Origin of the sequence: Staphylococcus edaphicus (assembly GCF_002614725.1) — a bacterium.
Lineage (GTDB): Bacteria > Bacillota > Bacilli > Staphylococcales > Staphylococcaceae > Staphylococcus > Staphylococcus edaphicus.
In genome coordinates, this window is sequence record NZ_MRZN01000010.1 from 1 (window position 1) to 57671 (window position 57671).

Annotated in this window: 54 protein-coding genes and 1 pseudogene (1 of these 55 running past the window's edge); 33 read left to right on the plus strand and 22 right to left on the minus strand. The window is 33.0% G+C overall.

All coding sequences use genetic code 11. From position 1 onward, the window contains the following. Positions 1-186 (plus strand): transposase (locus tag BTJ66_RS07290; protein ID WP_193433024.1); only part of this gene is annotated, 186 nt, incomplete at its 5' end. Positions 187-317: 131 nt separating this feature from the next. Here BTJ66_RS07290 and BTJ66_RS07295 read toward each other — a convergent pair. From BTJ66_RS07295 to BTJ66_RS07335, 9 genes are all read right to left on the minus strand, one after another. After that, positions 318-1367: an acyl-CoA dehydrogenase family protein gene (locus tag BTJ66_RS07295; RefSeq protein WP_099090310.1), complete on the minus strand. Its 1050-nt coding sequence runs from the start codon at positions 1365-1367 to the stop codon at positions 318-320. A 13-nt stretch (positions 1368-1380) separates the two neighbouring features. Continuing rightward, positions 1381-2142: an ABC transporter permease gene (locus tag BTJ66_RS07300; RefSeq protein ID WP_099090311.1), complete on the minus strand. Its 762-nt coding sequence runs from the start codon at positions 2140-2142 to the stop codon at positions 1381-1383. A 6-nt stretch (positions 2143-2148) separates the two neighbouring features. Then, positions 2149-3099: an ABC transporter substrate-binding protein gene (locus BTJ66_RS07305; RefSeq protein ID WP_193433025.1), complete on the minus strand. Its 951-nt coding sequence runs from the start codon at positions 3097-3099 to the stop codon at positions 2149-2151. Between the two features lie 12 nt (positions 3100-3111). Next, positions 3112-3852 (minus strand): ABC transporter ATP-binding protein, encoded by a 741-nt coding sequence (locus BTJ66_RS07310; protein WP_099090313.1) that lies wholly within the window; start codon positions 3850-3852, stop codon positions 3112-3114. A gap of 331 nt (positions 3853-4183) precedes the next feature. Continuing rightward, positions 4184-4696: a DUF4242 domain-containing protein gene (locus BTJ66_RS07315; RefSeq protein ID WP_099090314.1), complete on the minus strand. Its 513-nt coding sequence runs from the start codon at positions 4694-4696 to the stop codon at positions 4184-4186. 241 nt (positions 4697-4937) lie between these two features. Further along, a complete protein-coding gene (gene lrgB, locus BTJ66_RS07320) occupies positions 4938-5639 on the minus strand; it encodes an antiholin-like protein LrgB (protein ID WP_099090315.1) in 702 nt (233 codons plus the stop codon). Next, positions 5636-6079, minus strand: coding sequence for an antiholin-like murein hydrolase modulator LrgA (lrgA, locus tag BTJ66_RS07325; protein WP_099090316.1), 444 nt, complete (start codon positions 6077-6079; stop codon positions 5636-5638). Before lrgA ends, lrgB begins: the two co-directional genes overlap by 4 nt. 121 nt (positions 6080-6200) lie before the next feature. Continuing rightward, the gene (locus BTJ66_RS07330; RefSeq protein WP_099090317.1) at positions 6201-6965 is read right to left on the minus strand and encodes a response regulator transcription factor LytR; all 765 of its coding nucleotides are present in this window, start codon (positions 6963-6965) and stop codon (positions 6201-6203) included. Next, a complete protein-coding gene (locus BTJ66_RS07335; protein ID WP_099090318.1) occupies positions 6962-8719 on the minus strand; it encodes a sensor histidine kinase in 1758 nt (585 codons plus the stop codon). The genes BTJ66_RS07330 and BTJ66_RS07335 overlap by 4 nt, the downstream gene beginning before the upstream one ends. A gap of 427 nt (positions 8720-9146) precedes the next feature. Between BTJ66_RS07335 and BTJ66_RS07340 the strand changes: the two genes are divergently transcribed. The 6 genes from BTJ66_RS07340 (at position 9147) to pcp (ending at position 15340) form a co-directional block, all read left to right on the plus strand. Next, positions 9147-10538 carry an MFS transporter gene (locus BTJ66_RS07340; RefSeq protein WP_099090319.1) on the plus strand — a complete coding sequence of 464 codons (1392 nt, stop codon included), beginning with the start codon at positions 9147-9149 and terminating at the stop codon, positions 10536-10538. A gap of 210 nt (positions 10539-10748) precedes the next feature. Beyond that, positions 10749-12347 carry a M20/M25/M40 family metallo-hydrolase gene (locus BTJ66_RS07345; RefSeq protein ID WP_099090320.1) on the plus strand — a complete coding sequence of 533 codons (1599 nt, stop codon included), beginning with the start codon at positions 10749-10751 and terminating at the stop codon, positions 12345-12347. Positions 12348-12439: 92 nt separating this feature from the next. Continuing rightward, a complete protein-coding gene (locus BTJ66_RS07350) occupies positions 12440-12880 on the plus strand; it encodes a DUF805 domain-containing protein (protein ID WP_099090321.1) in 441 nt (146 codons plus the stop codon). Between the two features lie 163 nt (positions 12881-13043). Then, positions 13044-13748 (plus strand): DUF969 domain-containing protein, encoded by a 705-nt coding sequence (locus tag BTJ66_RS07355; protein ID WP_099090322.1) that lies wholly within the window; start codon positions 13044-13046, stop codon positions 13746-13748. Then, positions 13741-14667, plus strand: coding sequence for a DUF979 domain-containing protein (locus tag BTJ66_RS07360; RefSeq protein ID WP_099090323.1), 927 nt, complete (start codon positions 13741-13743; stop codon positions 14665-14667). The genes BTJ66_RS07355 and BTJ66_RS07360 overlap by 8 nt, the downstream gene beginning before the upstream one ends. A gap of 31 nt (positions 14668-14698) precedes the next feature. Continuing rightward, positions 14699-15340 carry a pyroglutamyl-peptidase I gene (pcp, locus tag BTJ66_RS07365; protein ID WP_099090324.1) on the plus strand — a complete coding sequence of 214 codons (642 nt, stop codon included), beginning with the start codon at positions 14699-14701 and terminating at the stop codon, positions 15338-15340. Between the two features lie 394 nt (positions 15341-15734). On the opposite strand, the gene BTJ66_RS07370 is transcribed toward pcp, so the two are convergent. The 3 genes from BTJ66_RS07370 to BTJ66_RS07380 form a co-directional block, all read right to left on the minus strand. After that, the gene (locus BTJ66_RS07370) at positions 15735-16235 is read right to left on the minus strand and encodes a GNAT family N-acetyltransferase (protein WP_099090325.1); all 501 of its coding nucleotides are present in this window, start codon (positions 16233-16235) and stop codon (positions 15735-15737) included. 133 nt (positions 16236-16368) lie between these two features. Beyond that, positions 16369-17184, minus strand: coding sequence for a membrane protein insertase YidC (yidC, locus tag BTJ66_RS07375; RefSeq protein ID WP_099090326.1), 816 nt, complete (start codon positions 17182-17184; stop codon positions 16369-16371). Between the two features lie 176 nt (positions 17185-17360). Next, the gene (locus tag BTJ66_RS07380) at positions 17361-19382 is read right to left on the minus strand and encodes a cation:proton antiporter (protein ID WP_099090327.1); all 2022 of its coding nucleotides are present in this window, start codon (positions 19380-19382) and stop codon (positions 17361-17363) included. A gap of 185 nt (positions 19383-19567) precedes the next feature. On the opposite strand from BTJ66_RS07380, the gene BTJ66_RS07385 reads away from it, so the two are divergent. Beyond that, positions 19568-20377: a metallophosphoesterase gene (locus tag BTJ66_RS07385; protein ID WP_099090328.1), complete on the plus strand. Its 810-nt coding sequence runs from the start codon at positions 19568-19570 to the stop codon at positions 20375-20377. A 122-nt stretch (positions 20378-20499) separates the two neighbouring features. Here BTJ66_RS07385 and BTJ66_RS07390 read toward each other — a convergent pair whose 3' ends face one another. Further along, positions 20500-21108, minus strand: coding sequence for a C39 family peptidase (locus tag BTJ66_RS07390; RefSeq protein WP_099090329.1), 609 nt, complete (start codon positions 21106-21108; stop codon positions 20500-20502). A gap of 181 nt (positions 21109-21289) precedes the next feature. Here BTJ66_RS07390 and BTJ66_RS07395 point away from each other — a divergent pair, with 181 nt between their 5' ends. Further along, the gene (locus BTJ66_RS07395; protein WP_099090330.1) at positions 21290-21754 is read left to right on the plus strand and encodes a GyrI-like domain-containing protein; all 465 of its coding nucleotides are present in this window, start codon (positions 21290-21292) and stop codon (positions 21752-21754) included. A 56-nt stretch (positions 21755-21810) separates the two neighbouring features. Here the strand turns inward: BTJ66_RS07395 and BTJ66_RS07400 are convergent, their stop codons facing one another. Then, a complete protein-coding gene (locus tag BTJ66_RS07400) occupies positions 21811-23013 on the minus strand; it encodes a putative multidrug effflux MFS transporter TcaB (RefSeq protein WP_099090331.1) in 1203 nt (400 codons plus the stop codon). 262 nt (positions 23014-23275) lie between these two features. Here BTJ66_RS07400 and BTJ66_RS07405 point away from each other — a divergent pair, with 262 nt between their 5' ends. Continuing rightward, a complete protein-coding gene (locus BTJ66_RS07405; protein ID WP_099090332.1) occupies positions 23276-23656 on the plus strand; it encodes a GtrA family protein in 381 nt (126 codons plus the stop codon). Positions 23657-23896: 240 nt separating this feature from the next. Beyond that, positions 23897-24766 carry a cation diffusion facilitator family transporter gene (locus tag BTJ66_RS07410; RefSeq protein ID WP_099090333.1) on the plus strand — a complete coding sequence of 290 codons (870 nt, stop codon included), beginning with the start codon at positions 23897-23899 and terminating at the stop codon, positions 24764-24766. Between the two features lie 177 nt (positions 24767-24943). Here the strand turns inward: BTJ66_RS07410 and BTJ66_RS07415 are convergent, their stop codons facing one another. Further along, positions 24944-25312: an aggregation-promoting factor C-terminal-like domain-containing protein gene (locus tag BTJ66_RS07415; RefSeq protein WP_099090334.1), complete on the minus strand. Its 369-nt coding sequence runs from the start codon at positions 25310-25312 to the stop codon at positions 24944-24946. 376 nt (positions 25313-25688) lie between these two features. On the opposite strand from BTJ66_RS07415, the gene BTJ66_RS07420 reads away from it, so the two are divergent. Then, entirely contained in the window at positions 25689-26375 is a 687-nt protein-coding gene (locus tag BTJ66_RS07420) for a 2,3-diphosphoglycerate-dependent phosphoglycerate mutase (RefSeq protein WP_099090335.1), read from the plus strand. Between the two features lie 242 nt (positions 26376-26617). On the opposite strand, the gene BTJ66_RS07425 is transcribed toward BTJ66_RS07420, so the two are convergent. After that, entirely contained in the window at positions 26618-26725 is a 108-nt protein-coding gene (locus BTJ66_RS07425) for a putative metal homeostasis protein (RefSeq protein WP_099090336.1), read from the minus strand. 210 nt (positions 26726-26935) lie between these two features. Between BTJ66_RS07425 and BTJ66_RS07430 the strand changes: the two genes are divergently transcribed. After that, entirely contained in the window at positions 26936-28393 is a 1458-nt protein-coding gene (locus tag BTJ66_RS07430) for an MDR family MFS transporter (protein WP_099090337.1), read from the plus strand. 602 nt (positions 28394-28995) lie between these two features. On the opposite strand, the gene BTJ66_RS07440 is transcribed toward BTJ66_RS07430, so the two are convergent. Then, the gene (locus BTJ66_RS07440; protein WP_099090338.1) at positions 28996-30228 is read right to left on the minus strand and encodes an aminoacyltransferase; all 1233 of its coding nucleotides are present in this window, start codon (positions 30226-30228) and stop codon (positions 28996-28998) included. Positions 30229-30507: 279 nt separating this feature from the next. On the opposite strand from BTJ66_RS07440, the gene BTJ66_RS07445 reads away from it, so the two are divergent. The 4 genes from BTJ66_RS07445 (at position 30508) to BTJ66_RS07460 (ending at position 33925) form a co-directional block, all read left to right on the plus strand. Beyond that, positions 30508-30876: a cystatin-like fold lipoprotein gene (locus BTJ66_RS07445; RefSeq protein WP_099090339.1), complete on the plus strand. Its 369-nt coding sequence runs from the start codon at positions 30508-30510 to the stop codon at positions 30874-30876. Positions 30877-30902: 26 nt separating this feature from the next. Further along, the gene (locus BTJ66_RS07450) at positions 30903-31517 is read left to right on the plus strand and encodes a DsbA family protein (protein ID WP_099090340.1); all 615 of its coding nucleotides are present in this window, start codon (positions 30903-30905) and stop codon (positions 31515-31517) included. Positions 31518-31699: 182 nt separating this feature from the next. Next, positions 31700-33235 (plus strand): zinc ABC transporter substrate-binding lipoprotein AdcA, encoded by a 1536-nt coding sequence (gene adcA / locus BTJ66_RS07455; protein WP_099090341.1) that lies wholly within the window; start codon positions 31700-31702, stop codon positions 33233-33235. Positions 33236-33409: 174 nt separating this feature from the next. After that, positions 33410-33925 (plus strand): YceI family protein, encoded by a 516-nt coding sequence (locus BTJ66_RS07460; protein WP_099090342.1) that lies wholly within the window; start codon positions 33410-33412, stop codon positions 33923-33925. Positions 33926-33972: 47 nt separating this feature from the next. On the opposite strand, the gene BTJ66_RS07465 is transcribed toward BTJ66_RS07460, so the two are convergent. Both BTJ66_RS07465 and BTJ66_RS07470 read right to left on the minus strand, forming a co-directional pair. Then, entirely contained in the window at positions 33973-34743 is a 771-nt protein-coding gene (locus BTJ66_RS07465) for a hypothetical protein (protein ID WP_167380380.1), read from the minus strand. Beyond that, the gene (locus tag BTJ66_RS07470; RefSeq protein WP_099090343.1) at positions 34733-35071 is read right to left on the minus strand and encodes a PadR family transcriptional regulator; all 339 of its coding nucleotides are present in this window, start codon (positions 35069-35071) and stop codon (positions 34733-34735) included. Before BTJ66_RS07470 ends, BTJ66_RS07465 begins: the two co-directional genes overlap by 11 nt. A gap of 140 nt (positions 35072-35211) precedes the next feature. On the opposite strand from BTJ66_RS07470, the gene BTJ66_RS07475 reads away from it, so the two are divergent. The 3 genes from BTJ66_RS07475 (at position 35212) to BTJ66_RS13635 (ending at position 36544) form a co-directional block, all read left to right on the plus strand. After that, positions 35212-35805, plus strand: a complete 594-nt coding sequence (locus BTJ66_RS07475) for a helix-hairpin-helix domain-containing protein (protein ID WP_099090344.1) — start codon at positions 35212-35214, stop codon at positions 35803-35805. After that, entirely contained in the window at positions 35806-36279 is a 474-nt protein-coding gene (locus tag BTJ66_RS07480; RefSeq protein WP_099090345.1) for an SRPBCC family protein, read from the plus strand. It begins immediately after the preceding gene. An 88-nt stretch (positions 36280-36367) separates the two neighbouring features. Next, positions 36368-36544: a hypothetical protein gene (locus tag BTJ66_RS13635; protein ID WP_167380381.1), complete on the plus strand. Its 177-nt coding sequence runs from the start codon at positions 36368-36370 to the stop codon at positions 36542-36544. A 114-nt stretch (positions 36545-36658) separates the two neighbouring features. Here BTJ66_RS13635 and BTJ66_RS07485 read toward each other — a convergent pair whose 3' ends face one another. Further along, positions 36659-38107 (minus strand): 6-phospho-beta-glucosidase, encoded by a 1449-nt coding sequence (locus BTJ66_RS07485; protein ID WP_099090346.1) that lies wholly within the window; start codon positions 38105-38107, stop codon positions 36659-36661. A 23-nt stretch (positions 38108-38130) separates the two neighbouring features. Then, positions 38131-40026: a beta-glucoside-specific PTS transporter subunit IIABC gene (locus tag BTJ66_RS07490; protein WP_099090347.1), complete on the minus strand. Its 1896-nt coding sequence runs from the start codon at positions 40024-40026 to the stop codon at positions 38131-38133. 155 nt (positions 40027-40181) lie between these two features. Here BTJ66_RS07490 and BTJ66_RS07495 point away from each other — a divergent pair, with 155 nt between their 5' ends. Continuing rightward, positions 40182-40883 (plus strand): GntR family transcriptional regulator, encoded by a 702-nt coding sequence (locus BTJ66_RS07495; protein WP_099090348.1) that lies wholly within the window; start codon positions 40182-40184, stop codon positions 40881-40883. Positions 40884-40943: 60 nt separating this feature from the next. Here BTJ66_RS07495 and BTJ66_RS07500 read toward each other — a convergent pair whose 3' ends face one another. Continuing rightward, entirely contained in the window at positions 40944-41345 is a 402-nt protein-coding gene (locus BTJ66_RS07500) for an Rrf2 family transcriptional regulator (RefSeq protein ID WP_099090349.1), read from the minus strand. Between the two features lie 194 nt (positions 41346-41539). On the opposite strand from BTJ66_RS07500, the gene BTJ66_RS07505 reads away from it, so the two are divergent. The 12 genes and pseudogenes from BTJ66_RS07505 to narI form a co-directional block, all read left to right on the plus strand. Beyond that, positions 41540-42364 carry a formate/nitrite transporter family protein gene (locus BTJ66_RS07505; protein WP_099090350.1) on the plus strand — a complete coding sequence of 275 codons (825 nt, stop codon included), beginning with the start codon at positions 41540-41542 and terminating at the stop codon, positions 42362-42364. Between the two features lie 306 nt (positions 42365-42670). Beyond that, positions 42671-43210 (plus strand): GNAT family N-acetyltransferase, encoded by a 540-nt coding sequence (locus BTJ66_RS07510; protein ID WP_099090351.1) that lies wholly within the window; start codon positions 42671-42673, stop codon positions 43208-43210. A gap of 140 nt (positions 43211-43350) precedes the next feature. Beyond that, the gene (locus BTJ66_RS07515) at positions 43351-44091 is read left to right on the plus strand and encodes a sirohydrochlorin chelatase (RefSeq protein WP_099090352.1); all 741 of its coding nucleotides are present in this window, start codon (positions 43351-43353) and stop codon (positions 44089-44091) included. Continuing rightward, positions 44072-44551, plus strand: a complete 480-nt coding sequence (locus tag BTJ66_RS07520) for a precorrin-2 dehydrogenase/sirohydrochlorin ferrochelatase family protein (RefSeq protein ID WP_099090353.1) — start codon at positions 44072-44074, stop codon at positions 44549-44551. The genes BTJ66_RS07515 and BTJ66_RS07520 overlap by 20 nt, the downstream gene beginning before the upstream one ends. After that, positions 44530-46940 (plus strand): annotated as a pseudogene (gene nirB / locus BTJ66_RS07525) (nitrite reductase large subunit NirB). Before BTJ66_RS07520 ends, nirB begins: the two are co-directional and overlap by 22 nt. Next, on the plus strand, positions 46937-47251 hold the full coding sequence (gene nirD / locus BTJ66_RS07530) for a nitrite reductase small subunit NirD (RefSeq protein ID WP_420801880.1): 315 nt from the start codon (positions 46937-46939) through the stop codon (positions 47249-47251). Before nirB ends, nirD begins: the two are co-directional and overlap by 4 nt. Then, complete coding sequence (gene cobA / locus BTJ66_RS07535; protein WP_099090355.1) at positions 47242-48189, plus strand: uroporphyrinogen-III C-methyltransferase; 948 nt, start codon at positions 47242-47244, stop codon at positions 48187-48189. The genes nirD and cobA overlap by 10 nt, the downstream gene beginning before the upstream one ends. Before the next feature lie 505 nt (positions 48190-48694). Further along, complete coding sequence (gene lip / locus BTJ66_RS13965; RefSeq protein WP_099090356.1) at positions 48695-51079, plus strand: YSIRK-targeted triacylglycerol lipase; 2385 nt, start codon at positions 48695-48697, stop codon at positions 51077-51079. A gap of 295 nt (positions 51080-51374) precedes the next feature. Further along, a complete protein-coding gene (locus tag BTJ66_RS07545) occupies positions 51375-55058 on the plus strand; it encodes a nitrate reductase subunit alpha (RefSeq protein WP_099090357.1) in 3684 nt (1227 codons plus the stop codon). Further along, on the plus strand, positions 55048-56616 hold the full coding sequence (gene narH / locus BTJ66_RS07550; RefSeq protein WP_099090358.1) for a nitrate reductase subunit beta: 1569 nt from the start codon (positions 55048-55050) through the stop codon (positions 56614-56616). Before BTJ66_RS07545 ends, narH begins: the two co-directional genes overlap by 11 nt. Continuing rightward, positions 56609-57184, plus strand: a complete 576-nt coding sequence (gene narJ, locus BTJ66_RS07555) for a nitrate reductase molybdenum cofactor assembly chaperone (protein WP_099090359.1) — start codon at positions 56609-56611, stop codon at positions 57182-57184. Before narH ends, narJ begins: the two co-directional genes overlap by 8 nt. Next, positions 57177-57671: the 5' portion of a respiratory nitrate reductase subunit gamma gene (narI, locus tag BTJ66_RS07560; protein WP_099090360.1), read on the plus strand. 183 nt of this gene lie beyond the right edge of the window; the window shows 495 of its 678 coding nt (coding positions 1-495); the start codon lies at positions 57177-57179; its stop codon lies off the right edge, out of view. The genes narJ and narI overlap by 8 nt, the downstream gene beginning before the upstream one ends.

Sequence of the window (57671 nt, forward strand, 5' to 3'; positions counted from 1 at the left end):
AAACAATATAAAATGCGAAGTCAAACAATAGAGAGAAGATTTGGTGATGCAAAAGAGCAGCATGGTATGCGATGGACGAGATATAGAGGACATGACAAAGTTTCCATGGATACCACGCTAATTTGTGCTGCCATGAATCTTAAAAAAATAGCAATGTGGTTAGTAAAAGCTCCGGTAATGGTCTGAAAGACCACTACTTTTTGAAAAATAACTATATAAATAAAAATAAACAAACCTTACGCATTAATTTGCGAAAGGTTTGTCAACGTTCTGAAGCATCCACCATTGAGTGGATGCTTTTTATATGAACATTCAAGTTAATTTACAGTAGGATGAGATGTCTTAAATTCTTCCTCTAATTTACCCAAATGTCTCAATGTAGGCGTAAGAGCCGCAAAGAAAAAGCCTTCTTTCAACTTACGTGCCTGTGGTGCTTTTGGAGAATAGGCTCTTGATCCACCATTTACCATAGACGCTTGATTTACTTCTAAAAGTAGATAGCCAATCTCTTTTTTAAGACGAATAAGTTCTCCGAAGTGATTTTGTAAATCATTTTTAGCTACGAGATTATAAAAATCTTGTTTGATTAGTTTGTATTGTGATTCAAAAGCATTAACATCATATTCTAAGTATTTATTGATACCATTTTGTGCGTCTGAAAATTTATGAATTAAATCTAAAGATGCACGAACAGAGCCTATACCAATAGGAATTTGTAAAGTTACAAATTGAGGTCGAATATCAGAAGCAAATGTTTTTGCATCATGAGTGATGATTTGTTTTTCTGGAATAAGTACATTATCCATAGTTATAGCAAATGTTGCTGAACCATTAACACCCAGGAAGTTTGATTTTTCATCTAGTGTAATACCATCTTGATTCGCGTGTACAATGAACATTACTAATTCATCATCATCTTCAGACTTCGAAATGGCACCAAAGTAGTGCTCTGTTCCAATATTACTAACTGCAGGTAGTCGGCCATTGACATAAAATTGGTTGTCCTGGTAGTGGTGAGATAAGTTAAAAGATTCTAAATCATTAAAGGATTTCATAGGATTTGATAGGCCTGTTGCCCCTAATATATCACCATTTAATAGTGATTTTTGTAAATCATGATTTAAATGAGGTTGACTTGCATTTTCTAAATATGTTGAAAATGCAAGCTGGCACCATAAGCAAAATCCTGTTGTTAAACATGATTTAGAAACTGCTTCAATAACCTCTAAATTATTTTTTAAATCATTCTCTTTAAAATAACCGTCTCTAAATAATGTTTGTATAAAATTTTTAGGATAATGTGTACCTTCGTCTATTTCAATTAGATATGGATCTAATTCATTTTCAATAAGTGCTTGTAAAGTCATAATAACCGCTCCTTTATTCTCCGAATCGTCGAAGTATTAATGTTTCTAAATAACTAATAAACCGATCTATGATAAAACCAAATAAACCAATAAAAAATATTGCTGATAATACGTCTTCCAAGTTCAACATGTTTCTTGCATCTACAATCAAGAACCCAAGCCCTGATTGTGCGCCAATCATTTCTCCAGAAACTAAGAAAATCCAACTTGTACCTACAGCCATGTGAATACCACCCATAATATGTTTGAAGGCACCAGGAAATAAAATATTTTTATAAAGTTGCCAACCTGTTAAGTTGAGATTTGACGCTATTTTTAAATATTGAGGTTCGATGTTTCTAATACCTTTAATTGTGTTGAAAACAATCGGAAAGAAAGCAGCGATAAAAATAATTGCCATCGCGGGCAAACTTCCGATACCGAACCATAAGACAACGAAAGGTGACCAAGCGATTGGAGATATGGGTCTGATTAATTGTAATAGTGGTTCTATTGCATCAAATAACATATTAATACGACCTAATAAAAATCCAATTGGGACACCTATTAAAATGGCAAATCCAAAACCGACGATGAAACGAAATAAACTTATAAATAAATGAGGGAATATTTCCCCGGAAATGATGAACTGCCAAATACTTGAAGCAACAAGCCAAGGACCAGGTAGCAGTATAGGTTGATAATGACCTATCCAAATGACGCATTGCCATATAAATAAGAAAATAATGAAGCTAACAATAGGTAAAGTGAATTTTTTGGTTATAGTCTTTGTCAATGCGCGCTATCCCTCCTTGTATAATGTTGGATCAACGAAGTCTTTATAATCGGGTGTTTTGAATAATTTATGTTCATCTAATAGTTGCGTGATTTTATTGTAGCCATCTTTTTCAAGTGTTAAATCACCATAAGAAGTCCATTCTGCTGATTGTGTTAACACTTTTTTATCTTGTTTAAAATATTTATTCATGACATCGACACTAAGCTTTTTGTTGTTCATTTTATAACCAGCTTGTTTATAATCACTGACGAAAGTTTTTGCTACATGGTGATGTTGATTAATTAAATCTTCTCTAAGTACAAGAGCACAACAATATGCATCAGGTATAACGTCACTACCATGTTTAATCGTATGTCCTTTGCCTAGTTTTTCTCCTAATGCTCCAAATGGTTCCGCTACGGAATATCCTGAGATACGGTGTTCGCTTAAAGCTGCTGGCATTTCTGCTGGAGCCATTTCATGGTAGCTAAAGGTATCGTCATCTAACTTAAGTTGTTTACGCATTTCTTCTAGAAGTAGGTAATGCGTTGAATAACGATGTGGTATAGCAAAACTATACTCTCTATGATTATGAAAGTCGGCAGTTGTTTTATCTTTTTGACCCATAATGACATTACCTTCATGGTGTCCAAGTGCGACAGCTTTAATATTAGAACCCTTTTCTTTTGATTTCATGGCAAGTTCGATTAAGGTAGATGCACCATCTATTTTCCCACTGTTCAAAGCGTCCATAAGATCTGGCCAATTATTAAACTTTACAAGTTCCAATTTATAATTAGAATGTTGGGTTTGCTGTTGTATTTGTTTTGTCATCATCAGATTTGCTGAATGTGTAATCGGTAAATAACCGATTTTTATAGTTTGCTTTTTATCATTTTTTTGCTGATTGTTACTATGTGTGCAAGCAGACAGTAAGATTAGGAATATTAGGGAAAGGATAAAAATTTTTTTCAATATGCGACCTCCTTATAAATAATATTCCGGCTCTGCCATATGATGATTTAAGGCGAATTTTTCCATAATTGTGTTTCTAATACTCAATAAGTGACTATCATTACGATTACGAGGGTGAGATTGCTTAATCTTGTATTGATCTATAATTTTGCAACCATCTCCAAGTAAGACTATATTGTCAGACAGGTATAATGCTTCGTCTATATCATGCGTTACTAAAATGATAGTAGCTGCAGTCTGATTCTTTAATTGAATCAATTGGTCTTGTAATTTATACCGCGTGAATGCATCTAATGCGCCAAGTGGCTCATCCATTAAAATGACATTAGGACGATGAACTTGTGCTCTACAAAGCGCTACACGCTGTTTCATTCCTCCAGATAATGCTTCAGGGAACACTGAACCTTTATTATTTAGGTCGACACTTTTTAAGTGATTGTTAATCTCCTCATTGCTGATACGATGAGTTAAACCAATCCGTATATTATCGTATATATTTTTCCAAGGGAAAAGATTGTGATGTTGGAATATCATTAAGCAATCTGGTGAGGGTACTTGTTTAGTTTGCCCATTGATACTAACAGAACCAGATGAGGGTGTCAGGAAACCACCGATAATATTTAATAAAGTAGACTTGCCGCATCCACTTTTACCGATAAAAGTGACAATCTCACCTTTATCTATATTGAGTTCGAAGTCGTTAATAACTGTATTGTCTCCAAATTGATGCTGAATTCGATTAATATGAATCACTGTACACACCTCAATTATTCCTATCTTTTTAGTATGGATTAAATTTATGTTAAAGGGCTATGCATGCACATAGCCCGTGAAGTTATTGATTATAAACTTTTAAAAAACGAATGAGTAAAGTCAAGACTATAAGGAATACAATAGCTAAAGCTATTGTATTAAGAATAACTAATCTCAATTGCATTGAGAAAGACTATAAGGAATACAATAGCTAAAGCTATTGCATAAGAACTACTAATCTCAATTGCATTGAGAAAGACTATAAGGAATACAATAGCTAGAGCTATTGCATAAGAACTACTAATCTCAATTGCATTGAGAAAGTAGTTCTTTATATTTTTTCGATGTCGTCGATAGGTGTGTCAACAGCTTTACGTGCACGACGTACTGCATCTTCGTCGGGTGCATCGTACATACAAATGCATTTTGTCATATCTTCACAAACGTAAGTGCGTTGGAATTGTACTTCTGGCACTTCTTCATAGTGAACTGAATTTTTCTTTTTACGCGCTAAATATTGATCCATTGTAATACCTTCTGGAATATTCCATGTTACGAGATAGTCTATTTTTGGATCGCCTTTTTTTACTTCTTCCAATTCTTTACCTACTAAACGTACTTCTTTAACTAAATTTATATTAATAGAAGCCTCTTCTAAAAATTGTTTTGCTTCAGTATCACTATTTGCTTCTACAATGAAATAACCATGTGTTAGGTCTTCAGTAGCTTGAACTTCAATTAGTGTAGGAACCTCACCTGTTGTTAGATGGGCAGCTTTATCTTCTAGTTCTTTTTTATTTGAGGCAAAGGCCAAATCGTTTGCTTCTAATAAGTATAATGTCATAAATCTTAACCTCCAATAATTAATAATACGTGTATAATACATTAATCCTTATCAGATTACAAGGATATAATATTAAGTAATTTAAATTTTCTGATAAATTATAAAAATAATATATAGTTCATGCCTATTTCAAAGCAAATGAAGGGGTTAAAAACATAAAATAATTCATGTTTTTAGCTATTCAAAAAACCTACAAGTAATTCAGGATGTGTTAACTGAACTTCTTGTAGGTTGGTTATATTTATAATAAAACAGTCGCTAATATTGGAGCTACGATTACAACAATAACGCCAACAATGACCAGTGAAATAGATGCCATTGAGGCTTCTGTTTCACCGAATTCCTGTGCAGATGAAACACCTAAGGAATGTCCGCTAGTACCAAGTGCCAAACCACGGGCAATAGGATTAGTGATATTGAATAATTTAATTAGTTTAGCACCTAATGCATAGATAATCACACCATTTAGAATAACTGCTAATGATGTTAATTCTTTGATACCACCTATATCAGCTGAAACTGGTAAGGCAATAGCAGTTGTCGCACCCTGTGGTAACATAGATGCAATGATACTATTAGAAAATTGGAATGCTTCTGCGATTAGATAGATACAAACAAGAGCAGCGGTTGTTCCAACAGTGATACCACCTAATATTTGCTTCCAATATTTTTTTAAGACATCACGACGTTTATATAGAGGTATTGCAAAACATATTGTCGCTGGTTCTAAGAAGAAATTAATAATGTCTCCACCGATTTTATAATTTGCATAGTCAATACCTGTAATTTTTAAAAAAGCAATTCCTACGACCATGCTCACAAATAATGGTGTGAATAAGAAAAAGCCATTTGTTTTTTTGAATAAAAAAGTTGCGATGATAAAAGGTATCAGAGATAGAAGAATACCAAAATAAGGTGTGTTAATCGCTAAATGTTCCATCATAATTCATCCTCCGCTAATTGTTTGTGTTTTGATTTTCTCGGAATAAAAGATTTTGTAATAAGCATTTGTGAGAAAAAACCTGTACATAACAACAAGAGTAATGTTGAAATAATAATTAATAATGTAATTAGGATTGGACTTGTACTTAATACACCTAATGAATTTATGACTGAGACACCAGCAGGAACGAATAAGAAACCAATATTGTTCGTTAATGTAGTACCAACAGTTTCTACTTCACCGAGTTTAACAATACCTGTACATAAAGCGACAAATAATAGGACGAGTCCTATAACTGAAGCTGGCATTGGCACTGGCATGAAACTCTCGATGACATTCGAGATAAACATAATAATAGCTATAACCAGTGCTTGATGAAAAAAGTTATATGTTTTAGAGCTTTTATCTTTTGTGCTGTGTTGTTCTTTTTCAACTTTCATTTTTAAGTTGCCTCCCAAATTGATCTTAAGTCAATTATAAAATGAAAGCGATTACGAATGTGCGTTTTTAATGTGACTTACGACACGCTAGAGCTGAAATGCATTATTCGAAATGTGACTATCAATTTAAGCCCATCATTTGTTTAAAAGGCTTCATGTATGAGCGACTAACTTGGAACTTTAATTGATTTGTCATCGTAAGTTGATAAGTATAATTGAACCAATGTTCAATCGTTTGAATATGCAATTTATTAATCAGTGTTGCGCGATGAATACGCATAAAGTTTTGGGTTTCAATTTTCTTTTCATAATGGTTCAAAGGCTCTGTCGTTTCAAATGCGCCAACCGTTGAATTTATAGTGGTTATGCCATTATTAACAGAAATTGCAATGATATCATCTAAATTAATAATATGAATACGTTCATCGACCTCTATGGGGAGTACTTTGCTGTTTTTTTCTTCTTGTCTGTCACGCATACGCATAGAAGAGGTCACATAAATATCGTTATGAAGTTCGTTGGATTGACCAATGGCTAATTCAACCTTATGAACTGCTTGTGCAATACGCTGTTGTTCAAAAGGTTTAAGAATATAATCTATGGCGTCTAGTTCAAACGCTTTGACGGCAAACGTATCGTGTGCTGTTGCAAAAATAATAAAAGGTGCGTGCTTCATTTTCTTTATTTTATTTGCCAAATCTAGTCCACTTTCGTCCATCAAGTTAATATCAAGAAAAATAACATCATAATCGTCGTAAAGTAGCAATTCTAATGTTTCAGAAACATTGGCTGCTTCATCAATTTTTTCAAATTGCCGAATTTGATTTAGCAAATAGTTTAGTTCATTACGTGCTAGGGGTTCATCGTCTACAATGATTGCTTTCAAATTTTTTCCTCCTCTGAATTATGGTAAGGAATAGTACAACTTACTATAGTACCCTGTTGATTAGAATGAATTTGAAGGCTTGCTTCATAGCCAAACAAGCCATCTAAACGACGGTTTAAATTTTCTAGAGCACTTCCTGTACCAGAATCTGAATGTACACTTGTTTTGCCGATTTTATCTAGCTTTTCAATAGGAATGCCGTGACCATTGTCGGTTACGGAGATGACGAGGCCGCTGTGTACTTTGTGTGCGTTTACAATAATTTTGTTATCGTATTTACGATTTTTAAAAGCGTGTTTAATAGCATTCTCAACGAGTATTTGTATTGCAAAAGGTGGCACAAGAGCGCCATAACAAGTATCATCTATATCAAAAGAAACATGGAAACGATCAGGGTATCGTGCTTGTTCTAATGATAAATACGATTCTACTTGCTGTAACTCTTTTTCTAAAGAAATGGTATTATTTCGTGCACCTTGCAAATTTGATCGGAAAAATTGACTAAGTTGTAATAGTAACTCGCGTGCTTTTTCACTATCGATTCTGACTAATGCAGAAATGGTATTAATTGCGTTAAAGAAAAAATGTGGATTAACTTGTGCCTGAAGCGATTTTATTTCAGCATCACGTATTAATGCACTTTGTGTTTCTGCTTGACCCAATTCCAGTTGGCTTGAAAAAATTTCTGCAAGGCCAGTTGCCAGTTGTTTATCAGAAAAATTCACATCATATTTGTCTGTGAAATATAATTTCAAGGTCCCTACAACATCGTTTTTGACACGCAATGGTACAACTATGGCCGCTTCTAGAGGGCATCCAGGATGATTACATCCTATTTCTTCACTGGAATAAGCTTCCTTTAAAGTTCCGGTTTGAATCGCTCTTTTAGATAAATTTGTAATGATTGCTTTTTGCGCAACGTGATGATCGCTTGCTGCGCCGACATGGGTCAAAATATCCTTGCGATTAGTAATTGCAACTGCAGATACACGCATCAAGTCAAGAATAATTTCTGCTGCTTTTTTCGCTGATTGTTCATTTAAACCTGAGCGGAAATAAGGCAACGTTTGATTAGCAAGCTGTAATACATCGTGTGTTTGTATTGCCCGTGTTTCTTCTTCTTGTTTAATTGTGGATAAAATGATAGATAAAAATATAGCCGTACCGATGGAATTTATAGAAATCATTGGAATAGCGATAAGTTTTACCAACGTCCAAGCATGTTCAGTATTATCAGAAAATATAAGTATACAAAGCATTTGAATAATTTCTGTCGTGCCTCCAATTAAAGTACCTTTTACGATTGTAGGATAACGGTTAGCACGCATTGCCTTATAACCAAAATATCCAGAAACAAGTGCTATTACTATTGAAGAAATTAAATAAATATAGGCATCTGCGCCACCAATATAAACACGATAAATACCTGAAATTAAAGCAACTGCTAAAGCTACAAATGGGCCACCGATAAGTCCTGACACACCAATTGTCAAAACACGTGTATTTGCTAAAGAAGCATCAGGATCAAGATGATTGTAAACTGTTCCGTTAATGATTTCATCACCACGGATTTGTATACCAGTAAAGTTTGAAATCATAGAAAAGCAACCAAAGATAATAATTAATTGCCATTGAGAACGACGGCTATCACGCATGTTCATCATTGATTTAAAATGATTGATATTCATTAGAATATAGGCTATAAGAATGATTAAGCCTACTCGTTCAAGTAAAAGTATAAATAAATTTAACATAAAGCACCCTTATTTTAGTTTGTCTGTATATATTATACAGAAATTTTTAAAGTATTGTTATTTTGCAAAATAATAGTCTTCTAAATGTATTTTGGTACGCGATAAAATTATGAAAATTGAGTAATAAAATTACTTCTTATGTTTATAAATACACGTATAACACTGTTTTTTAGCAATATTTATAGCTAAGTGTTATTTTATTTATATTGAGTTTTTAAATATTTTGTGAAAACAAAAGAGTTTATTTGATAATAAATCAATTAAATGTTTGTTAATTTCACAAATAATTATAGCTTAATTTTATTTTAAAAGATTCATTTTGAAATAGATATAGACTTTTTTAGAACATATTGAATTTGAGTTTAAAAAAGTGTATAGCTATTTTGAAGTGATGATGAGGTATTTGAGATATAGGAGGAAAAAGAATATGGCGTCATCGCAATCATTTGAAGGAGATAACAGGCTGCTCTTTGGTATATTTTTAGGGGTGATTACTTTTTGGTTATTTGCACAATCACTTGTAAATATAGTACCAGACTTACAGTCCTCATTTGATACAAATTATGGGACAATAAATGTAGCTGTCAGTTTAACGGCATTATTGTGCGGTCTATTTGTAGTTGGAACTGGGGGATTAGCTGATCGATATGGTAGAGTCAAAATGACTTATATTGGATTGTTGCTAAGTATTGTCGGTTCACTACTTATTATTATTCCAGGATTTATTCCCTTATTAGTAGTTGGCAGAGCCATACAAGGGCTTTCTGCAGCATGTATTATGCCATCAACGCTAGCAATCATTAATGAGTATTATATAGGAAGTAGGCGCCAACGTGCCCTTAGTTATTGGTCAATAGGTTCTTGGGGAGGTACTGGTATTTGTTCATTATTTGGAGGTGTGATGTCCACCTTTATTGGTTGGAGATCTATTTTTATCATTTCTATTATTGTAGCTTTAATAGCTATGTATTTAATGAAACATGTACCAGAAACGAAAGCAGTACAAACTAAAGAAATGAAACGGGCAAAATTTGATGTTTTAGGACTTGTCATTTTGATTATTGCAATGTTGAGTGTGAATTTAATCATTACACAGGCTTCCAATTACGGATTGTTCTCGCCAATTATTTTAACATTAATGCTCGTATTTATTATTGCAATGATTGGATTTTTATATTATGAAATAAAAACGAAAAATCCACTTATTGATTTTAGAATATTTAAAAATAAAGGTTATACCGGTGCGACAGTTTCTAATTTCTTATTAAATGCTGTTGCAGGAACATTAATTGTTGCAAATACGTATTTTCAATCCGGTTTGCATTTTACATCATTTCAATCTGGTGCAATGACGATTACATATCTTGTTGCAGTACTTGTAATGATTAGGGTTGGCGAAAAAATACTTCAAAGCATTGGACCAAAGCGCCCAATGTTAATTGGTGCAGGATTAAATGCTATTGGTATTATTTTCATTTCACTCACATTTTTACCCACACCATTGTATATCGTGATGTGTATACTTGGTTACTTAATCTATGGTGTTGGTTTAGGTATGTATGCAACTCCATCAACAGATACTGCTGTTACAACAGCGCCTGAAGATAAAGTGGGCGTTGCCTCAGGCGTCTATAAAATGGCCTCGTCTTTAGGTAATTCATTTGGTGTTGCCTTATCAGGTACAATTTTTACTGTTATGACAACTACTGCGAATATACATGTAGGCGCAATGTTTGGATTGCTATTCAATGCAGCGCTAGCGATTATTGCGTTTATAGCAGTGTTATGGTTAGTGCCCAAAAGTCAATTTAATAATTAAAATATTTAGTACACCCGCTTTGTGAAATAAAACAAAGTGGGTGCTTTTTTATTTTTAATCATTTTAAGTCAGTTGGTAGTTGTTATTTGTTATTTGTATATCTGATTGCGTTATTTAAATTAATAATACCAACTTTAGTTTATAATTCATTGATTGTAAAATTCAAATCGGTATATAATTTGGTAAACGCTTACATAAGGAGGGGACAATTTGACTAAATCATTATGGCAAACATATGAAGACAGATTGACGTTATTAAAACAGTTAGTAAATCATCAAAGTATAACCAATACTGAAGGTGAATTATCATTTCCTGATTTTTTAAAACAATTATTGTTACAGCTTTCTTATTTTGAAAAAAATAAGTCACACATTATACTTGAGACTACAGAAGATGGTAAAGAAGCAGTCATTGCATTTTATAAGGCGCCAACATCATCTAGTACAATTGTGTTAATCAGTCATTTCGATACCGTGGGCGTAGATGATTACGGTTCACTTAGTGAGGATGCCTTTGACCCTGATGCGTTAAAGCGTCATTTCACACAAAATAGCAGTTATCTAAGTGCAGATGCTAAGGAAGATTTGCAAGATGATACATACCTATTTGGTCGTGGTGTAATGGATATGAAAGCGGGGTTAATGTTACATTTATCATTACTTGAACTAGCGAGTAAAGAAGCGTGGAACATCAACTTAATATTAGTATCAGTACCTGATGAAGAGGTCAATTCTACAGGTATGAGAAAAGCAGTTGAAACCATAGCTACATTAAAAAAAGACTATCAACTAGATATTAAATTGCATTTGAATAGTGAACCTACATTCCAACAGGCAAGTGCGGATGAACAGCATTATATCTATACTGGTTCCATAGGGAAAGTTATGCCTGGTGTTTTGTGTTATGGTCAAGAAACACATGTTGGCAATCCATTGGATGGGCTAAGTGCGAACTTTATGATGAGTTATATTAATAAAGCGATTGAATACAATCATTTATTTAATGAAACTTTTGAAAATGAAACAACGCCTTTACCAGTTTCACTCATGATGAGAGATATCAAACAAACTTATGATGTTCAAACTCCTTTTAGAACTATGGGGTTATATAATATGTTTCTGTTTAAGCAAAAGCCAGCTGATTTATATAGACAATTTATAGACGTTGTTATCAGAGCTATAGAGCATTGTGAAAACGATTGGCTTTCAATATTAGAGAGTGAAGATATTGAGTTTGAAACCAAGATAAATGTACTCACTTTTGAACAGTTAAAGGAATATGCAATCAAACAACATGGAGAACAATTTATTAATAACGAAATACAACAGGTTATTAAATCAACAAGACAGCTTTTTATGCAGAGCATCAACGTTACTGATCGATTAATGCAAATTTGTAGAAATATTACGCCTGCAGTGGTGACATATTTTGCGACACCATATTATCCAGCAGTTAATGTTTCATATAACGATCAAATTGAAGAAACAATTGAATTGGTTACAGAGGCGTTGTACGAACAATTTCAACGTAAGAGTATTCGTGTTCATTATTTTAATGGTATTAGCGATAGTAGTTATTTAAACTTTGCTGGTGATATGTCACAAATGATTACGTATGAAAAGAATGCCCCAAACTTTAATGAAACTTATATAATCCCTTTTGAAGCAATTAAAGAGATTAGTGCACCGACGTTACTGTGTGGTCCTATCGGAAAAGATGCACATAAAGTAAGCGAACGATTGCATAAACAGAGTGCTTTTGAAGAATTACCCTTTGTACTAGAGAAACTAGTTAAATCATATATTTAATTATATATGGGTTGAGTATGATATAGATATTACGATATATTAGAATTATATGTAAATGTAGAACCATATTAAGAAAGTAGAGAGGTAATTCTATGATAGAGGCTTATAAAGATTATTGGAAAAGATATATAGATTTTAAAGGTAAATCAAATCGTTTAGAATTTTGGACGCCAGTATTGGTACATATTATCAGTATCTTTATTATTGCATTGATTGGCGCATTTAGTTTTATTGTTGGCATATTTATCGTGGCTGCAGTCCTATCAGCATTAGTCGGTCTTTTTATAATAGCTAATATCATACCTATGGCTGCAGTAACATTGCGAAGATTTTATGATGCTGGCAGAAAAAGAATGACGGCTATCATATTAGTTGTACTTTCAGTAGTGGTTAATATTGTATTTGATATCATTCAAGTGGATAGCATAGCTATTGTATTAAATGTTATTTCCGTAATCTGTACAATTATATTAATAGTAGAAACATTATTACCATCACAACATGTCGATGATTCACAATTAAAATGGTTATAATATATAAAGGGTAGGCGCTAAAATCAGATTGAGACGTTTTGTTTCTGTACGCGCCTTTTCTTATTCTTAAATAAAAAGAAGGCGTATTTTTTACAATAAATTATCTGAATTTTCATTGTTTTCAAAATGGATCATTCTATAATATAACTAAAGGAGGGATTATATGGAATGGCTAAAATTAATAGGCATTTTAATTATTATTTTAGGTTTTTTATTTAAATTAGATACAATTGCAGTTATTTTGATTGCAGCAGTAGTGACCGGACTTGTATCAGGGCTAGATTTGTATGCAATATTAGATACGTTAGGAAAGGCATTTGTAGATAATCGCTTAGTTACATTATTTATATTAACATTACCTATGGTTGGATTAATTGAAAGGTTTGGGTTGAAAAAACAAGCTTCAAATATGATTGGGAAGGTTAAACAAGTGACAAGTGGCCGATTGATGACGATTTATTTACTAGTAAGAGAAATAGCCGGTGTAGCTTCGATTCGCATAGGCGGTCATCCTCAATTTGTGCGTCCTTTGATTAATCCAATGGTACAAGGTGCGTTGAGAACACGTTATAACTTAAAGGAAAGTGAAGTAGATGCTAAAGATATTGAAAAAATAAAAGCACAAGCATCTGCAATGGAAAATTATGGTAATTTCTTTGGGCAAAATTTATTTGTCGGTGCAGCTGGTATATTGTTAATGGTAGGAACTTTTCAATCATTAGGAATTAAAGTAGATGCTGTGCAACTGGTATTAGCTTCTGTCCCTATATCAATCATCGTATTACTAATTGTATGGGTAAATAATATAAGATTTGATAAGTATTTGGATAAGAAATATGGTACAAAGCAGGTGAATAAGGATGAGTGAAGGAATTTTAAATAACATTTTAGAAATTTTTTACATATTAATAGGACTTCAATTACTTTATACTGCTTTCCGAATACTTAAATCGTCTGACCATCATAAGAAATATGGAACGGCATTATTTTGGATATTACTAGCTACAACCTTTATCGCTGGTCCATACATACCTAATGCACTCAATGGTGCATTCATAATAGCGATGGGCTTACTTACATTGTTTAAGCAAGTTACAATTAAAAACATTGTAGACGTTACGGATAAAGAAGGAAATAGCGGTGCACAAAAATATGGAAATAAGCTATTTGTTCCTGCTGTTATATTAGCCATTGCTGCAATTGCAGTTTCAAATTGGACACCATTGGGAGGTGCAATTGGTCTAGGTGTATCGTCCATTTTAGGATTAATTGCAGCATATATTGTGATAAAACCTAAAATGAGATATGTGTTTTACGATAGCGACCGATTAACGCAACAAATTGGCACAGTAGGAATCTTACCGCAATTCCTTGCAGCACTAGGTGTATTATTTACTGTTAGTGGTGTTGGAGACGTTATATCTAAAGGGATTTCCACGGTACTGCCAGAAGGTAATCATTTAATTGGTGCAGCAGCATACATATTAGGCATGGTACTGTTCACTATGTTAATGGGGAATGCATTTGCAGCGTTTACTGTTATTACTGCTAGTATTGGTATACCGTTTGTCATTGCACAAGGTGGCGATCCAGTTATTGCTGGGGCACTGGCAATGACAGGTGGATTCTGTGGAACATTATTAACGCCAATGGCTGCTAACTTTAATACATTACCTGTAGCTTTATTAGAAATGAAGGAAGAATTTGGTGTGATTAAGGCTCAGGCGCCAGTTGCGATAATCATGATTATAATACATATTGCACTAATGTATGTATGGGCATTTTAGTAAACATCAATTTATAGGAGGAAAAGTAAAAATGCGAATTTTAATAACTGGTTTCGATCCATTTGGTGGAGAACATATTAATCCAGCTTTAGAAGCAGTAAAATTATTGCCAGATAAAATTGCGGAACATACGATAGATAAATTAGAAATTCCCACAGTTTTTCACAAAAGTAAGGATATCCTTGTGTCTAGATTGAAACAATATGACTATGATATTGTTCTTGCAATTGGTCAAGCTGGTGGTAGATATGAATTAACACCGGAACGTGTAGGTATAAATGTAGATGATGCACGGATTGCCGACAATGAAGGCAATCAACCTATTGATGAGCCAATACAACCCAATGGGGAAGCAGCCTATTTTTCAAATTTACCGGTAAAACGTATTACCGAGGCAATTAAAGCACAAGGCGTTCCTTCAAGATTATCTAATACAGCGGGTACTTTTGTTTGTAATCACATTTTATATCAATTAGGTTACTTACACGCAACGCAATTTTCAAACATAAAATTTGGTTTTATTCATGTACCTTTTATTCCTGAACAAGTTACAGATAAACCAGAAAAACCTTCCATGTCATTAGAAACTATTCGAAAAGGATTAAACGCAGCTTTAGAAGCAATTATAGAATCAGGCGATGATATAAAGGTAGCTTTAGGAGAAACGCACTAGTTTATAATGAATTGTAGGCATCTTGTTTAATAACGAGTATGGGATAGAAATCTGATTATGTTAAAAAGATTTTGTCGTTCCACCTCGTCAAGGATGACTAGAATAGAATGTAGTATAAATGGAATACCTGAGCTTTGGCTCATGCATAAGGCCCACTAACTCAATAAATTGAGAAGTGGTATAGAGGAGTACCTGAGCTAAAGCTCATGCATAAGGCCCACTAACTCAATAAATTGGGAAGTGGTTTTAAGGAATACCTGGGCTTTGGCTCATGCATAAGGCCCACTAACTCAATAAATTGAGAAGTGGTATAGAGGAATACCTGAGCTAAAGCTCATGCACAAGGCCCACTAACTCAATAAATTGAGAAGTGGGCCTTGTTGTGTGAGTACATTTAATTATCATGTTCTGTACGTGTAAAGTTCATACGTATTTCATTATATGTTTTACCAAAATAGGTGGGCTTTTTCTCTTCGGTTTTATTAAAGCCAATTTGTTCATAGAAATGGATTGCGTTAGTATTTTCTTCAACTACCCATAAAGTTACATTATCTGGATATGACAATTCTAATGCACGTTGTGTCAATGCGTAGCCAATCATATGACGTTGATAAGCTTCTAAAAGATACAAGGCATAGATTTCACTCCAGTCGTCTGATGTTGACATGGATGCCGTCTTACCATAAGTGATAAAGCCAACAATTTCATTTTTTACTGTTGCAACAAGTGTAGGCAAATTATGCAAAGAGGACTTTTCTATAAATTGTGCTTTATTGAGATTTTCTAGAAAATCGTTTACAGATATATGATTATAAGTGCTCAACCAACTCTCGTAATGGACATTCGCTTTACCATGTCTATCTTCCTCGGTCAACGCTCTAATTGTAAATTCCATGGAATGCCTCCTTCACATACTAAATTGATATTATTATAGCATCATTATTTTTGAAAAAGAAATTTTTCAATTCATGAAAGTATGAAAATAGAAGGAAACAATGTTAATACATAAATCGACACAATAGCATAATCTATTCATGTGTCTGATCCTTTAATTTGGTTTGAAGTTTAACTGCTTCACTGCGCGCAAGTTTTCCGTAATGCGCATGTGCAAAATGCATTTGGATAATTAAAAACAAACCGCCTATAGTCCAATATAATCCTAAAGCTGAAGCCGACTGTAATGAAATATAAGTAATAAATATAGGGGAAAGTATCATTAAGACATAATGCGTTTTTCTTTGATTTTTGGGATAGTGAATTGCATTTACTAAGGGTTGAAAGAAATATATGACTGCTGCAATGATAGAAATCCATAGATTTGGTTCAGTTAAATTAAACCAAAGGAAGTGGGGATGGCTATCGATACCACCACCACTCGGGAATTTTAATGTAATAATTAAGCCATATAAGATTGGAAGTTGAATTAATATAGGTAAACAGCCAATCATGTTTTTTAAAGGGTTAATATCGTATTGTTTATATGTATGCATCAAAGTTTTATTTGCTTCAATTTTTGCTTCTTGCGTGTCAGCGAGTTTGACATTTTCTTTCAAAATATCAAGTTGCGGTTGAACTACTTTTGTTTTTTCTCGCATCATGTGCATATTTTTAACTTGTAATATCATAAAAGGAAGTAAAAACACTCTAATAATTAAAACAATCGTAATAATTGCTAAACCATAATTTTCGCCGTACATATAACCTAAACCGTGTAGTAGCATATCGATGGGTTGTACAAATAGGATGTTAAAGATGCCTGTTTGATGATTTTGGTCCTGTTGCGTACGGCTACACGCAGTTAACAGCAGAGGGATACTAATAATGAATAGCCATCTTAAACGCATTTTTTATTTCCTCCAATTATTTTTTATACAAATGTAACTTTAACACAATTAAATGTTTTATTTAAGTGTTTTTAAAATACCGAAGGATTGGCCATCACTTTTAAATAGGAATAACCTAAAAACATCGTTGTATCTATGCACCAAAAATTGGTGAGACACAACGATGCTTAACAGGTTTATTTAGAGGCCCAAATGATTTCATTATAATTAATATTTTCTCGTACTTGTGCTGCCACTTGTTTATCCACTTTGTTCTTTTGTACGAGTTTGTCTAAAAATGCCCTTTGCATATATAAGCCCTCTAGTTTATGTTCTTCTGTAATTGAAGCGGGAGTTTGATTGTTTTTATTTTGATTTTTTCTAATTCTATGCAATCTATTATAGTACTGATTTAAAACGATATTAACTTCTAATACATTGTCACTTGTTTGCTCAGTCTTTAAACGTAAAGCAACATTGTGATGTACTATGCGCATGACTTTCTTAACTTCTTGGAAATTAGATTCAAATTGTTTTATCTGTGATGTATCCGCATGTTTTTTTGCTCTTAACCTTAAAATGAGCATCTTAATAATCACTTTGAATTTATGAACCGCAGATGATTCTTTATATTGTCTAGAAGTTTCTAATGCAGAACGATAGTTTAAAATCGTTTGACGATCTACTTTGTTTTGAGAAACTAAGCGATCTAATGTATCGGTCTCTTCTTCGTTTGCAATATCTTCAAGACGTTTCATTTCGATAGCGTTATTATCGTCTGGAGACATTTGTAGTAAGAAGAATAATTCTTCAAAATAATCAGATATGACAGTGTTGTAGTTTATAGATTCATTTTCTTTAGATTTCACTTTAAAATGTTTAATTACATTCTGTACAATAAAAACCTTTGCGGCAACATAACTCATTGAATTTGACGTCACCCGTTGTTCAGATGGTGTGATTAATGGGAGTACAATCTGTGCCATGACTAAACTAATAAGAACCATCAATGATGCTATAAATAGTAAGTCATTTTTAAACGCAAAGTTTTGTTGTTGTGCCAATAATGTTGGTAATGTTAATGCCATGGATAGCGAAATCGTACCGTGAATGCCACACATTGTCATTATAAATGCGTAATGAATACGCTTTGGTGGTGCTTCTTGATGGTCATTTAAATAAGATTGAATGTTATTTGGATAGTAAAACTGTTTGAACAAGATAAAGACCCAAATAAAACGAAATGCATAGATAGCTAAGGCGATAAGTAAGGTGGTTAGAATTAAAAATTTAATGTTTTCTGGTTCCTTATTAATTATTTCGGAAACGACTTTTGGAACGATGAAACCTAATACGACGAAAACAAAACCATTGAGCACATAGCTTAAGGTACTCCATATTTGATTATAGTTCATTTGCAATTCTGTTTGTGCACGTATTAATCGATCTCGTTCGAAACCATGAATTAAACCAGCAATTACGACAGCTATAATACCTGAAGCGTGTAGCATTTCAGCAATGAAATATACTGCAAAAGGAGTTAATAGCTGAATGAAAATCATGGTATTACTATCCTTAAGTCCTTTATTCATCGACAAATAAATACGTAAACGTACAATTAACATGCCAAAAACTACGCCTATAACAATACCGATAATAGTAGAAATGATAAATTGTTCAATTGCATCAAACGCAGAAAATGCACCTGTAACTAAAGCAGTTACAGCAATTTTAAATGAAATAATACCGGCGGCGTCATTTAAAAGTGATTCACCTTCAAGAATTGAGAGTGCGCCTTTTGGTAGGATTTTCCCTTTAGTGATAGCTTGAACTGCTACTGCATCGGTTGGGCATAAAATCGCAGCTATAGCAAAGGCAGCTGGCATGGGTAGTTCTGGCCAAAGCCATGCGATAAAATAACCAACACCAATAACGGTAGTAAATACAAGTCCCATTGCCATTAAAATAATTGGTTTGCGATACTCCAATAATTTAGTTCTTGATACATGTGTACCTTCAACAAATAATAACGGCGCAATTACGGCCATCATAAATACTTCAGAATCAAATTCAAAGTGCAAAGGAATGGGTAGTATGTAAAGGCAGACACCTAATGCAATTTGCACGAATGCCATGGGAACTTTAGGGAATTTATTATGAATAATTGAGCTGATAATGACAGCAATGATAAAGATTAAAAAGGCTTCTAATAATAGCATAAGTACTCCTAATTATAATTTGATTAGTATATTTTACCATTATATAAAAATCATAGATAGTCATAAATTGAATGGTAAAAAACTTAAAAAATAATATCAATGGAGCACTTAGGCGCATCGTTTAATGCTGTTGAGCCGTTTATGTCATAATGGTGATGTTAAGATTGTAGAGGAATGTGATAAATATGAAAATAGGTATTATTTCGGATTTGCATATTGATAGACATAAATCATTAAAACCAAAAGATTATGAGCGTGAGCTGATAAAGGTCATGTTTCAAAAACAAATAGAATTATTACTTATAGCTGGAGATATCTCAAATCATTACAAGTTAACCCATGAATTTATTGAATCTATTGAAGCACAATCACAAATAAAAGTGTTATTTATTCCGGGAAATCATGATTTCTGGTCATCTGATACAAATGTAACATCTGCGGAAATTTTAAATTATTACATGGATATGAACGCATGTTTGATTGGTAAACCTTACAGTTTAAATGCGAATTGGGCAATTGTTGGGAATACGGGGTGGTATGATTATACGTATGCAAGTCCTGAATTTTCACTTGAGCGTATTGCGCGTAGAAAATATTATGGTGCAACGTGGCAAGATAAGGTTAAAATCGATTGGCCAATAGAAAATAGAAAATTATCTAGAATTGCAGCACGCCAAGCAACGCAGGATATTGAAAAAGTTAAACATAAAAACATTATTTTAATGACACATATTGTGACGCATCCTAAATTTGCTGTACCGATGCCACATAGAATATTTGATTATTTTAATGCTTTTATTGGCACGTCAGATTTTAATGAAATTTATCAACAATATCCTATTCGTTATAGCATCATGGGACATGTCCACTTTCGAAATGAATTCGAAGAACGCGGGGTCACGTATATTTGTCCATGTTTGGGATATCAACGTGAGTGGCGTTCAGATGATCTAGCAACAGAAATAAAGCATGCGATGTCTACCCTTGATATATGAATGTTAAAGAAAGCAATGTTGAAGTAAATTATCTGAATATGCTCACTTTGTTAACGAGTGATTAAATGATATTTTTTAATATATTTATATTAATACACAGTTCTGTTTTTGTTATTGGTTGTTTAGTATAAATGAAAACTCATACGACCAGGTGCGTCGTAGCTTTGTTCTAGTTTGGTTTTATTAATTTTTATCAGTTGATATTTATTAGGAATTATAGCGGGAATGACAAAGGATTTCCCTAAGTGTGACCATAAAGGATCGATATAATAGTAATGTTGCTCATCATAACCAACGAGCACTGTAACATGTATATTCGCTACTAACTTAGTCGGTTGATCATCTAACTGGTAAGTTCGACGATAAGGTCTTTTACCAAGCACGGTATGATAGATTACTACGGGTTGTCCTTGATCTAGGATATTACATAAATCCGTTAATGATTGGCCGGTGCTATCAACCACGTGATTCGAATAACGCTTTAAATGAGGGACGAGTGCCGTTGGAAATATTGTTTGGTGATGACCCAGTTTTATCCATAAATGGTGGCCAACGTAACCTTTATATGGATTATTTTTATGTTTTGGCCAGTGACGCATAATTTCCGTTGCTGGAATTTTTAATTGATTAAATTGTAATATCATTGCTGCAGATACGCCTTCACACCCCATCACCATAGGTATCGGAAATAATTGGCTGATTGGTTTAACAGATAAAATATTTGAATTCATGATGAAAATCTCCTAGTGAATTTTACTTAACAAAAGATTGAGTCAAGTGAATTGTTATTATTATATATCTATTCACAAAAGTTGCCTATTAAGATGCTTGCACATAGAAGAAATCGTTCATAATAGCTATTCTCGCTCAATTCTGGTTATAATAGCAAAAAAAGAAGGTGGGGGGATTTGGATGAATTATAGAATAGAAACATTACCAACACTATCGGTAATAGGTGAGAAAAAAGTATATGCAACAGGTCAAAAAGCACAAGAAAATATTTTTATGTTCTGGATGGCATTTGATGAAAGCGGAAAAAAAGATCAACTAATACAACTTGCAAATGATCAATTATCAGGACTGCTCGGTGTATGTAAACCCCATGATAATGGAGAAATGCATTATTTGATAGGTGTGACGAGTGAGATTAATGATGACAAGTGGCAACACACCGAGTTGGATGGTGGCAGATACTTAGTATTTGACGCTGAAGGCCCAGTGCCAGAATCTATAAAAAAAGCAATGCAACAGATTAACAAAGATATTTTACCGAATTTGGAATATGAAATAAGACATGCGCCATTCTTTGAATTATATAAAGACGGCCCAATCAGAGAAGATAATTACGTCACAGAAATATGGTTGCCTATAGTTTAATATAAAAGGTGAGACCATGACATCCTTTTCATGGTCTCACTTTTTATGATTTTAAATTAATTATTTTTTTGCAAAATAAATGATTTTAAGGAAATTTCGAGTAATATAATTAATACGGCTGTAATGATAATAATTGTGAGGTACGGCATGACGCTATATTCTCCTTTTAAGCCAACAAGTGGAGACATTACGCCGCCTAATATAAATTGGAATAGGCCAAGTAAACTCGAAGCATTCCCACTACCACCAGTTCTAGATTCCATTGCTAAAGTAAAACTTAATGGTCCAATCCCAGTAACTGGACACACATTTAAGAAAAAGGCGAGTAACAATACCCAAATAGGTAAATGGAATATAAGTGTGAAACAAATTAAGATGACACCAGTAATTTGAATCAGTGTGAGTAATACTAATAGTAAGTACCGGTTAATATATTCTACTAACATTGCTGTTAATTGACTCATAATAATTAATCCGACGCCATTAATTGCAAATAATATACTAAACTGTTGTGGTGTCATGTCATAAATTTTCTGAGTAATAAATGGTGCAGCTGATGAGAAACTAAATAACATCACATATGTTAACCCTTGTAATAGCATGGGTATGATGAAAGTAGGCTTCTTTAATAAATAACCAAAATCTTTAAAGATTGCTGAAAAGTTAAGGTTTGAAAGGTTGGTACTTCTTGTTTCTTCCATTTTAAGAAATGCGAATAGCAAAATAGCAAAACTAACAAAAGTTAATATCAAGAATATTGCTCTCCAATTAGCAATGCTTAGTGCATAACCACCTATTAAAGGGGCAATAATCGTAATGATGCCATTAACAACCAGCAGAGATGCCAATCCTTTAGCTAATGTCTTCCCCTTATGTTGATCACCAATAGAAGCCTTAGCAATAACGATAGCACCGCCACCAGTTAGCCCTTGTATGAGACGGAGAGCAAGTAAGATAGCCATCGAAGTTGTAAACATTGCTATAAGTGAAGCAACGACATAAAATGAAATAATAATTAAAGCAATTTTCTTACGGCCATAAGCATCTGATAGTGGTCCAAAGATAAATTGTCCAATAGCTAGCCCAATCATTGCAAATGAAAGTGTGAGCTGTGCTTGAGAAACGGTAGTTCCAAAATCATGCTGTACGTTTGGAAGTGAGGGAACATACATGTCAATTGTTAAAGGACCAAAAGTGGTCATTATACCTAACATAATAATAACTATAATAGGTAGTCTGCGATTTGTAGTGTTGTCCATGTAAAATACTCCTTAAAAGTTGCTTTTTAGCGTTTAAATTCTTAACTAGATTATTATCCCACAAGTAAATATAAATGCAATGAGAAAATTTTTGGATGAAAGTGTGAAGTATGTTACGTGATGTCAACTTTGTTATATAATACAATTGATTGTATTCAGGTTTAAATATTACATATATTCCAATCAAGCACGAAATGAACCGATTAATATTTAGAGCTAGTTAAACACTTAGTATTTAATTATAACTTAAAGGAGTAAATTGATGAGCTTAAGTAAAACACAATATGAAGTCATTAAATTCATATTAGTAGGTGGCATAAATACGTTAAATTATTATATTGTTTATTTAATCTTATTAAAATTATTAGCTGTAAATTATTTAGTGAGTCATATAAGTGGGTTTATAGTGAGCTTTGTTATTTCTTATTACTTAAATTGTTATTTTGTATATAAAGTAAAACCAACGTGGCGCAAATTTTTTCAATTTCCTTTAACCCAAGTGGTCAATATGGGAATGCAAACATTACTTTTATACATTTTTGTACAATGGTTTCATATATCATCCGTCATTGCACCGTTTGCTGGATTAATTATCACTATTCCAATAACGTTCGTATTATCAAAATATATCTTAAGAGATTAAAGAACTTGTCATTGTAAAATTGTAACGCGCATGAGTGAAATTTCAATTAAAGGAAGCAGGATAGAAATTAATTTCTGTCCAGTTTCCTTTATTTTTATGCGACTTGTTAATAAATTTTAGGAAAGGCTAAATAAATATTTAAAATAATTATATTAAATAATTTTATAATAAAAAATGTTGTAAATATACTTTTGATGAGTCATAATATATAATCCAATATCAATTAAGGTGGAAATAGAAATGACACAAAGTGAGAATTTAAAAATTGCTCAAAAAGGCGCTTATCTTAGCTTGATTGTATATATTATCCTGTCTATAGTTAAGTTTTTTGTAGGTTATGTATATGACTCAGCTGCAGTAAGGGCAGACAGTTTAAATAATATGACGGATATTATTGTATCTTTAGCTGTAATTATAGGATTAAAAATATCTATAAAACCAGCAGATAAAAATCATCCATATGGACATTTGAAGTCAGAAAATATTTCTACATTACTTGTTTCATTCATCATTATGTTTGTGGGTATTCAAGTCGTTATAGAAAATTTTCCTAGAATTTTCTCAGGTGAGCATGCTACGCCCAATGCAATAACCATTTATGTCAGTGTGATCAGTGGTGTTATTATGATGATTGTCTTCTTTATTAATCAAAAGCTGGCGACACGTACAAATAGCAGTTCTTTAAATTCTGCAGCAAAAGATAATTTGTCTGATGCTATGGTCAGTATAGGGACAGCAATTGGTTTGGTATTTACACAAATTGGCTTCCCAATTATTGATATTATTTTAGCAACAATTTTAGGATTGCTTATTATATATACAGGATTTGGCATATTTAAAGAATCTATTTTCACTTTAAGTGATGGTTTCAATGAACAAGAATTAGAAGCATATAAAAATTATGTTTTAGAAATAGAAGATGTGATTGAAGTACAGACCATTAAAGGACGGTACCATGGAAGTAGCATATTTGTTGATGTAACGATTGTTGTAGAATCTGATTTATCATTGGAAGAAGCGCATCATATTTGCGATAAAGTGGAGCAACATATGCATGAAAAAGGTATCTCCTCAGTATATGTACATCCTGAACCGGCATCAATCCAATAAATATGGGATAGAAATATAATTTAGTGAAAAAAGACTTCGTTGTCCTACATCTGCAAGGAAGATTAGTATAATGGAATACTTGAAAGCTGAAGCTCATTCATTCAATTACTGCTACAATAATAAGAGGCTGAGACAATTCATTTGTCCCAGCCTCTTATTATTATTGTGACTTTGTAATTACCACCAGCCGTTAGCTAAACGGAAATCGATTGCTGCATCGATTGAACCATAACGGTCTTCTGCGTATTGAATCATGCCTTTAGTTTGTTCTTCAACGGATCCTGTTCCCCAAGCTTCTTTAGTTTGCCCTAAACCTCTATAGCCTAATTCATTTACTGCGTCAGGATTACCACTTGATTCAGGCATTACAATGTTATCCCATAATGCTTTTGTGCCACCAGCCTCGATAAATTGACTATACACATCGCTAGTTGATTGAGTTGATTGTTGTACCGGTGTTTCTGCAGCATCAGCTGTTGAAGTTACACCATATCCAGTAGCTGCAATTGTAATCGATGCAAAAGATGCTAATAATAATTTTTTCATAATTAATAAATCCTCCTAATTAATATGCCTGTTTATTTTAAAAAATGTACAGGTTTGAGTCTCTTATCTAAAGTGCTATTTTTATTTGATTTACATACCTTATTTGCTTTGCTTTATTCAACGATTACAACTATAACACCTAAAGTTATAACGTAGGTTACAGCAAAATAAAAAGAAAGTATCTTTTGTGAATAAAGTAATACAATTATTTCAAAACGAATTGTAAATTGTTATAATTTTAATATGTACAAGAAATAGCATTAGCATAAATGTGCTTATAAAAGGATTTATAGAATATGTTTGAAATAAGTTAGCAGTAACATTGCTGTAAACATTGCAAAAAATTGTAATTTCACTTTATGAAAGAAGGAATATTATGCCAAAATTAATATTATGTAGACATGGTCAAAGTGTGTGGAATGCAGAAAACTTATTTACAGGCTGGGCAGACGTTGATTTATCAGAACAAGGTGAGCATGAAGCTATAACATCTGGAAAAAAATTAAAAACGCAGGGTATTGAAATTGATATTGTGTATACCTCATTACTTGAACGTGCTATTAAAACCACATATCATTTATTAAATGAATCTAACCAATTATTTATCCCTATAATTAAATCTTGGAGATTAAATGAAAGACATTATGGCGGTTTGCAAGGATTAAATAAAGATGATGCTCGAAAACAATTCGGTGATGATCAAGTGCATATTTGGAGACGTTCATACGATGTTGCACCGCCAAAACAAGATGAGGCACAAAGAGAGGGCTATTTAAATGATCGTAAATATGAACATTTGGATAGACGTGTGATGCCTGAATCAGAAAGTTTAAAAGATACCTTAGTAAGAGTCATACCTTATTGGAACGATCAAATTTCGCAACAACTTTTAGATGGTAAAACCGTACTTGTATCTGCACATGGCAATTCACTACGTGCGCTTATTAAGTATTTAGAAGATGTGTCTGATGAAGATATAATAGGTTATGAAATCAAAACAGGTGCTCCTTTAATTTATGAACTTACAGATGATTTGCAGGTTATAGATAAATATTATTTATAAGTAATAAATAGAAATCTAGAAGAGACAGAAATCTAAGTTTTAAAAAGGATTTCGTCGTCCCATTCTGGCAAGGAAGATTAGGCTAAAGGATTACCTGAGCAGAAGCTCATGCATAAGAATCACTAACTTAAAACAATGAGAAAGAAAGCTGAGACAATTCATTTGTCTCAGCTTTTTTATGGAAAATACAGTGAAATATCTGAAAGACAGAATTTAAACAATAAAAACGCCGAGATGCCATATTAATTTTTATTGCGTTTATGTTGTTGAATTATCTTCCGTGCACGTTTTCGTGTTTTTATATTAGGGCTATTTAAGTTTCTGCGTGCTGTTTGCAAGTCTAATTTCATCAATAAAACCTCCTTTATAAATAATAATTATGAAGTATAAAATTAAGTTTGTAAATAGTAATTATTACGATTTGAACAAAGGAGTATAGTATGTTTAAAAAATAACAATCTTTTTGAGTTATTTTAATGTCATGTAAACATTTTATATGTATAATGCATAAATGCGACTACTTACAGTAGTATAGAATAACGAGTAAATAGGAGATAATAATGACTCAAAAAACAAAAATGATAATGATATTAATGATGTTGTTTGGTGGTTTCTTTGGACTATTAAATGAAACACTTTTAACAACAGCTTTACCGAGTATAATGAAAGATTTCAATATTGACTATACGCAAGTACAATGGCTAACAACGGCCTTTTTATTAACGAATGGTGTGGTTGTACCGTTATCAGCAATGATTATACAACGTTTTTCAACAAGACAAGTGTTCTTAACAGCAATTTTTATATTCTTTATAGGTACAATCATTGCAGGATTTAGCCCGAATTTCACAGTGCTATTAAGTGCTAGAATTATTCAAGCAATGGGCTCAGGTATTATGATGCCATTAATGATGACTACAATTTTAGATATATTCGAGCCACATGAACGTGGGAAATATATGGGGACTTTTGGACTAGTCATAGGATTAGCTCCAGCAATCGGACCAACACTTTCTGGTTATTTAGTAGAGTATTTTGATTGGCGCTCATTGTTCCATGTTGTTGCACCAATCGCAGCAGCTACTTTTCTTGTATCAATAAAATTTGTTAAAAATGTTGGTACAAATAGAAAAGCACCAATCGATATACTATCTATTGTCTTATCGGTATTAGGGTTCGGTGGCTTGTTATATGGGACAAGTTCATTATCCAGAGATGGATGGAATGATCCTATCGTATTAACAACGATTATTGGTGGATTAGTTTTAGTCATATTATTTATTTTCCGCCAAACAAAATTAGCAACACCGTTATTAGATTTCTCAGTATTTAAAAACAGTCAATTTGCAGTTGGTATTGTTATCATGGCCTTTACGATGATAGCCATGATTGGTTCAGAAACTGTATTGCCAATGTTTGTACAAAATATTATGAAAGATTCAGCATTACAGTCTGGTTTAATATTATTACCTGGGGCAATAGTGATGGGTATTATGTCTGTTGTATCTGGTTTTTTATATGAAAAATATGGTGCAAAAATACTTGCCTTCATAGGTATGCTGATTGTTGTCGTAACGAGTTCATATTTTATATTTATGGACGAAAACACTTCATCAGCTATGTTAGCAACGATTTATGGAATCCGAATGATTGGTATTGCACTCGGTTTAATGCCGTTAATGACACATACAATGAACCAGTTATCTCGAGATATGAATGCGCATGGTTCTTCTATGACTAATACAGTGCAACAGATATCAGCTTCGATAGGAACAGCAGCGCTCATAACAATCATGAGCCAAGTAGCTAAAGATTTTTCGCCTGATATGAGTGACTATAGTGGCATGGGCAAAAAAGAAATGGCTATGCAAATTCAACATGAAGCATTGTTGAGTGGATATCATGCAGCATTTTGGTTCGCAGTCATCATTTCTATTATTAGTTTAATAAGTGTATTTATGCTTAAAAGTAAGCGACAAATAGAGCAAGAGCAACGCGAACAAGAAGAAGCAAATTAAAAAGATAGTAAAGGAAAACAGTCGACAACTTGTGTATTGTCGACTGTTTTTATATTCGGAAAGAGGTATATAAATATAATGTTTTTGTTGTTATATATTAAAGAAACTGTGTTATTTTTATTTACCCTTATATATAGTAATAATTGAAGACTGACGTGAGTCGTTTTATAGAACATTCGATGAGATTATATGATGAACCATTTCAATTAGTAAATAAAGGTTCGAAAACTGTAGAAATACGATTAAATGATGAAAAAAAGTAAGCAGTTCAACAGGAGGATGTTATAATATTTACTAATTTAAATTCAGGTGAGCAATTGAAGGTGAAAGCGAATCGCCTTGAAGTATTTCATTCATTTCAAGATTTAGTGCAACAATACTCAAATTAAGCGCTTGGATTCGATGATAATATACAGTTATCCAAAGAGTTAGCATCTATTTATCAAATATATTCACAAACCGATGGACTTCATTTGGGTGCACTAGCATATGCATTTAATTGACTAAAAGATGTGATGTTAAATTTTTTAGGCATAAAAAAGGAGCCGACATGCAAGATGTCTTGCTCCTTTTTATAGTTTGTAGTAATGAAGATGTAATCTCTATAATTTTCCAGTTAATTTGCCAAGTCGATAAAGTCCTGGTTTGATAGGCTTAATAAAATCACCTATATATTCTTCAACATTTGCGTTGAAACCTTTTTTGAACTGTTGTACACCATAATCAATTGCATCTTCACTAAAGTCTCCAGTAATACCGTAGAAATTATAACGGTCAATTTGGTGCGCCTTAGCAAATTTAATCATTTCCCATTGTAGTTTATACGCCCCCATATAGGCATTATAAGCTGGATTAGAACCACTAGATAAATAATACACTTCATAGTCATTATAAATATAGATAGCAGCTGCCAAATCTAGGATTGAACCATCAGTGTCAATGGTTTTGTTGGTATCATCAATTTTACGTTGCGTACTTGTAATTTGCTGATTGAGTTGTGTTTGCTTTGTTTTTTGTTTTTTTGAATTGGGACTTTCTTGTAATGATGTTTCAACATCTTTCATTTGACTATTTAATGAATCTAATTTTTGCTGTAGATTACGAACGTATTCAGTTAAATCAATATAGGCTAATTGTATTGACGCATACCCTTGGTAATCTCTCTGTAGTTGTTCAAAGTATGGTTCATCACGGAAACTGAAACCGTGTTTTTCTTCAGCCATTTTAAACAATTTGAAAAAGCGGCTTGTTTCTTCGATAGGTAATTGACGTACTTTGACGCCCATTTCTTCAGTACGCTTAATATTGCGACGCGTTTGATAATCCATCTCTTTAAGTAATTGTTGTTCTGATTTATCTTTTAAATCTAAAACAGATAACCAGCGGATTTGACTTGTTTTGGAATAACCAACGGGATAACCTTGATGTATGTAACCCAATTTTTCTAAAGTGCGAATAAGCATACGATTATCATAAGATTCAATAATTTCACCATCAGCATTACGCAAATTTTCTAATATATATGGATCAAGTAATACATAAAGGCAGTTATGCTGTTTGAGATAGTTTGTTAATGAACTAAAATAAAAATCAACAAGTGCTATATTATTATAATCTAAAATAGGGCCTCGTTGACTATAAAAGTATTTGAAGAATTTTAACGCGCGGGCTTCTGTAAACATACCTGCGGCTATGACTTCTCCATTATCGTCTTTAACACCTAACAAATGTGCATTGTGTTGGGCATCATAATTGACGCGTGTTTGTGTATAGTGTGAAAAATGATTGTGTGTGAATTTTTGGAATTCTTCGGGGGTAAGATTCACGAATAACATATATATTTGCCTCCTTAAATGGCAATGATTATTTTCGAAATATAGTTGGACAACTTATAATCAGTATAACAAAATTACTATTAAATACCATGTTTTATAAAAAAATAAATTGCAATATTAAAAAGATTTTATTATATACTATATGGTATTGATTTTTGGGATGAATTGAAAAATAATATAGTACATTGTAACGATTCAGTGTATGATGTTATTTACGGTTATAATGTATATTAAATGATTTAATAGAGAATAGGAAATGTTTTAGGAGTGAAATGAATTATGAAAAAAATTTTAACATTAATAATAGCAGCTACAGTGATGGTTGTTGGTTGTAGTAGTGGCAAATATGCAGACAAAATAGATAAAGCAGTTCATAAACAACAAAATTACCAAAAACATCTTGCACAAGAGCATAAAGGTGATATTGAACATAAATTCGAAAAAAAAGATGCTAATATATATGTTTATGAAAAAGGTAAATTTGTAATAATTGCTTATAAGCCAATAAAAAATGATGAAGAAGTACATTACTATACTTATAAATTTATTAATGGTAAAGCTAAGTTTATAAAAGATTTTAATCCAAAAGGTTATTCACAGAAACATGAACCAGACTATAAAGAAGAAAACATGGATGTAGATGAGTAACACTCAAATGAATTGAGGTGCAAACAATGAACAAGCCATGGTATTATATTGTGTTTATTTTAACGCTTGTGTTAGCAGTTGGGTGCACAAGGGCAGAAGATACGCATAAAGAAGATGGAAAAACAGCTGATGGTAAAATAAGAATCATTGAGTATGGAGATTTTAAGTGTCCATATTGCAAAAAAGTCGAAGAAAAGATAATGCCAAAATTAAAAAAAGACTATATCGATTCAGGCAAAGTAGATTATCAATTTGTAAATATGGCTTTTTTAGGTGAGGATTCTATTATAGGATCAAGAGCAGGTCATGCTGTACAAAGATTAGCACCTGAACATTATTTAAAATTCCAAGCATTGATGTTTCAGCAACAACCTAATACTGAAAAAGAATGGATTACACAGCGTATAGTGGATCAACAAATCGATCAACTTAAAGTGAGTCCAGAACTTAGAGATAAAATAAAACATGACTATAAAGCAAAACATAGTCAATCTTGGAAAGCGGCTAAAAAGGATCAAGAACAATACAAAGCACATCACATTGATACAGCACCTACTGTATTCGTTCATGGTCAGAAGTTAGACGATCCGTATGATATTGAAAGTTACAGGAAAATATTAGAAAAAGAATCAGATGATTAGTAGTAAGTGAATTTTGAATTTAAGCACAAACAAAGCAAAGCTACGATTTGCTTTGTTTGTGCTTTTTATTTTTAAAAAGTAAATCGTAATAATTACGAAAAAAACGGCGATTGGTATTGCATTAAAGAGGAATAAAGCATATAATAATAAATCGTAACAATTACTATTTAGGAGGATTTAAATTGAAACAATATGCATATATAAGCATTATCGTGTTGGCATTAATCACTATCCTAACAGCTTGTGGAAAAGGTGATTCCGATAATACAGAGTCGAATAAGAAAATAAAAATAAATACTACTGTGTATCCTTTAAAATCATTTGCTGAACAAATAGGAGGAAAGCACGTAGATGTACATTCGATTTATCCGGCCGGGGCAGATTTACATAGCTATGAACCTACGCAAAAAGATATTATTAATGCATCAAAAGGCGATTTATTTGTTTATACAGGGGACCATCTTGACCCAATAGCTAAAAAAGTAGCTGCAACAATTAAAAAAGATGACAACAAATTATCACTTGAAGAAAAAATAGATAAGTCTCAATTGCTGACTGATCAACATAGTCACGAGGGAGAAGGAGAAAATCATAGTCATGAAGCGCATCATCATAATGGGTACGATCCTCATGTATGGATGGATCCTAAATTTAATCAGTCATTTGCTAAAGCAATTAAAGATGAACTAATTAAGAAAGATCCAAAGCATAAAAAAACATATGAAGCTAATTATAAAAAATTAAATAAAGATTTAAAAGATATAGATCATGAAATGAAGCGTGTTACAAAAGATAAACACAAAAATACGATATTTATATCCCATGAATCTATTGGATACCTTGCGGAAAGATATGGTTTTGTGCAAAAAGGTGTACAAAATATGAATGCTGAAGATCCATCGCAACAAGCATTGTCTAAAATAGTGAAAGAAATTAAAGAATCTGGTGCAAAATATATTTTATATGAAGACAATGTATCAAATAAAGTAACAGATACGATACGTCAAGAAACAGATGCTAAGCCTTTAAAATTTTATAACATGGAAACGTTAAATCAAACACAACAAAAAGATCATAAATTGAATTACCAAGCATTGATGAATAAAAATATATCAAATATTGATAAAGCTTTGAGTGATCATATTCAAATTCAAGATGATAAGAATCAAAGTAAGCATGATAAAGCAATTTCTGATGGCTATTTCAAAGATAGCCAAGTTAAAGATAGAGCGTTGTCAGATTATAAAGGTCATTGGCAATCGGTTTATCCATACTTAAAAGATGGTACTTTGGATGAAGTGATGAAACATAAAGCTGAAAATGATAAGTCAATGACTGCTAAAGCGTATAAAACATATTATAACAAAGGTTATAAAACTGATATAAGTAACATCAGTATTACGGAAGATGCCATAACATTTGAAAAAAATGGTGAAAAAGAAACAGGAAAATATATTTATGACGGTAAGGATATATTAAAATATGACAAAGGTAATAGAGGTGTGAGATATACATTTAAGTTAGCAAATGATAATAGCAAATTACCTAAATATGTGCAATTCAGTGATCATAATATTGCACCAAAGAAAACTGAGCACTTTCATATATTTATGGGCAACGATAAAGATAAAGTCTTAAAAGAATTAGATAATTGGCCAACCTATTATCCTGAATCACTTAAGCCTGAAGATATAAAAGAGGAAATGTTAGCGCATTAATAGTAATGTTTTAATAAAACCTTCAAGAGGAATTGAAAGTTTTATGAATAGTTCATTCAGTAAAGGGAATAAATTAAAAGAGTCATAGGTTGAGCTTTTTTGTTTGATATATTTTATATACTTGGTATAATAAATGTATTGAATAACTTATCATATCTTGGAGGTATAAATATAATGACAAAATTTAATTTTGATCCAGCACATTCAGTAGTAGAATTTTCAGTTAGACACTTAATGATTTCAAATATTAAAGGTAGATTTACAGAATTTAATGCTAATCTTGAAGGTAATCTCAATGATTTAAGCACGTTAAAAGGGAGCTTCACTATTGACGCTAACTCAATAGATACACGCATAGGAGATCGTGATTCGCATTTACGTAGTGGTGATTTCTTAGATGTTGAAACTTATCCTGAAATTAAATTTGAATTAGCAAAAGCTGATGAAAAATCAATTACTGGAAATGTTACAATTAAAGGTGTAACGAAAGAAGAAACTTTTGATTTATCATATGAAGGTCAAAGTAAAAATCCAATGAACGGAGCTACAACAGTTGGCTTTATTGTTAATGGCTCAATCGATCGTGAAAAATATGGTATTACATTTAACCAAGCACTTGAAACTGGTGGCGTTATGATTGGTAAAGATGTAAATTTCCAAGTCAGTTTAGAATTTGCTTTAGAAGACTAAATTTAATATATAAAGAAGCGCTACTCGACCATCGAGTAGCGCTTCTTTTATGGTTGTTGATTTTTCTTTTCACGGTAATATTGCACGACGATATAACTGATGAATATTAATGAAAGGATAGTTAATACAATTGATGAAATAATGACGTATGTTGGATTAGTGTAATCACTGCCAGTAAAGATTAGGCCAAGTAGGTTTGGAATACACAAAATTAAAATAAGACCGGCAAAATATTTTTGCTTTAATAAAAAACATATAGCTATTGTCATTATTAACAGTATGCTTCCAGTCACAAAGTTAGTGGTTTGATTTGGCGCCCAAAAAGTGAATATTGGATAATGACGTAATAAGTATTCACTTAATAAATAGATGCCAAAGATTGCAGCAGATGAAAAACCTATGGCGGTGTAAGTCTTTTTACTGTCTCCCCACGTCATAATTAATTTTTTGAAGAAAAATAATATAAAAACGAATGAGCCGATAAATATGAAAATGATATAAAAAATAAGCGCTAATGTTAGTTGAAATGAGTTATCTAACATTCTAGGAATGATAACCATGATAGTCATAAACGAAATGAAATAAAATATGTATTTATAAATGCCTTGTGTTAAATTCAGCTCTTTTGAGAAAGTATTAGCATATGTTTTTACTGGGGTATTCAATAAATCATCGGTACTTTCATTTTGCGCTTCAGCAGTGATGATATGGTCTCGTAATTCTTCTTCAATCTCATTAACTTCCTTTTCATTCTTACCTCGAAACAATAATTCGATACGTAATTTTAACAAAAAATCTTCTGCTTTTTTAGTTAACATCATTAACACTCCTCATCAAATTATTCATACCATTATTTAGATATTGCCATTTAGTTTTGAAATTTCTGAGTTCGTTTATACCGGCTTGTGTAATTGAGTAATATTTACGTTGAGGTCCACTAGTTATAGATTTTTTTGAAACACTCGTAACATAGCCTTTTTTATTTAATCGTAATAATACGGGATAAATACTACCATCACTGATTTCTGGAAATTGTTGTGCTTTCAATTTATCTAATATTTCATAGCCATAAGTTTCGCCTTGAGCAATTAAACCCAAAATTGCTCCATCTAGTAATCCCTTCATCATTTGATCTGATATTGACATGATACCCCTCTTTTCACTATCTTATATTGTAAGATAGTATAATCCTAGATTGCGTCAACTATAGTTTAATGAAAGATAGTAAGTTAAGAATTAAGTCTTTTCATTTTGGGTAATGTAAATTGAAAGAAGGAGATGATAATATGACTACTGATTTACCTAAAATAGGGAAACCAGCGACGAATGCGTTACATAATATAGGTGTAAAATCATTAGAGGATGTTGCTAAATATGATAGAACTACCTTATTGGGTATTCATGGTGTCGGTCCAAAAGCGATTGATATTTTGGAAGATACTTTGAAAAAGAATGATATGCAGTTTAAGAGTGATTATGAATTTGATGTGCTATTCAACTTAACGGGTGATTTGAAGTGTGATAACGCACCAAAAAGAAGGGCGATGCTTGAATTTTTAATTGCTTCTGCAAGCGTTGATAAAGATAAACTACAAGCAATGGTTGCAGAAGATTTTAAATGGAACGTAGCTGGTGCATTTGAATTAGATGGCTTTGAAACATATTATCAAGAACTTGAAGCACATATAACGACAATTGAATCTATAGATGTAAAAGACAATATAAGCCATGGTAAATATGGCGCGTTACATGGTACTCAAATATTAAAAGATGGTACGACAATTTACTTTGCAGATATGTTTGAGTTTGAAAGTCACCGTAAAGATGCTAAGGTAAAATCAATCACGTCATATATCATAATGGACGAAGGAGAATCATAGATGAGTGTACAAGTTGAAGAAAATAAAATCATTTTCACTAGAAATTTTAAAGCTACAGCAGAACAAATATTTAAAGCATACACGGAACCAAATTTATTTAAAGAATGGTTTCATCCACAAGGTGCTTCTACAGAAATATATGAATTTGATGTGCAAACAGGAGGCAAAGCCTTTTTTGCAATACGTGCACCTCAAGGTACAAGCTATACAGTAACGCAATATAATAAAGTGATTGAACCTAAAGTGATTGATTACAATGATTATTTTGCAGATAAAGATGGTAGTATTGATAAAAAAATGGCAGGTATGCATAATACGATTCACATCGAAACATGTGAAGATGATACATCAAAAGTTACTTCAGTTGCTGAATTACCTGACCCTAAGGCAGCACAACAATTAATAGATATGGGAGTCGAAGCAGGTATGAATAGTACGTTCGATAATTTAGAGTTATTATTAGAAAAGTTATAAAAGACTAAAATGTTAAAAATATGTTGAAATTAACCTCAAAAAGAAACTAATCTTTTCGATATAATAGTATTGAAAAGAGGTGTATGTATTGAAGAAACGCTATATAAAAGTACTCGGTTTATATTCATTTAGTACATTAATTCCTACACTGTTATTAAATGAAAGACGGTTTGGGAACCATATATTTAAATGGTTGTTACGTACGTTAGTAGGATATGGTATTTTTGCCTATGGTTTACATTTTTTAAGCAAATTCAAACAATAATTCAATTGTTGTTATACCTTTTATTTATTGCGTAGGTAGTTAGCTACGTAAATTGATAAATAAGAAATCTTAAAAAGTGTCAGTGCAACGCAAGTTGCACTGACACTTTTTATTTTAATATGAATTGAGAGACTCACCATTTGTTTCTATTACGTTACGATACCAATCAAAAGATGCCTTTTTCTTACGTTCCAACGTGCCATGTCCATTGTTATCTCTATCTACATAAATGAGACCATAACGTTTTTTCATTTCTCCAGTTGTGAAAGAGATAATATCGATTATTCCCCATGGTGTGTATCCCATGAGGTCGACACCATCTTCATCAGCAGCTTTGATTGCAGCATCTATATGCGCTTTAAGATAATCAATACGATATGTGTCGTTAATTTCACCATGTTCATTAAATTCATCGACAGCACCAAAGCCATTTTCGACGATAAATAAGGGAATTTGATAGCGATCATATAGCGTATTGAGCGTATAACGTAATCCAGTTGGATCGATAGCCCAACCCCAATCACTTTGTTGAATAAATGGATTATCTACAGAATGATTTAATCCACCGTTTGTAACGTTTTCGCCTTTATAAGATTCTACGTCATGTTTTACTACAGTACTCATATAGTAGCTGAAGCCAATATAGTCCACAGTGCCTTCTTTAAGTATCTTTTCATCGCCTTCTTGCCAGCCAATATGATAACCTTTTTGTTCGAACATTTTATTAGCATAACCTGGGTAATAACCGCGTACTTGTACGTCTGGGAAGAAGAAGCGGAGCCTATTTGCTTTTACAAATTCCATCATATCCTCTGGATTACATGAATAAGGATAGATTGCTACATGTGAAATCATTAATCCTATTTCAAAATTAGGGTTAATTTCTTTACCAATTTTCACTGCTTTAGCACTTGCTATGAGTTCGTTATGAGCTACTTGGTAAAGTACTTCTTCTGAATTTTCATTCTCATCAATGCTAACTCCAGAATTTGTCCATAAGAAAATTGGATTATCGGTATCCATTTGATTGTTGATCTCGTTAAAAGTCATCCAATATTTCACTTTATCTTTATAACGTTTGAACACAGTTTCAGCAAAGTGAGCAAAGAAGTCAGCTACTTTTCTATTTCTAAATCCACCGTATTCACGAGCTAAATGCAAAGGCATTTCAAAATGAGATAATGTGATTACAGGTTCAATACCATATTTAATTAATTCATCAAAAACATGATCATAAAATTGTAGTCCGGCTTCATTTGGTTCAATTTCATCACCATTTGGAAAGATTCGGGACCATGCGATTGAAGTACGTAAACATTTCAAACCCATTTCATTAAACAGTGCTATATCTTCTTTATAGCGGTTATAAAAATCAATACCTATATGATTTGGGTAATATTTTTGTGGATCTATATCTTGCGTAATTTCACGTGCTTTTCCATGTGCACCACTTGTCATAACATCTATTACGCTCAACCCTTTACCATCTTGGTCATATCCACCTTCGAATTGATTGGCAGCTAAAGCGCCGCCCCATAAGAAATCTTTTGGTAATTTTGTCATTTTAAAGTCCTCCTGTAAAATAATTATTTATTAATAATAGTTAATAATGCATCGCTTAATGTAGCTTGTGTATTATCTGAAGTGATGATTTCATTAAATTCAGCTGAATTCGTAATGATAATTGGGATGATTGAATCAAAGCCACCATCTTCTATTTGCTTGCGTTCAAATTTTAATATGGGTTGTCCTGATTTAACATAGTCATTTTCAGCAATTAACAATTCAAATCCCTTTCCATTCAACTGGACAGTATCTAGTCCAACATGTATTAGCAACTCAACCCCTGTAGTTGATGTTATACCAATGGCATGTTTACTAACTGCAATCATACTAACAATGCCTTCAAAAGGTGAGTGCACCGTTTGGTCATCTGGTTTTATAGCAATGCCTTCTCCCATCATGCCTTCTGCAAAAATAGGGTCATTTACTTCTGACAGTGGCACAACTTCGCCACTTATTGGCGCATATACTTTTGTTTCAAGGTTGTTGTCGAGTGTATGTGAATCTGTGTCTACATTTGTTTTTTTATCAGTATGCTCAACTTCTTCGGTAGTGTCATCACCAAATCCTATAAATTGAATTAATACAATTGGTAAAATAATGGCTATGACTGAACCAATAAGAATTCCCCAAATAGATGTTGGATTATCAGCACTATAGCCATTCACAATAGTAATGGGACCAGGAAGTCCAGCATAAGCATAATACTTAGGATTAAAGAAACTAGCCACAAATGCACCAATAGCACCGCTGATACAAGCAATAATAAAGGGTTTTTTAAAGCGTAAATTAATACCGTACATAGATGGTTCTGTTATACCAAAAATACCAGTAATACCTGCAGAGGAAGCTACGCGTTTGATTTCTGTTCGTTTTGCTTTAATAAGTACACCTATAACAGCACCAATTTGTGAAATGACAGCAATAGTTTGAAATGCCTGAAATGCATCACTTTTATGTTGTTCAAAGTTTGCTAATACCATTGGTGTAATACCCCAATGTACGCCAAAAATGACAAATATTTGCCATAGTCCACCGATCAATGCACCAGCTAACCACGGTGCTACATCAACAAGATAGTTGAATCCGCTAGCAATACCATGTGCAGCGATAGTTGTGATTGGACCTATGATTAATAATGTTATCGGCACCATAATAACGATGCTTAAAAATGGTGTAAATAATGGTTTTACAACATCATGAATCCACGTATTAAGATATTTTTCAACATAGGATAATATCCAAACTAAGAATAATGGTGGTAATACTGAAGACGTATAGCTTGTCTCAGTCAAAGGAATACCTAAAAGTTTAATAGATTCACCGTCTTGTATTCTTTCGATAATACCAGCTAAATCAGGACTCACTAAAGCAGCGGTACAAGCAACGGCTATATAAACATTCACATTAAAGTGTCTTGCAGCAGTCATAGCAATGAATATAGGTAGAAAAGTAAAAGGAGCCCATGACATAAAGTTAAATACTTCATAGGTACCTGTATCTTTAAAAGAAGGAATAATAAGGTTTATTACAATTAGTAGACCTTGTAGAATACCAGCAGCAGCTAAAATATAAATAAAGGGCGCAAACACAGCAGACATAGTGGCAATAATTCTATTTAATATAGATCCTTTATTTTCTGAACTTTCGTTACTATTTAATTGTTGATCAGTTGTTAAATGCTCAAAGTGTTTGAATACTTCTCCCACATTATTTCCAATAACGACTTGAAATTGTCCATTATTCTCTACTACTGTAACAACACCGTCAATTTCAGATACTTTTTTATTTGAGTCTGGAATAGATCTTTTTAATACTAAACGTAATCTGGTAGCACAATGTGTGCTATTAACAATATTTTCTTCACCACCCACGGCATCTAATATTTGTTGAGCCAGTATTTGATTTTTATCAGTCATGGTTTTCAGCTCCCTGATTTCAGTTTATGTAAACGCTTTAGTTAATTATAATTATACCGGTACAATTTGTAAAGACCTTATTAAAATAAATGTTCGGTTTATTTAATTGTGTTCATGTTATAATGAGTTTGAATTTAATTTAAAGGGGTCAGTATATGCTTAAGTATGAAAAAATAGTCCAGCAAATGGTTGAATATATTGAAGTAGGTCATTTTCAAGCTGGTGATAAATTACCAAATGTAGAAACATTAAAAGAAAAATATAATGTAAGTAAAAGTACGATAATTAAAGCACTTGAAAAATTAGAAAAGTACGGAATGATTTATCAAGCAAGAGGAAGTGGTATATATGTGCGCAATAAACAGCGGGAAGGATATTTGAATTTATTTTCAACGGGCGGATTTAGTGATGAAATGGTTGGTTTAGAAGTGACAAATAAGGTGCTTAATATAAATGAAATAAAGGCGCCTGAAAGTGTTCGGCAGATATTGAAACTGGATAGTAATGCTCAAGTGTACCAATTAGAACGACTCATATATGTTGATGGAAATATTTTATGCTATGAGCATTCGTATTTTAATAAAGACGTTGTCTTATTTCTCAATGAATCCATTGCTGAAGAATCTATATTTAAATATTTAGAACAGCATTTAAAAGTAAAAATTGGATTTTCAGATATTTATTTTACGGTTGATAAATTGGATGACAAAGATGCCGAATTACTCAAATTATCAAAAGGGAATCCTTGCTTAAAATATGAACAAGTATTTTATACAACTACAGGGATACCGTTTGATTGTTCACATTTAACCTATCATTATCAAAATTCACATTTTTATATTCCATCTCAAAAATAAAACGCTCATATAACTTTGTTCATCTTATACTGCGCGTAAGAATAAGTTATATAAGCGTTATTAAAAACGGTCTATGACCGATTGAATCGTATACGTGTTCAGTTTGTTAATGATAGTATCGTCTATTTCGGTATAAATGTCATCCAAGGCATGGCTTATATTTTTCCCTACATGACAATGTTGATTCGTATCTTTGTGGATTTTTGCAAAGTGCATAGAATCTGAAAAAACAAGTTGATATAATTGACCTAGTTTAATTTCATTTGCGGCACAAGATAAGCTATAACCGGAAATACCCTGACTACTTTGGATATAGCGTCCTTCTTTTAAATAACGGCATAATTTACGAACAAGTGTAGCATTGCTATTAATACTATCTGCAATATATTGACTAGATACTGGTTCTTGTTCTGTAGAAAGTAGGGTGAGAATGTGTATGGATACGGAAAATTGAGTGTTCAAATCTAAGTCTCCTTTTGAGTAATGCTTGTGTATGTTTTAATTACAAGTAGATTTTACTTCAAATGATAGCAACGTGCAATGTTATCATTATAAGAAAATATGCTAAAAACACTATTAAGTATTGAAATAAACTCATATAATAACATTGTTAGTAAATTAATAATTTGAAAATTGAAAAGGAGTGCGAGTGGTTTATGGTAGATAATGACAAGTCTATAAAAGATACATATACGTCGAAGGAAACAATTGAAAATATCAATAACCAGGTTCAAATCAAAGAAGTCATGTTTGATCAAACGCCAGGGCGTTATGCACTGAAATCAATTATGTCAGGATTTCTATTAGCTATTGTGACAGTATTTATGTTAGGTATTAAAACGCAATTTACAGGTACGAACGAAGGTTTAGTAAACCTTATGGGTGCTATTTCCTTTAGTTTAGCATTAGTACTGATCGTGTTAACGAATTCAGAATTATTAACAAGTAATTTTATGTATATGACAGTAGGCTGGTACTATAAAATGATTGGTATGAATAAAGCGTTAGGTATTATGTTTATTTGCTTCTTATTCAATATCATCGGCGGTTTTATACTGTTCGCATTAATGAAATTCACACCTATTATGACACCGGAAATGATCAGTAGTTTAACCAGTATGGTCGATGGCAAAACGATAGATAGTACTTGGTATGCGATTTTAGTAAAGGCTATTTTTTGTAATTTCTTTATTAATATTGGCATTTATGTATCAATTCAATTTAAAGATGGTTTATCAAAAGCATTCTTTATCGCATGTGGTGTGATTGTGTTTGTATTTATGGGATATGAACATGTGGTATTTAATGCAGGGTTATATTCTGGTATGGTTTTTTATGACTTTGATGCGGTAGCATGGTTACATGTATTGAAAAATATCTTTTTTGCATTTATTGGTAACTTTATCGGTGGTGGTATTTTTGTAGGATTAGTTTATGCATACTTAAATGGTAGAAGAGATAGTTTGCATAGTAAATCTTAATCTTTATATACCTCTAGAATGTGAACGGATACGATAATAAAGTATGAATTCTAGAATAGTTTATCTATGCATAACAACATCTATATCATATTTTTCGAGTCATAATAATGAGCGCTGTTATTGACATTTTATTTGAAAAATACAGGGCATATGATATCAATTTGAATTGTGCGCAATATTCTAAAACATATTAATTGACTCAAATATAAACAAGCCATATTGTATTTATAGAATTTAAAAGTATATCTATGGTTAATCATTTAATTTTAATGATGGGATAAACAATGAAGAGATAGGAGTGACAACATGTCTGAATACAATATAAGGATTGCTACAGAGTCAGATGCAGAAGTGTTACAACAACTGATGCATGAGGCTTTTACCCCTTTAAGAGAATTGGGAATAGATTGGCCATCTGTTAATGCTGATTTAACATTAGTAAAAGATAATTTAACAAAAAATACTACATTCGTATTAGAAGATGATAAGGAAATCATTTCTACAATTACAGTGCGTTTCCCATGGGAAAGTAAACGCCGTATTTCAATTTATCCATTTGTATGGTGGTTTGCTACTAAGCCATCGTATGATGGTAAAGGGATAGGTAGTAAATTGTTAAAATACGTGGAAGAAACATTTTTGCGAGATACACTTAAAGTGCCTGCTGTAACATTAGGTACTTCTGCTCGAAAACACCCGTGGCTTTTAGATATTTATAAAAAAAGAGGTTACGAAGTATACGCAGAACATGAAAATGATGACGGTGATTTAGGTGTCATTATGCGTAAGGTGTTAATACCAGAAAGATTTGATGAAGACGTATTAGGCATGCCGCCATTTCATTAAAATTTAAAAATAAGTTTAAGGAATTCTTTTATTATATAAATAAGGGGATTCCCTATTTTTATTTATAATTGTGAATTAATTCACAAAAATCTGTTTATTTATATTACAATGCAAATATAAAGTAGATGAAGGAGTTCGTTATGAAGGCAAATATAATCGTCATACATGGTATGCACAGCGGAAAGCAAAATGAAATACTTCATAATTTTGTTTCTAAATTAATGGAGCGAAGTAAAACAATGGTTCATGTTGCCTTTCTAGAGAGTAAATCACAAACGGTAGAAAGTGTAGTTGTAAAATTGCTGCAGCAAGGGTATTCGGAATTCATTATTATACCGTTACTTATCTTTCCAGCTAAACATTATTACGAAGATATTCCTTTTATTTTGAACAAATTGAAATCGAAATATCCGACGATGCATTATGTTATTTCAAAAACACTCGGTACACATAAACAGATGTCTAAAATAATTCAGAAAAATATTTTAGATACTTTAAAAAATATAAATCATATAGAACAGATCATATTGATTGCGCATGGCAGTTCTAATTATCTAGAACCTGACTATGAATTGAAAAAATTAATGCAGGCATGTGATGTTTTTGATTTGCCTATGCAAATGCTCACTGTTTATGGCGAGTACAATTATCGTCAAAAGATACAAAGATATTTGTTAGAAAATACCAGTGTATTAATCGTTCCAGTCTTTCTTTATGACGGTTATATTGTTAATGAAATAAAAGCGGGCATCAATCAAATGTATAGGACGTGCGAAATTAATTATACGAATGCGATCAATTTTCCGCCTGAACTCCATAAAATCATAGCAGATAGAATTCGAGAAACAGAGGTGCTTTGTGGTGTATCCAGTACAACTTAATTTAATGAATAAAAATATTGTCATTATAGGAGGCGGTACCATTGCTTATAGAAAGGCAAAAAATATTTTAAAAGAAAATCCACAATCTTTAACTATAATCAGTAAAAAATTTTTGCCCGAATTTTTTGAACTTGAGCATCATAACTTTAAATTAATTACAAAGTGTTATGACAAACATGATATTCAGCATGCTGATTTAGTTATTGCGGCAACCAATCATCAATCTATAAACAATCAAATTAAAGATGATGCAAAAAGCACGCAATGGGTCAACCACTGTGGAGACAAGGCACAGTCAGATTTTTTTAACATGTTAGAGATCACATATGAAAATATAAAAATAAATTTTAGGTCAGAAGGCCAAGATTACAACAAAATGAAAAAAATGGCACAAGCAGTAGAAAGGTTTTTAACAGAATTTTATGAGGAGGAAAATTCATGTCAAAACAAAAACTTGTGATGATTGGTAATGGAATGGCAGGTTTAAGAACCATTGAAGAGATATTAGAACGCGATAAAGATAAATTCGATATTACAATCATTGGGAAAGAACCCTACCCCAACTATAATCGAATTATGTTATCGAATATACTTCAACAGAAAATGACAATTGAAGAAACGATTATGAATCATTTTGATTGGTATAAACAAAATAATATAGCGTTGATTACAGATGACCCTGTTGTTGAAGTGAATCGAAATCAAAAAATGGTAACGACACAACAAGGTCGTATATTTGAATTTGATCTTTGTATATTTGCTACTGGTTCTAAAGCTTTTGTCTTGCCTATACCTGGCGCATTATTGCCGAGTGTGATTGGATGGCGCACGATTGAAGATACTGAAAGATTAATCGAAATTGCTCAATGCAAAAAAACAGCTGTTGTGATTGGCGGTGGATTGCTTGGTTTGGAATGTGCAAAAGGGTTGATGGATCAAGGCATGGACGTCACAGTAGTACACTTGGCTGAATGGCTCATGGAAATGCAATTAGATGAAAAGGCAGGACGTCTTTTGAAATCGGATTTAGAAGCACAAGGCATGAAATTTAAATTACAGGCAAGTACGAAAGCAATCTTAGGTGAAGAAGACGTCACTGGTATTGCTTTAGCTGATGGGACAACGATTGAAGCGGATTTAGTTGTCATGGCAGTTGGAATTAGACCTTACACTAAAGTTGCTGAAATGAGTGGTATCGACGTTGGCAGAGGAATCAAAGTGAATGACTATATGCAAACAAGCGATCCATCTATATATGCAGTTGGAGAATGTGCAGAACACAATGGGAAAGTATATGGTTTAGTTGCACCTTTATATGAACAAGGTAAAGTATTAGCTGATTATTTAACAGATAAAGATACTGATGGTTATAAAGGTTCAACTACTTTTACTTCTCTGAAAGTTTCAGGATGTGATTTATATAGTGCTGGTCACATTATAGAAAGTGATGGGGTTAAAGCCCTGGAGACATTTGATAGTCAAAGCAACCATTATAAAAAAATATTTTTAAAGATAATGTCATTGTAGGAGTAGTCTTATATGGTGATATTGAAGAGGGCTCTCGATTCTTTAATATGATGAAAAAAGAAGCATTAATTGAAGATTATACAAGAGTCTCTCTCTTACATAAAGATGGAGAAGCGATAGGCGTTAGTATAGCAGATATGTCAGATGATGAAACGATTTGTGGTTGTAATGGTATTGAAAAAGGTGTCATTACCAATGCGATTCATGCAGAAGGTCTGACAAGTATAGATGAGGTTACAAAAGTAACAAAAGCAGGTAATTCATGTGGAAAATGTAAGGGTCTTATTGGTCAAATATTAGAGCATACATTAGGCGAAGATTTTGTTGCTAATAAATCTACAGGTATATGCGATTGTACGGATTTAACACGCGATCAGATTGTAACGCAAATTAGAGCAAAAGGGTTAAAAACATCTGAATCTGTGAGACAACAATTAAATTTTAAAGATAAACATGGTTGTCCTAAATGTAGACCAGCGCTTAACTACTATTTAAATATGGTATATCCTTTCGAGCACGAAGATGAAATAGAATCAAGATTTGCAAATGAACGATACCACGCTAATATTCAAAAAGATGGTACATTTTCAGTTATTCCACAAATGCGTGGTGGTGTTACCGATGCAGCACAATTAATACGTTTAGGTGAAGTTGCACAAAAATATAATGTACCACTTGTTAAAGTAACCGGCTCACAACGGATTGGATTATATGGTATTGAGAAAGAATGGCTGCCTAAGGTATGGGAAGATTTAGGAATGAGATCAGCTTCAGCATATGGTAAAAAAACACGCTCCGTTAAAAGTTGTGTAGGTAAAGCTTTTTGCCGTTTTGGTACTCAAAATACAACTGAATTAGGTATGAAATTGGAAAAAACTTTTGAATACATTGATACACCGCATAAATTTAAAATGGGTGTATCTGGATGTCCGAGAAGTTGTGTAGAATCAGGTGTTAAAGATTTTGGAGTTATTGGTGTGGAAAATGGTTTTCAAATATATATAGGTGGCAACGGCGGTACAGAAGTAAGTATCGGACAACATTTAACGACTGTAGAAACTGAGGAAGAAGTTATAAGATTATGTGGCGCGTTGATGCAATACTACAGAGAAACTGGTATCTATGCTGAACGCACAGCACCTTGGATAAATCGCTTAGGTTTTGACAATGTCAAAGATGTGTTATTAAATCCATCAAGACAAGATGAACTTTTCAACCGCATTATGGAAGCTAAGCAGGCAGTAGAACAAGAACCATGGTCACACATTTTAAATGATCAATCAGTTAAACGTATATTTGAAGTAGAGGAAGTGAATGTATAATGACAACAAACAAAGTGAAAGTAACTTCAATTAATGAGCTTACATCACTCATTGGTAAAAAAATGATCATTCAAGATAAAGAAATCGGTATATTTTTAACTGAAAATGGTTCGGTGTACGCGGTAAATAATATATGTCCTCATAAACAAGGCCCACTTTCAGAGGGCACTGTAAGTGGAAACCATGTTTATTGTCCGTTACATGATCAAAAAGTAGACTTAAAGACTGGTGAGTTAGAGGACTCTGAATTAGAATGCGTTACGGTATATGATGTGGAAGTTCATAATGGAGATGTGTATCTATGCCTGTAAATGATTTAGGAAAAGTTTTTCTTGTTGGTGCTGGACCAGGAAACCCTATGTTGCTCACCAAAAAAGCAGAATATTTAATTAGAACAGCAGATATTATATTTTATGATCGGTTAGTTAATCCAGTTATATTACAGATTGCAAATCCCCTTACAGAAATTGTCGATGTTGGTAAAAAACCATATCACAAACATATAAATCAAGAAGAAATCAATGAGAAAATCATATTTGCAGCTAAACATCATCAGCGTGTCGTTAGATTAAAAGGTGGAGACCCATCTATATTTGGGCGCGTGCAAGAAGAAACGCATGCACTTTTCAAACAAAATATAGCATTCGAAATTGTGCCTGGTATTACGACTGCAAGTGCAGCAGTAGCCAGTTTAGGAATTGGATTGACAGCAAGGAATATTGCCAAAAGTGTCATATTCACTACGGGTTCTTATTGCAACGATCAAACTCAAATGTTTGATTTAAAAAGTCTTATGAATGGTGGGACTTTAGCCATATACATGGGTATGAAAAAGTTAACAGATATTTTGGATTATATATACACAGAAGCGCAGATTGATTATCCGGTGGTTATATTAAAACACGTTTCTTTATATAATGAACGAGTAATTTCTGGTAAATTGTCTACAATTGCTAAAAAAATGAATGAACAACAGTGGCATCAACCTGGTATCTTACTTATTGGTGAATTGTTGGATGAGCAATATATTAGGTATGAAAATATAAAAGATAATAGCTCTAAAACTTACTTAATTAAAGGCCCCCGAAATAAAGCAATTGAAAAAGTATTCGAACTTTGCGAAACAGGAAATAACTGTTTGTTACAACCAGATAACAATATAACTTATCATCAAAGTCAGCTTATGCTATATGAACAATTGCAAGATCAATGGGCGTTTGATGCAGTCATTGAACTAGGGAAATCTTAATCAAGAAATTCCATCTAATAAACTGTAATAATGATTTATTTTTAAGATTAAACAAAGAGAAGCAGAAAATTTTCTAATAAAGATCGCGTTATACCATAAGCATTTGAGATTGATTTATATCTCAGATGCTTATTTTACTATAGGAAAATAACGTATGTGGATATACCTATTTTGAGATTGTAAACCTAGAGCGTTTGCATAAGTTAAATGATGATTGATATCACTTTAAAAAAATATTATTTATTGTTGTATCTATTTTTATAATGCACATACTAATTAATATAAAAACCATAATTAACTACAGTTTTCTATACAAATACAGAAATCTTATGATAAAAAATAACAATTGCATAGCAATATAAATATATAGTTATTTAAAAATTTACAATAAATTAATTTATTACAATATAAAATGTGTTATGGTGTATTTATACAGTTATTAATTGGGGAAACAACATTATTTTGAGGAGTGTAATATTCAAAAAAATAATATGAGGTGATTTTAATGAACAAGAATTATGGCAAATTAACAAAAGAGAGCAAGCAAAGATTTAGTATCAGAAAGTATGCTGTAGGTGCAGTATCTGTATTAGCAGGAACATTTTTCTTAATGAATGGTGATATTTCAGAAGCAAGTGAAGCAAATAATGATCATGGAGCTAGCTATACAGAGGTAAACAAAGGAATTGATGATGAAAAAAATAATACATTAACAACAAATCATCAACAAGATACATCTTTAACAAATAACCAAGCAGAAGATACAAATAAAACGTTCAAATTACAATCTGAAACACCTCAGTCAACGAATCAAAAACAAAATGAACAAGAAAACCAACAATTAAAAACATTTGCTAAAGAAGAAGTTAATGAAAACCAAGCAGCAGAAGAAAATCAAACAACAGAAGAAAAAGTAGAGACAGATGAAAATCAAGCAACAGAAGAAGAAGTAGAGACAGATAAAGAAGAAGCAACAGAAGAAGAAGTAGAGACAGATGAAGATCAAGCAACAGAAGAAGTAGAGACAGATGAAGACCTAGCAACAGAAGAAGAAATAGAGACAGATGAAGATCAAGCAACAGAAGAAGTAGAGACAGATGAAGATCAAGCAACAGAAGAAGAAGTAGAGACAGATGAAGATCAAGCGTCAGACAAAGAAGAAGCAACAGACGAAGACCAAGCAACAGATAAAGAAGAAGCAACAGATGAAGATCAAGCAACAGAAGAAATAGAAACAGATGAGGATCAAGCATCAGATAAAGAAGAAACAACAGACGAAGATCAAGCAACAGATAAAGAAGAAGCAACAGATGAGGATCAAGCATCAGACAAAGAAGAAGCAACAGACGAAGATCAAGCAACAGATAAAGAAGAAGCAACAGATGAGGATCAAGCATCAGACAAAGAAGAAGCAACAGACGAAGATCAAGCAACAGATAAAGAAGAAGCAACAGATGAGGATCAAACAACAGATAAAGAAGAAGTAACAGATGAGGATCAAACAACAGATAAAGAAGAAGTAACAGATAAGGATCAAACAACAGATAAAGAAGAAGTAACAGATGAGGATCAAACAACAGATGACAAAGTGAAACAAGAAAAAGAGCAGGAAACAGCTGCAACAGATAAAAACATGAAAGAATCTAATGCTCGCCAACGTGCTCAGGTGCAACAAAGTGAAGTAAAACAATTACTTAAATCATCTAAAAAAGCGGAACAAGGTGAACATATCAATAAACACCCTATTATATTAGTACACGGATTTTTAGGTTTAGTGGGTGATAATAAACCTAGCGTATATCCAAATTATTGGGGTGGCAAAAAATATAAAGTAAAAGAAGAATTAGAAAAAGCCGGCTACGAAGTTTATGAAGCAAGTGTAGGTGCATTTAGCAGTAACTATGATCGTGCAGTTGAGTTATATCACTTTATAAAAGGTGGTAAAGTCGACTATGGGGCAGCGCATGCAGCCAAATATGGACATGATAGATATGGCAATGAATATGAAGGTGTTATGCCAGATTGGCAACCAGGACAAAAAGTACATTTAGTTGGTCACAGTATGGGCGGACAAACGATTCGTTTATTAGAACAATTTTTACGTTTTGGTAATCCAGAAGAAATTAAATATCAAAAAGAACATGGCGGTACGATTTCACCTTTATTCCAAGGTCAAAAAGATAATATGATATCTTCAATAACAACATTAGGAACACCTCATAAAGGTTCTCAAGCCTCAGATAAATTAGCGAACAGAGACCTTGCTAAGAAGTTAATGAATGATGTTGGTAAATTAGGCGGAAATAAAGCTTCAGATGTTGATTTAGGATTTGGACACTGGGGATTAAAACAAAAACCAGATGAAAGTTATTTAGATTATGTAAAAAGAGTTAAGGACAGTCCTCTATGGGATACAGAAGATAATGCGGTAAGAGACTTAACGACTTTTGGTGCAGAAGATTTAAATTTAAATACATCTATTAATCCTAATATTGTCTATACGTCTTATGCAGGTCAAGCTTCTCATGCTGGACCATTAGGTAATCACCGTCCTAATATTGGTCAATATTTCCTAATGAATCTGACGAGTAATTTAATTGGTTCAGATAGCAAAGTAGAATGGAAAGAAAACGACGGTGTTGTGCCAGTCATTTCTGCGCTCAATCCAACTGGTCAAAAAGCTAAAAATGTAGATGATATTTCAAAAGCAACTGAAAAAGGTGTATGGCAAGTATTACCTATTAAAAAGAATTGGGATCATGTAGATTTTATTGGCATTGATGACTTAGATCATAAAAGAACAGGTGAAGAATTAGAAGCCTTTTATACAGGTATCGTTGATCATTTAATGCGCGTAGAAGAGCAAGATGAGGAAAACGTTGCAGTATAGAGCATGAAATATAAAGATTTAAAATAACATAAATTTGATAGTTAAAGCTTCCTTTACGCTATTTATGAGTATGACACATGGTTGATCAATATCAACATTGAGCATATTCATTAAAAAGTGTAAGGGAAGTTTTTGTTTATACCCACTAAGAAATTAGTGGGTATTTTCATGTAATTAGGTAAATCCCTAATATTTAGACTATGTGAAAAAATGTACAATCAAGTTAAGAAGTTGCATTAATTAATATATGAGGTTCTGCAATGAGTTTTATTAATTATGTAAGAAGGAGATAACTATGAAAAAATTGGGATTACAATTCTTCAAGCCAACAGAAAAATTTAATGGTGACTGGTCAATCTTAGAAAGTAAAAGTCGTGAATGGGAAAAAATGTATAGAGAACGTTGGAGTCATGACAAAGTAGTAAGAACGACACATGGAGTGAATTGTACGGGGTCTTGTTCTTGGAAGGTGTTTGTGAAAAATGGTGTGATTACTTGGGAAAATCAACAAACCGACTATCCTAGTTGTGGACCAGACTTACCTGAATTTGAACCACGCGGTTGTCCTAGGGGTGCTTCTTTTTCTTGGTATGAGTATAGTCCTTTACGCATTCGCTATCCTTATATTCGTGGGAAGTTATGGGAACTATGGACAGAAGCATTAGAGACACATGAAAACAATACCGTAGCTGCTTGGGCTTCAATTGTTGAAAATGAAGAAAAAGCTAAGATATACAAACAAGCAAGAGGTAAGGGTGGATTAGTTAGAACAAATTGGAAAGATGTTTCTAAACTTATATCAGCTCAAATCATTTATACAATTAAGAAATATGGGCCAGATAGATTGGCTGGTTTTACACCAATTCCTGCAATGTCAATGTTAAGTTACGCTTCTGGTGCGCGTTTTATGAGTTTGCTAGGTGGAGAAATGTTGAGTTTTTATGATTGGTATGCTGATTTACCGCCAGCGTCTCCACAAATATGGGGTGAACAAACAGATGTGCCAGAATCTAGTGACTGGTACAACGCAGCTTATATTATGATGTGGGGATCTAATGTACCCTTAACAAGAACACCAGACGCGCATTTTATGACAGAAGTTCGCTATAAAGGTACAAAAGTAGTATCAGTTGCACCTGATTATGCAGAAAATGTTAAATTTGCTGACAACTGGTTAGCGCCAAATCCTGGAACAGACGCGGCAGTGGCACAAGCGATGACACATGTTATTTTACAAGAACATTATGTCAATGAACCTAATGACTATTTTATTAATTACGCAAAACAATATACGGATATGCCATTTGTCCTTATGTTAGATGAAGATAAAAACGGCTTAAAAGCTGGGCGTTTCTTACGGGCACATGATTTAGGTCAATCTACTGAAAATAGCGAGTGGAAGCCTGTGGTTTTTGATAAATTAGCAAAACAAATAACAGTTCCAAATGGTACGATGGGTCAACGTTGGGAAGAAGGCAAACAATGGAATTTGAAACTTGAAAATGAAGAAGGTAATCAAATCGACCCAGCAATGAGTTTTGCCGAAGATGAATATGAATTAAAACATATACAGTTTCCATTTTTTAATAATGAAGGTAACGGCATATTTGAGCGTCCAATTGCCGTTCAAAAACTTAAATTAGCAAATGGTGAAGAGAAATACGTGACTACAGTGTTTGATTTGATAACAAGTCAGTATGGTGTGAAACGTTTCAATCATGAATTAGAGGCATCAGGCTATGATGATGCAGCATCTTATTATACGCCAGCATGGCAAGAAAAAATCACGGGTGTGAAAAAAAGTGTTGTGACCCAAGTTGGTCGAGAGTTTGCACAAAATGCAATAGATACTAACGGACGTTCAATGATTATCATGGGAGCTGGTATTAATCATTGGTTTAACTCGGATACGATTTACCGTTCCATTTTAAATTTAGTATTACTTTGCGGCTGCCAAGGCGTAAACGGCGGGGGGTGGGCACATTATGTTGGTCAGGAAAAATGTCGCCCAATTGAAGGGTGGAATACCATTGCTTTTGCGAAAGATTGGCAAGCACCACCACGTTTACAAAACGGCACAAGTTGGTTCTACTTTGCAACAGACCAATGGAAATATGAAGAATCAAATATCGATAGTTTGAAATCTCCATTGGCAGAAAATATTAAACATCAACATCCTGCTGATTACAATGTCTTAGCTGCTAGATGTGGTTGGTTGCCCTCTTATCCTCAATTTGATAGAAACAGTTTATCTTTTGGTGAGGAAGCGAAAGACGCTGGAGAATTTAATAATGAAGCAATCATGAAACGGGCGATTGAGTCCGTGAAGTCTAGAGAAACGAAATTTGCAATTGAAGATCCAGATTCAAAACAGAATCATCCAAAAACATTGTTCCTTTGGCGCTCTAATTTAATATCAAGTTCTGCTAAAGGACAAGAATACTTTATGAAACACTTACTCGGTGCGAAATCAGGTTTATTAGCTGAGCCAAACGAAGAGGTGAAACCAGAAGAAATTCAATGGAGAGAAGATACAGAAGGTAAACTGGATTTGCTTGTATCGCTTGATTTTAGAATGACATCCACACCATTGTATTCAGATATAGTTTTACCTGCTGCAACCTGGTATGAAAAACATGACTTGTCATCGACAGATATGCACCCATTTGTACACCCATTTAATCCGGCGATAGACCCATTATGGGAATCACGTTCAGATTGGGATATTTTTAAGACATTGAGTAAAGAAATCTCAGAAATGGCTAAAATACATCTTAAAGGTGTTTATAAAGATGTTGTTACCGCACCACTTGCACACGATTCAAAACAAGAAATATCTAATGTGAATGGCATAATTAAAGATTGGACGAAGGGTGAAATTGAAGCAATACCTGGAAAAACAATGCCAGGTTTTGCAGTAGTCGATAGGGATTATACTAAAATATTTGATAAATACGTTACAGTAGGGCCTTTATTAGAAAAAGCTAAAATAGGGGCTCATGGCGTAAGTTTCTTAGTAGCAGAACAATATGAAGAGTTAAAAAGCATGGTTGGAACGTGGAATGAAGAAGGCGAGGATTCCATAAAAAATAATAGACCAAGATTAGATACTGCAAGACGAGCTGCAGACGTTGTATTAAATTTATCTTCAGCTACCAATGGTAAGTTATCGCAAAAATCTTATGAAGATTTAGAACAACAAACAGGTATGCCGTTGAAAGATATTTCAAGTGAACGCGCATCAGAAAAAATTTCATTTTTAAATATAACTGCTCAACCCCGAGAAGTCATTCCAACAGCTGTGTTCCCGGGCTCAAATAAAAATGGTAAACGTTATTCACCATTTACTACTAATATAGAACGTTTAATTCCATTTAGAACATTAACAGGACGACAAAGTTATTACGTTGACCATGAAGTGTTCCAGCAATTCGGAGAAAGTTTACCTGTGTATAAACCAACTTTACCACCAATGGTATTTGGTACGAGAGACAAGAAAGTAACGGGAGATGAAAGTACGCTTGTCTTACGCTATTTAACACCACATGGTAAATGGAATATCCACTCCACTTATCAAGATAACCAACATATGTTGACTTTATTTAGAGGTGGTCCAACTGTATGGCTTTCCAATGAGGATGCAGAAAGAAATGATATCAAAGATAATGACTGGTTAGAAATATATAACCGAAATGGTGTTGTAACAGCAAGAGCAGTCGTATCTCATAGAATGCCAAGAGGCACGATGTTTATGTATCATGCTCAAGATAAACATATTGAAACGCCAGGGTCACAAATAACAGAAACAAGGGGTGGTTCACATAATGCCCCCACACGTATTCATTTAAAGCCAACACAACTTGTTGGAGGTTATGCACAAATTAGTTATCACTTTAACTACTATGGACCAATAGGGAATCAGAGAGATGTTTATGTAGCAGTAAGAAAGCTGAAGGAGGTTGACTGGCTTGAAGATTAAAGCACAAATTGCAATGGTGTTAAATTTAGATAAATGTATAGGGTGTCACACGTGCAGTGTTACTTGTAAGAGTACGTGGACTAACCGTCCTGGTGCGGAATACATGTGGTTTAACAACGTAGAAACGAAGCCTGGTATTGGTTATCCTAAACAATGGGAAGATCAAGAGCAATATAAGGGCGGTTGGTATTTAAATAAAAAAGGTAAATTAGAACTGAAATCAGGCAGTAAGTTATCGAAAATTGCTCTAGGGAAAATATTTTACAATCCTAATATGCCAGTGATTAAAGATTACTATGAGCCTTGGACTTATAATTATGAAAATCTTACAACAGCAAAAGCTGGAAATCACTCTCCGGTAGCTACAGCCCATTCGTTGATCTCGGGTGATAAATTAAACTTAGAATGGGGACCAAACTGGGAAGATGATTTGGCAGGTGGTCATGTTACTGGACCAGAAGATCCCAATATTAAACGTATTGAAGAAGATATTAAATTTCAATTTGATCAAACATTTATGATGTATTTACCTAGGTTATGTGAACATTGTTTGAACCCAAGTTGTGTAGCATCATGTCCATCTGGAGCAATGTATAAACGTGACGAAGATGGAATTGTACTTGTAGATCAGGATGCTTGTCGTGGTTGGAGATATTGTATGACAGGTTGCCCATACAAAAAAGTATATTTCAACTGGAAAACAAATAAAGCAGAGAAATGTACATTCTGCTTCCCTCGTATTGAGGCAGGGATGCCAACGGTATGTTCAGAAACGTGCACGGGTAGAATGCGTTATTTAGGCGTATTACTTTATGATGCTGATAGAGTAGAAGAAGCTGCTACAGCTGAAAACGAACAAGAATTATACGAAAAACAATTGGATTTATTTTTGAATCCTTTTGATGAAACAGTAATAGAACAAGCACAAAAAGATGGAGTCTCATTAGAATGGATAGAAGCTGCTCAGAATTCTCCAGTCTATAAATTAGCTATTGAATATAAATTAGCATTTCCTTTACATCCAGAATATCGCACGATGCCAATGGTATGGTATTGTCCACAACTTAGCCCTATTATGAGTTATTTTGAAGGACAAACTGCAGCAAAGGCGAATCGAAATCCTGATATGATTTTTCCGGCAATTGAAGAAATGAGGTTACCAATTCAATATTTGGCTAACTTATTTACAGCAGGTGATACTGTACCAGTGAAATCTGCATTACAACGTATGGCAATGATGAGAAGTTACATGCGTGCACAGGTTACTAATAAACCTTTTGAAGTTAATAAGTTAACAAGAGTAGGTTTAACTGAACGTCAAACAAAAGATATGTACCGACTGTTAGCTATTGCAAAACATGAAGATCGATTTGTAATACCTACTTCTCATAAAGAGATGTATATGGACACGTATCGAGATCAAGGCAGTCAAGGATATAGTGGAGAATACTTTGGTTCAAATTGTGAGGGATGTGGCGTGCCTGTAACTACTGCTTCTGGGAAATCTAGCCAGGAAATCTATAACGATAATTTCTATGGAGGGATTTTCCGTGATTAATTTAGCGAAGTTTAACAAGTATCAAGAGACATTCGGATATTTGGCTCAGCAACTTGCCTTTCCAGAAAAGTTAACGCTTCATCCAAAAATATTTGAAGACGTTATTAATTCACAACATCCTGCTTATGAAGATTTGATAAAATATAGAGAACAAATGTATGAACTCAGTTTATTACAAATAAAGCAATTATACTCAGAAACATTTGATTTCAATAAAACTGCTCCACTTTACATGACCTATAATAAATTTGATACACAAAAAGAGCGAGGGCAATTATTAGCTAAGTTAAAAGTATTATATGAAATGTTTGGATTGAAAATGGTAGATAACGAATTGTCTGATTTTCTACCATTAATGCTTGAATTTTTATATATCGCACAGTGGGAGAATGATCCACGAGCAAACGCGAACATTGAATTTGTCATTATGATTATTGAGGACGGCACTTATGCAATGGCAAAGCAGTTTGCAGAAGAGCATAGTCCATATTATTTCTTGGTAAAAAGTTTGAGAGAAACGTTAAAAGCTTGTATAAACCTTACAAATGAGGTGACACAACATGTTTAATCAATTTTTATGGGTGATTTTGCCTTATTTATGCCTAGCAATATTTTTTATTGGTCATCTTTCTAGATATAAGTTTGATAAATTTTCTTGGACTGCAAAATCTAGTGAATTCATAGAAAAGAAACAACTTAAATGGGGCAGTTTAATGTTTCATTTGGGTATTATTCCTGTAGCAATGGGACATATAGTAGGTTTGTTTATTCCTGCTTCTTGGCTAACAGCAGTAGGTGTTAGTGATCATTTATACCATATTGGCGCTGTTTATATTGGGAGTATTTTTGGTATAATAACACTGATTGGTATGTTGTTATTAACTGTACGACGAGTAACGATAAAAAATATTAGAAGTTTAAGTTCTGCATCAGATATCATTGTTAATTTTTTATTATTAGCAATCGTTTTTATGGGTTGTTATGCAACACTCGTAACTAATGCAACGACACCATCATTTGATTATCGAGAGACAATATCAATTTGGTTCAGACAG

Excerpts from the sequence above, each read along its gene's own strand:
- BTJ66_RS07295 (WP_099090310.1), bottom strand. The coding sequence starts at position 1,367 with ATGACTTTACAAGCACTTATTGAAAATGAATTAGATCCATATCTAATT.
- BTJ66_RS07315 (WP_099090314.1), bottom strand. The coding sequence starts at position 4,696 with ATGACATTATACTTATTAGAAGCAAACGATTTGGCCTTTGCCTCAAAT.
- lrgB (WP_099090315.1), bottom strand. The coding sequence starts at position 5,639 with ATGATGGAACATTTAGCGATTAACACACCTTATTTTGGTATTCTTCTA.
- lrgA (WP_099090316.1), bottom strand. The coding sequence starts at position 6,079 with ATGAAAGTTGAAAAAGAACAACACAGCACAAAAGATAAAAGCTCTAAA.
- BTJ66_RS07335 (WP_099090318.1), bottom strand. The coding sequence starts at position 8,719 with ATGTTAAATTTATTTATACTTTTACTTGAACGAGTAGGCTTAATCATT.
- BTJ66_RS07340 (WP_099090319.1), top strand. The coding sequence starts at position 9,147 with ATGGCGTCATCGCAATCATTTGAAGGAGATAACAGGCTGCTCTTTGGT.
- BTJ66_RS07350 (WP_099090321.1), top strand. The coding sequence starts at position 12,440 with ATGATAGAGGCTTATAAAGATTATTGGAAAAGATATATAGATTTTAAA.
- BTJ66_RS07355 (WP_099090322.1), top strand. The coding sequence starts at position 13,044 with ATGGAATGGCTAAAATTAATAGGCATTTTAATTATTATTTTAGGTTTT.
- BTJ66_RS07360 (WP_099090323.1), top strand. The coding sequence starts at position 13,741 with ATGAGTGAAGGAATTTTAAATAACATTTTAGAAATTTTTTACATATTA.
- pcp (WP_099090324.1), top strand. The coding sequence starts at position 14,699 with ATGCGAATTTTAATAACTGGTTTCGATCCATTTGGTGGAGAACATATT.
- BTJ66_RS07370 (WP_099090325.1), bottom strand. The coding sequence starts at position 16,235 with ATGGAATTTACAATTAGAGCGTTGACCGAGGAAGATAGACATGGTAAA.
- yidC (WP_099090326.1), bottom strand. The coding sequence starts at position 17,184 with ATGCGTTTAAGATGGCTATTCATTATTAGTATCCCTCTGCTGTTAACT.
- BTJ66_RS07380 (WP_099090327.1), bottom strand. The coding sequence starts at position 19,382 with ATGCTATTATTAGAAGCCTTTTTAATCTTTATCATTGCTGTCATTATC.
- BTJ66_RS07385 (WP_099090328.1), top strand. The coding sequence starts at position 19,568 with ATGAAAATAGGTATTATTTCGGATTTGCATATTGATAGACATAAATCA.
- BTJ66_RS07390 (WP_099090329.1), bottom strand. The coding sequence starts at position 21,108 with ATGAATTCAAATATTTTATCTGTTAAACCAATCAGCCAATTATTTCCG.
- BTJ66_RS07395 (WP_099090330.1), top strand. The coding sequence starts at position 21,290 with ATGAATTATAGAATAGAAACATTACCAACACTATCGGTAATAGGTGAG.
- BTJ66_RS07400 (WP_099090331.1), bottom strand. The coding sequence starts at position 23,013 with ATGGACAACACTACAAATCGCAGACTACCTATTATAGTTATTATTATG.
- BTJ66_RS07405 (WP_099090332.1), top strand. The coding sequence starts at position 23,276 with ATGAGCTTAAGTAAAACACAATATGAAGTCATTAAATTCATATTAGTA.
- BTJ66_RS07410 (WP_099090333.1), top strand. The coding sequence starts at position 23,897 with ATGACACAAAGTGAGAATTTAAAAATTGCTCAAAAAGGCGCTTATCTT.
- BTJ66_RS07415 (WP_099090334.1), bottom strand. The coding sequence starts at position 25,312 with ATGAAAAAATTATTATTAGCATCTTTTGCATCGATTACAATTGCAGCT.
- BTJ66_RS07420 (WP_099090335.1), top strand. The coding sequence starts at position 25,689 with ATGCCAAAATTAATATTATGTAGACATGGTCAAAGTGTGTGGAATGCA.
- BTJ66_RS07425 (WP_099090336.1), bottom strand. The coding sequence starts at position 26,725 with ATGAAATTAGACTTGCAAACAGCACGCAGAAACTTAAATAGCCCTAAT.
- BTJ66_RS07430 (WP_099090337.1), top strand. The coding sequence starts at position 26,936 with ATGACTCAAAAAACAAAAATGATAATGATATTAATGATGTTGTTTGGT.
- BTJ66_RS07440 (WP_099090338.1), bottom strand. The coding sequence starts at position 30,228 with ATGTTATTCGTGAATCTTACCCCCGAAGAATTCCAAAAATTCACACAC.
- BTJ66_RS07445 (WP_099090339.1), top strand. The coding sequence starts at position 30,508 with ATGAAAAAAATTTTAACATTAATAATAGCAGCTACAGTGATGGTTGTT.
- BTJ66_RS07450 (WP_099090340.1), top strand. The coding sequence starts at position 30,903 with ATGAACAAGCCATGGTATTATATTGTGTTTATTTTAACGCTTGTGTTA.
- BTJ66_RS07460 (WP_099090342.1), top strand. The coding sequence starts at position 33,410 with ATGACAAAATTTAATTTTGATCCAGCACATTCAGTAGTAGAATTTTCA.
- BTJ66_RS07465 (WP_167380380.1), bottom strand. The coding sequence starts at position 34,743 with ATGTTAACTAAAAAAGCAGAAGATTTTTTGTTAAAATTACGTATCGAA.
- BTJ66_RS07470 (WP_099090343.1), bottom strand. The coding sequence starts at position 35,071 with ATGTCAATATCAGATCAAATGATGAAGGGATTACTAGATGGAGCAATT.
- BTJ66_RS07475 (WP_099090344.1), top strand. The coding sequence starts at position 35,212 with ATGACTACTGATTTACCTAAAATAGGGAAACCAGCGACGAATGCGTTA.
- BTJ66_RS07480 (WP_099090345.1), top strand. The coding sequence starts at position 35,806 with ATGAGTGTACAAGTTGAAGAAAATAAAATCATTTTCACTAGAAATTTT.
- BTJ66_RS07485 (WP_099090346.1), bottom strand. The coding sequence starts at position 38,107 with ATGACAAAATTACCAAAAGATTTCTTATGGGGCGGCGCTTTAGCTGCC.
- BTJ66_RS07490 (WP_099090347.1), bottom strand. The coding sequence starts at position 40,026 with ATGACTGATAAAAATCAAATACTGGCTCAACAAATATTAGATGCCGTG.
- BTJ66_RS07495 (WP_099090348.1), top strand. The coding sequence starts at position 40,182 with ATGCTTAAGTATGAAAAAATAGTCCAGCAAATGGTTGAATATATTGAA.
- BTJ66_RS07505 (WP_099090350.1), top strand. The coding sequence starts at position 41,540 with ATGGTAGATAATGACAAGTCTATAAAAGATACATATACGTCGAAGGAA.
- BTJ66_RS07510 (WP_099090351.1), top strand. The coding sequence starts at position 42,671 with ATGTCTGAATACAATATAAGGATTGCTACAGAGTCAGATGCAGAAGTG.
- BTJ66_RS07515 (WP_099090352.1), top strand. The coding sequence starts at position 43,351 with ATGAAGGCAAATATAATCGTCATACATGGTATGCACAGCGGAAAGCAA.
- cobA (WP_099090355.1), top strand. The coding sequence starts at position 47,242 with ATGCCTGTAAATGATTTAGGAAAAGTTTTTCTTGTTGGTGCTGGACCA.
- lip (WP_099090356.1), top strand. The coding sequence starts at position 48,695 with ATGAACAAGAATTATGGCAAATTAACAAAAGAGAGCAAGCAAAGATTT.
- BTJ66_RS07545 (WP_099090357.1), top strand. The coding sequence starts at position 51,375 with ATGAAAAAATTGGGATTACAATTCTTCAAGCCAACAGAAAAATTTAAT.